At 62.2% G+C, this 41,527-nt stretch carries 32 protein-coding genes; 17 read left to right on the top strand and 15 right to left on the bottom strand.

What is annotated here, in order from left to right; genetic code table 11:
• Positions 1-50 precede the first annotated feature (50 nt).
• Both AC07XM_RS07695 and hutC read right to left on the bottom strand, forming a co-directional pair.
• On the bottom strand, positions 51-623 hold the full coding sequence (locus AC07XM_RS07695; protein WP_016489583.1) for a HutD/Ves family protein: 573 nt from the start codon (positions 621-623) through the stop codon (positions 51-53).
• On the bottom strand, positions 620-1,330 hold the full coding sequence (gene hutC / locus AC07XM_RS07690) for a histidine utilization transcriptional repressor HutC (RefSeq protein WP_172455918.1): 711 nt from the start codon (positions 1,328-1,330) through the stop codon (positions 620-622). The genes AC07XM_RS07695 and hutC overlap by 4 nt, the downstream gene beginning before the upstream one ends.
• Positions 1,331-1,474: 144 nt before the next feature.
• Here hutC and AC07XM_RS07685 point away from each other — a divergent pair, with 144 nt between their 5' ends.
• Positions 1,475-2,839, top strand: coding sequence for a formimidoylglutamate deiminase (locus AC07XM_RS07685; RefSeq protein ID WP_095116394.1), 1,365 nt, complete (start codon positions 1,475-1,477; stop codon positions 2,837-2,839).
• 116 nt (positions 2,840-2,955) lie between these two features.
• Here the strand turns inward: AC07XM_RS07685 and AC07XM_RS07680 are convergent, their stop codons facing one another.
• The 5 genes from AC07XM_RS07680 to AC07XM_RS07660 all read right to left on the bottom strand — a co-directional run bounded on the left by AC07XM_RS07680 (position 2,956) and on the right by AC07XM_RS07660 (position 8,337).
• Positions 2,956-3,528 carry a lipocalin family protein gene (locus AC07XM_RS07680; RefSeq protein WP_016489586.1) on the bottom strand — a complete coding sequence of 191 codons (573 nt, stop codon included), beginning with the start codon at positions 3,526-3,528 and terminating at the stop codon, positions 2,956-2,958.
• The gene (bamE, locus tag AC07XM_RS07675) at positions 3,525-3,779 is read right to left on the bottom strand and encodes an outer membrane protein assembly factor BamE domain-containing protein (protein WP_003249234.1); all 255 of its coding nucleotides are present in this window, start codon (positions 3,777-3,779) and stop codon (positions 3,525-3,527) included. Before bamE ends, AC07XM_RS07680 begins: the two co-directional genes overlap by 4 nt.
• A 227-nt stretch (positions 3,780-4,006) precedes the next feature.
• Positions 4,007-4,603 carry a DUF924 family protein gene (locus tag AC07XM_RS07670; RefSeq protein ID WP_016489587.1) on the bottom strand — a complete coding sequence of 199 codons (597 nt, stop codon included), beginning with the start codon at positions 4,601-4,603 and terminating at the stop codon, positions 4,007-4,009.
• Between the two features lie 3 nt (positions 4,604-4,606).
• Positions 4,607-5,617, bottom strand: a complete 1,011-nt coding sequence (locus AC07XM_RS07665) for a class 1 fructose-bisphosphatase (protein ID WP_012274595.1) — start codon at positions 5,615-5,617, stop codon at positions 4,607-4,609.
• Positions 5,618-5,886: 269 nt separating this feature from the next.
• A complete protein-coding gene (locus AC07XM_RS07660) occupies positions 5,887-8,337 on the bottom strand; it encodes a glycogen/starch/alpha-glucan phosphorylase (RefSeq protein ID WP_016489588.1) in 2,451 nt (816 codons plus the stop codon).
• Between the two features lie 184 nt (positions 8,338-8,521).
• Between AC07XM_RS07660 and AC07XM_RS07655 the strand changes: the two genes are divergently transcribed.
• A complete protein-coding gene (locus AC07XM_RS07655; protein WP_049870388.1) occupies positions 8,522-8,926 on the top strand; it encodes a YkgJ family cysteine cluster protein in 405 nt (134 codons plus the stop codon).
• A 122-nt stretch (positions 8,927-9,048) separates the two neighbouring features.
• Here the strand turns inward: AC07XM_RS07655 and typA are convergent, their stop codons facing one another.
• Both typA and thiI read right to left on the bottom strand, forming a co-directional pair.
• Positions 9,049-10,872 (bottom strand): translational GTPase TypA, encoded by a 1,824-nt coding sequence (typA, locus tag AC07XM_RS07650; protein ID WP_016489590.1) that lies wholly within the window; start codon positions 10,870-10,872, stop codon positions 9,049-9,051.
• 128 nt (positions 10,873-11,000) lie between these two features.
• Positions 11,001-12,455, bottom strand: a complete 1,455-nt coding sequence (thiI, locus tag AC07XM_RS07645; RefSeq protein ID WP_102689455.1) for a tRNA uracil 4-sulfurtransferase ThiI — start codon at positions 12,453-12,455, stop codon at positions 11,001-11,003.
• A 469-nt stretch (positions 12,456-12,924) separates the two neighbouring features.
• On the opposite strand from thiI, the gene glnA reads away from it, so the two are divergent.
• The 3 genes from glnA to ntrC all read left to right on the top strand — a co-directional run bounded on the left by glnA (position 12,925) and on the right by ntrC (position 17,206).
• Positions 12,925-14,331: a type I glutamate--ammonia ligase gene (gene glnA, locus AC07XM_RS07640; protein ID WP_016489592.1), complete on the top strand. Its 1,407-nt coding sequence runs from the start codon at positions 12,925-12,927 to the stop codon at positions 14,329-14,331.
• 356 nt (positions 14,332-14,687) lie between these two features.
• Positions 14,688-15,773 carry a nitrogen regulation protein NR(II) gene (gene glnL / locus AC07XM_RS07635; RefSeq protein ID WP_016489593.1) on the top strand — a complete coding sequence of 362 codons (1,086 nt, stop codon included), beginning with the start codon at positions 14,688-14,690 and terminating at the stop codon, positions 15,771-15,773.
• Positions 15,770-17,206: a nitrogen regulation protein NR(I) gene (gene ntrC / locus AC07XM_RS07630; RefSeq protein ID WP_016489594.1), complete on the top strand. Its 1,437-nt coding sequence runs from the start codon at positions 15,770-15,772 to the stop codon at positions 17,204-17,206. Before glnL ends, ntrC begins: the two co-directional genes overlap by 4 nt.
• 442 nt (positions 17,207-17,648) lie before the next feature.
• Here the strand turns inward: ntrC and AC07XM_RS07625 are convergent, their stop codons facing one another.
• Positions 17,649-18,086, bottom strand: a complete 438-nt coding sequence (locus tag AC07XM_RS07625) for a hypothetical protein (RefSeq protein ID WP_016489595.1) — start codon at positions 18,084-18,086, stop codon at positions 17,649-17,651.
• Between AC07XM_RS07625 and trmL the strand changes: the two genes are divergently transcribed.
• Positions 18,085-18,546 carry a tRNA (uridine(34)/cytosine(34)/5-carboxymethylaminomethyluridine(34)-2'-O)-methyltransferase TrmL gene (gene trmL, locus AC07XM_RS07620; protein ID WP_013974580.1) on the top strand — a complete coding sequence of 154 codons (462 nt, stop codon included), beginning with the start codon at positions 18,085-18,087 and terminating at the stop codon, positions 18,544-18,546. The genes AC07XM_RS07625 and trmL overlap by 2 nt on opposite strands.
• 154 nt (positions 18,547-18,700) lie before the next feature.
• Here trmL and secB read toward each other — a convergent pair whose 3' ends face one another.
• Genes secB through AC07XM_RS07605 form a run of 3 tightly spaced genes read right to left on the bottom strand, consistent with a single transcriptional unit; the run spans position 18,701 to position 19,895 of the window.
• Complete coding sequence (gene secB, locus AC07XM_RS07615) at positions 18,701-19,186, bottom strand: protein-export chaperone SecB (RefSeq protein ID WP_016489596.1); 486 nt, start codon at positions 19,184-19,186, stop codon at positions 18,701-18,703.
• Positions 19,187-19,225: 39 nt separating this feature from the next.
• Positions 19,226-19,480, bottom strand: coding sequence for a glutaredoxin 3 (gene grxC / locus AC07XM_RS07610; protein ID WP_016489597.1), 255 nt, complete (start codon positions 19,478-19,480; stop codon positions 19,226-19,228).
• Between the two features lies 1 nt (position 19,481).
• Positions 19,482-19,895, bottom strand: a complete 414-nt coding sequence (locus AC07XM_RS07605; protein WP_016489598.1) for a rhodanese-like domain-containing protein — start codon at positions 19,893-19,895, stop codon at positions 19,482-19,484.
• Positions 19,896-20,101: 206 nt separating this feature from the next.
• Between AC07XM_RS07605 and gpmI the strand changes: the two genes are divergently transcribed.
• The 4 genes from gpmI to AC07XM_RS07585 all read left to right on the top strand — a co-directional run bounded on the left by gpmI (position 20,102) and on the right by AC07XM_RS07585 (position 25,324).
• On the top strand, positions 20,102-21,637 hold the full coding sequence (gene gpmI, locus AC07XM_RS07600; protein WP_102689454.1) for a 2,3-bisphosphoglycerate-independent phosphoglycerate mutase: 1,536 nt from the start codon (positions 20,102-20,104) through the stop codon (positions 21,635-21,637).
• A gap of 208 nt (positions 21,638-21,845) precedes the next feature.
• Positions 21,846-23,153, top strand: a complete 1,308-nt coding sequence (locus AC07XM_RS07595) for a murein hydrolase activator EnvC family protein (RefSeq protein WP_016489600.1) — start codon at positions 21,846-21,848, stop codon at positions 23,151-23,153.
• Positions 23,154-23,231: 78 nt separating this feature from the next.
• A complete protein-coding gene (locus AC07XM_RS07590; RefSeq protein ID WP_016489601.1) occupies positions 23,232-24,548 on the top strand; it encodes a S41 family peptidase in 1,317 nt (438 codons plus the stop codon).
• 8 nt (positions 24,549-24,556) lie between these two features.
• On the top strand, positions 24,557-25,324 hold the full coding sequence (locus tag AC07XM_RS07585; RefSeq protein ID WP_024717347.1) for a divergent polysaccharide deacetylase family protein: 768 nt from the start codon (positions 24,557-24,559) through the stop codon (positions 25,322-25,324).
• Between the two features lie 173 nt (positions 25,325-25,497).
• On the opposite strand, the gene AC07XM_RS07580 is transcribed toward AC07XM_RS07585, so the two are convergent.
• Entirely contained in the window at positions 25,498-27,444 is a 1,947-nt protein-coding gene (locus tag AC07XM_RS07580; RefSeq protein WP_224372596.1) for a BCCT family transporter, read from the bottom strand.
• A 532-nt stretch (positions 27,445-27,976) separates the two neighbouring features.
• Here AC07XM_RS07580 and betI point away from each other — a divergent pair.
• The 3 genes from betI (at position 27,977) to betA (ending at position 31,920) form a co-directional block, all read left to right on the top strand.
• On the top strand, positions 27,977-28,633 hold the full coding sequence (betI, locus tag AC07XM_RS07575; RefSeq protein WP_102689453.1) for a transcriptional regulator BetI: 657 nt from the start codon (positions 27,977-27,979) through the stop codon (positions 28,631-28,633).
• A gap of 39 nt (positions 28,634-28,672) precedes the next feature.
• Positions 28,673-30,145 carry a betaine-aldehyde dehydrogenase gene (gene betB / locus AC07XM_RS07570; protein WP_016489605.1) on the top strand — a complete coding sequence of 491 codons (1,473 nt, stop codon included), beginning with the start codon at positions 28,673-28,675 and terminating at the stop codon, positions 30,143-30,145.
• A 77-nt stretch (positions 30,146-30,222) separates the two neighbouring features.
• Positions 30,223-31,920: a choline dehydrogenase gene (gene betA / locus AC07XM_RS07565; RefSeq protein WP_016489606.1), complete on the top strand. Its 1,698-nt coding sequence runs from the start codon at positions 30,223-30,225 to the stop codon at positions 31,918-31,920.
• Positions 31,921-31,965: 45 nt separating this feature from the next.
• Here the strand turns inward: betA and AC07XM_RS07560 are convergent, their stop codons facing one another.
• The gene (locus tag AC07XM_RS07560; RefSeq protein ID WP_102689679.1) at positions 31,966-34,116 is read right to left on the bottom strand and encodes a dermonecrotic toxin domain-containing protein; all 2,151 of its coding nucleotides are present in this window, start codon (positions 34,114-34,116) and stop codon (positions 31,966-31,968) included.
• 179 nt (positions 34,117-34,295) lie between these two features.
• Here AC07XM_RS07560 and AC07XM_RS07555 point away from each other — a divergent pair, with 179 nt between their 5' ends.
• From AC07XM_RS07555 to trxC, 4 genes are all read left to right on the top strand, one after another.
• Complete coding sequence (locus AC07XM_RS07555; protein WP_016489608.1) at positions 34,296-36,038, top strand: potassium/proton antiporter; 1,743 nt, start codon at positions 34,296-34,298, stop codon at positions 36,036-36,038.
• Positions 36,039-36,073: 35 nt separating this feature from the next.
• Positions 36,074-39,382, top strand: a complete 3,309-nt coding sequence (gene mscK, locus AC07XM_RS07550; RefSeq protein ID WP_023046999.1) for a mechanosensitive channel MscK — start codon at positions 36,074-36,076, stop codon at positions 39,380-39,382.
• A 45-nt stretch (positions 39,383-39,427) separates the two neighbouring features.
• The gene (gene selO, locus AC07XM_RS07545; RefSeq protein ID WP_102689680.1) at positions 39,428-40,888 is read left to right on the top strand and encodes a protein adenylyltransferase SelO; all 1,461 of its coding nucleotides are present in this window, start codon (positions 39,428-39,430) and stop codon (positions 40,886-40,888) included.
• Between the two features lie 136 nt (positions 40,889-41,024).
• Complete coding sequence (trxC, locus tag AC07XM_RS07540; RefSeq protein WP_016489611.1) at positions 41,025-41,459, top strand: thioredoxin TrxC; 435 nt, start codon at positions 41,025-41,027, stop codon at positions 41,457-41,459.
• Positions 41,460-41,527 lie beyond the last annotated feature (68 nt).

Genomic DNA, 41,527 nt, shown 5'->3' with positions numbered 1-41,527 from the left:
CGCGGGCGGCGCTCGATCTCACAGGCGATGAAAATGTATCGCCAAGCCCATCAGCGAGAAATGAGCTCAATCAAGCAAAACCGCCCCTGAACCTCCAACCCAAGCAACTCATCGTTGCCCTCCAGGCGCAGGCAGTCATACAACCCCAACCGCTGCACCTCACGCCCCGCCATGGTCACTTCCACGTGGCTGCTGGCAGCAAACAACAGCACCGTCGACGCCGAGCTGTACAAGCGGCTTGTGCCATCGAACCACTGCAACCGCGCCCGGTACCGCTGCGGTGCATAGATCAGGTTGAAATCGCGGATCGCCCCACCCAGCAGCTTGCAGCTGACCTGGCTCTCACCGCCGAAGGCAAAGGCATCGAACGGCAGCAACGGCCGGCTGGGTTGGTCATCGACCAACAGCCGCATACCATCGCCCTGCAGCACTGTGATGATCCGCTGGTAACCGGCGAAGGTGGAAAAGCCGCCAGACTCTTCGATATCGGCAATCGACAGGCGCCAGCCAAAACCGTCCAGGCCCTCACCACTGTCGCGGGTGATCTCTTCGGTGAAACCGCCACCGTTCTTCCACGGCATGCGCGGGTAATCCTGCGCGCGCAACAACTGCAACTGGCTCATTTGCTGAAACGTCCTTCCAGGCGATGACGGGAACCGGGGTGGATCAGCCGTGCAGCGGTCACCGGCTGGCGACCGGACCAGGTACGGCGGCGAATGAGCAGGCATGGTTCGCCCCGCTCGATCTGCAGCAGGCGACATTCTTCCGGCTCTGCCAGGATGGCTTCGACCACGTGCTCACCCTCGGTCAGCGGCGCTACCTGGGACAGGTAGGCATATGGCGTCTGCCGGGTGAAATCCTGCTTGAGGTAGTCGGGTGCGATCGCGGCGTTGACGTAGCGGTCCTCGATCTGCACCGGCACACCGTTCTCGAAATGCACGATCAGCGAGTGGAACACTCGCTGGCCTTCGCGCATGTCCAGGGCCAGGGCCCGTTCGGAACCGGCTGCTTCCTCGGTGAGCGTGATCACCTGGCAGCTATGCTGATGGCCGCGTGCGGCAATTTCATCGGCAATGTTGTTGACTTCGAACAACGCCGAACGGCCCTTGGGCTCGGCTACGAAAGTGCCAACCCCTTGCATGCGCACCAGCAGGCCTTCGGCCGTGAGTTCGCGCAGGGCACGGTTGATGGTCATGCGGCTGAAACCCAGTTCGTTGACCAGTTCACTCTCCGAGGGCACCCGGTGATGGGGTGGCCAGCTGCCGTTGTCGATCTGCTGGATGATCATCTGTTTGACCCGGGCGTACAGCGGCGCCGGGCCCTCGCCCATCTGGGCAACCAGCGCGGAGACAGGAGGTGTCGGCACGGCGTTGGATCCTTGTGCGTATGGAATGAGCGGTAGCTTGCCGCAGTTTACCCGGCAGGCAAACGCCTGTATATGTATATACAAGTTAACAATAACAGGATTTCACCGATGTCCGCCTATTTCGCCGAACGCGCCCTGCTACCTACGGGCTGGGCCCGCCATGTCCGTATCGAGGTCGCCAGCGATGGCCATGTGACCCGCATCGAGCCGGGCGCTTCGGCCGAAGGCGCCGAGCGCCTGGCAGGCCCGTTGCTGCCCGGTATGCCCAACTTGCACTCACATGCCTTCCAGCGTGCCATGGCGGGCTTGGCGGAAGTCGCCGGCAACCCCAACGACAGCTTCTGGACCTGGCGCGACCTGATGTACCGCCTGGTCGGGCAGATCACCCCAGACCAGTTGCAGGTCATCGCCCGCCAGCTGTATATCGAAATGCTCAAGGCCGGCTACACCTCGGTGGCCGAATTCCATTACGTGCACCACGACCAGGCAGGCACGGCCTACGCCGACCCGGCCGAGCTGTCCCGCCGCATCAGCACGGCCGCGGCCGACAGTGGCATTGGCCTGACCCTGTTGCCGGTGCTGTACAGCTACGCCGGGTTCGGCGGCCAGGCACCGAACGACGGGCAGCGGCGCTTCATCAACACCACCGAACAGTACCTGCAACTGCAAACGCAACTGGCCCCGCTGCTGGCCGCGCAACCTGCGCAGCAACTGGGCCTGTGCTTCCACTCGCTGCGTGCGGTGACGCCGGGGCAGATCGCCGAAGTGCTGGCGGCCAGCGACAAACAATGCCCGGTGCATATCCATATCGCCGAGCAGCAGAAGGAGGTGGACGACTGCCTGGCCTGGAGCGGCCTGCGCCCGCTGCAATGGTTGTACGAGCATGTGGATGTGGACCGTCGCTGGTGCCTGGTGCATGCCACCCATGCCGAGCCGGATGAAGTCACCGCCATGGCCCGCAGTGGCGCGGTGGCCGGGTTGTGCCTGACCACCGAGGCCAACCTGGGCGACGGGATTTTCCCGGCGGTGGACTTCCTGGCCCAGGGCGGGCACATGGGCATCGGCTCGGACAGCCATGTGTCACTAAGCGTGGTGGAAGAACTGCGCTGGCTGGAATATGGCCAGCGGCTGCGGGACCAACGACGCAACCGCTTGTACCGTGGCGACCAGCCGATGGTCGGGCGCACGCTGTACGACGCCGCGCTGGCGGGCGGTGCACAGGCACTGGGCCAAGCGGTCGGTGAACTGGCCGTGGGCAAGCGCGCCGACTGGCTGGTACTGGATGGACAAGACCCTTACATCGCCATGGCGGATGGCGATGCCATTCTCAACCGCTGGCTGTTTGCTGGCGGGGATCGCCAGGTGCGCGATGTGATGGTGAATGGGCAATGGGTGGTGCGCCAGGGGCGGCATGCCCAGGAAGAGGAAAGCGCGCGGGCGTTTGCCGGGGTGCTGCGGCAGCTCTTGGGGTGAGCGTATTGGGGCTGCTTTGCAGCCCTTTCGCGGCACAAGGCCGCTCCTACAGGGGAACGCGTATCCCTGTAGGAGCGGCCTTGTGCCGCGAAAGGGCCGCAAAGCGGCCCCAAAAATCAGTGCATTTTTACGATTTGCTGATCGGACGCCCGCCAGATAAGCCGGCTGGTGTCATACCCCTGCTGGCGTGCCTTGGCCAGCAGGTGCTCGCGCTCCCAGGCCGGTAGCGTCGGCGTGCGTGACAGTATCCACAGGTACTTGCGGTCCGGGCTGCCGACCACTGCCGTGCGGTAGCGATCGTCCACGTACAGAATCCAGTATTCGCCCCGCGCCACGCCAGGCACCAGCTTGGTGAACCAGTTATCGAACTCTACCCACAGCTTGTCGGTGTGCCCCGGCTCCTGGATGCTTGCGTGCCCCTCGGCACGCAGCCACTCATCACCCATGGTGCGGCAGCGGTTGAGCACACCAAACGTGCCATCAGGCTTGAGGTTGTAATGCGCCTCGGACTGCTCGCAGCCGGTCTGGTAGCGCATGGGCAGGCGCGCCAGCTCGAACCATTTGCCCTGGTAGCGCTTGAGGTCGACGTTGCCAGCGGTCTTCGGCGCCAGCGGGTCATGCACGGAGCCTGCACAACCGCCCAGCAGCAATGCCAGGCATACCCCCATCAGCAGGTACAGACGCCTCATTTGAGGCCCTGCCCTGAATACATCAGCACCTTGTCAGCCGCGTACTGCACGCTGATGAAGCTCTTCTCGTCCCCCCAGGTGCAGCTGCTCATGCCCAGCGCGCCAGAGCACTCGGTCGGCGTACCGAGCAACTGCTCGACCTCGGCCTTGTTCATACCGGCCTTGATCTTGGAATAGTTTTCCTGGTTGATCTTGCTGCAGGCAGTCAGGACGACGCACAGCGACAACAGGGCGAGGGAACGCAACGACATGAAGGACACTCCTGAAGAGGGGAAACAGGCGAGTGGCCTGCAGTGACCTTCGACGGGAAAATCCCTCCCAGGTTCCCTGCCCTACCCACTTTACCCCTACACCATTGGTCGGATGGCCACTACTGTGCGATTAATCACAAAGCATTAATCACTTCCCAATAAAAAGGCCGCACCCTTGCAGGTGCGGCCTCGCATCGCGATGGCCTGCGTAGCAGGCCCCGTGGGCATCAGAACCTGGACCCAGGCTCCAGCAAAAAGTCCATCTCTTCGCTGGTGCTTGGCCGCTCAAGCACCAGGTTGCGGTGCGGGAAGCGACCAAACCGGGCAATCACCCGCTGGTGCTGCTCGGCATAGTCCAGGAAGCCTTCGAACAGCCGCCGGCTGGCTTCGGGCTGCTCGTCCAGCAACAACTGATAGCGCTCGACACACAGGTTCTGCCAGTCCAGCACCTCGGCATGCTCAAGCACCAGCAGCACGAACACACGCTGTATCGGCAGCAACTGGTAGTCCCAGCCCTTCTGCAGGCCCTGCATCGCCACCACCTGGGCGCGCCGGTCGCCCTCGAAGGCGCGCGGCGTGTCGCGGTAGATCATGCGCGGCAACTGGTCCAGCAAGATCAACAGGCCCAGCCAGCCCTGCGGGCTTTGCTGCCATTCATCGAGCCCGCCCGCCAAGGCGTGCTCGACCAGGTCGCCAAACAGCGCATGGGCATCGGCATCGTGGTGCTTGCCGAACCACAGCGTGCTCTTCTCGTCAGCCACGGCCTGGGCACTGGTGCCCCAACCGAACCACCATTCCAGCAACGGCTGCCAAGGTGCGAGCATGACTTACTCCTTGTGGTAGGCGGTGACGCGCTCTACTTCTTCCTTCGAGCCAAGGATCACCGACACGCGCTGGTGCAGGCTCTCTGGCTTGATGTCGAGGATGCGATCGTAACCGTTGGTAGAGGCGCCGCCTGCCTGTTCGATAATGAACGACATCGGGTTGGCTTCGTACATCAGGCGCAGCTTGCCCGGCTTGCTTGGCTCGCGGGCGTCACGTGGGTACATGAACAGACCGCCACGGGTCAGGATGCGGTGCACATCGGCCACCATCGAGGCGATCCAGCGCATGTTGTAGTTCTTTTTCAGCGGGCCGGTTTCGCCGGCCAGCAGTTCGCCCACGTAGCGTTGTACCGGGGCTTCCCAGTGACGCTGGTTGGACATGTTGATGGCGAATTCGGCGGTGGTTGCCGGCACCTGGATGTTTTCGTGGGTCAGGACGAAGCTGCCCAGTTCACGGTCCAGGGTGAAGCCCTTGACGCCGTTGCCCAAGGTCAGGATCAGCATGGTCTGCGGGCCGTAGATGGCGTAACCGGCGGCGACCTGCTCGGTGCCTGGCTGCAGGAAGGCTTCTTCGTTGAGGCTTTCGTTCTGGCTCAGGTACTGGTTAGGGCAACGCAGCACCGAGAAGATGGTACCGACCGAGACGTTGACGTCGATGTTCGACGAACCGTCCAATGGGTCGAAGACCAGCAGGTACGCACCTTTCGGGTACTTGCCCGGAATCTGGTAGGCGTTGTCCATTTCTTCGGAGGCCATGCCGGCCAGGTGGCCGCCCCACTCGTTGGCTTCCAGCAGGATATCGTTGGAAATCACGTCCAGTTTCTTCTGGACTTCGCCCTGCACGTTTTCAGTGCCCATGCTGCCCAGCACGCCACCGAGGGCGCCTTTGGACACGTGATGGCTGATTTCCTTGCACGCACGCGCCACCACTTCGATCAGGAAGCGCAGATCGGCAGGGGTATTGTTGCTGCGGGTCTGCTCAATCAGATAGCGACTCAGGGTAACGCGGGACATGTATGGCTCCGAAAGGATTGTGGGAGTAAAAACCCCCGCAGTTTACAGGGAGAGTGGCAGGCTAGCGAGCAATGAGACTCGCCACGGCTCTCAGACGGCACAATAGGTCGCTAGTTCAGCCTGCGCCAGGCCGGCTGTCGAGTGAAGCTGCTTTACAGTCCAATCGCGGGGCAAGCCCGCTCCCACAGGTTTGCGCTGCCTTCAAGACAACGCAGATCCTGTGGGAGCGGGCTTGCCCCGCGAATGGGCCGCAACCCGGCCCCACATGCTCAATCCAGTGCCTTCCAGATCTCGGTCGCATATTCGCGAATGGTCCGGTCCGACGAGAACCAGCCCATCCGCGCCGTGTTCAGCACGGCCATACGCCACCACTCCTGCGGTGTGTGCCACAGTTCTTCGACCCGCCGCTGGGCATCCCAGTAGGCATCGAAGTCGGCACACACCAGGAAGCGGTCATAGGCCACCAGCCCGTCGATCAACCCGGTATAGCGTGATGGGTCGTCTGGCGAGAACACACCACTGCGAATCGCCTGCAACACGTCGCTCAAGCGGTTGGAAGCGGCTATGGCGGCGTTTGCACCAAAATCACCGGCACGCTTGCGCGCCTCGACCTGCTGCGCAGTCAGGCCAAAGATGAACATGTTGTCGGCACCCACCTGTTCGCACATTTCCACGTTGGCACCGTCCAGGGTGCCGATGGTCAGCGCGCCGTTCAGGCCGAACTTCATGTTGCTGGTACCGGAGGCTTCATAACCTGCGGTGGAAATCTGCTCGGACAGGTCGGCCGCCGGGATGATGCTTTCGGCCAGGCTGACGTTGTAGTTAGGCAGGAACACCACCTTGAGCAGACCGCGCACGGTCGGGTCATTGTTCACCACCCGGGCAATGTCGTTGGCCAGCTTGATGATCAGCTTGGCCTGGTGGTAACTGGCCGCAGCCTTGCCGGCGAAGATCTTCACCCGCGGCACCCAGCTGGTGCCGGGATCGTTGCGAATGGCCTGATACAGCGCCACGGTGTGCAGCAGGTTGAGCAGCTGGCGCTTGTACTCGTGGATCCGCTTGACCTGCACATCGAACAGCGCTTCAGGGTTCACCGTGACACCAATGCGGTCCTGGATGATGCTGGCCAGGGCACGCTTGCTGTGCAGCCGTTGAGCAGCGAACTGCTTGCGGAAACTGGCCTTGTCGGCAAATGGCACCAGGCCAACCAGAAGCCCTTCAGGGTCGTCCTTGAGTTCCGGCCCGAGCGCTTCGACCAGCATCTCGGTCAGCTGAGGGTTTGACTGGTACAGCCAGCGGCGAAAGGTAATGCCGTTGGTCTTGTTGTTGATCCGTTGCGGGTAGAGCTTGTGCAGCTCGGAAAACACCGTGCTCTTCATCAGCTTGCTGTGCAGCGCGGACACACCGTTGACGCTGTGCGAGCCCAGAAACGCCAGGTTACCCATGCGCACCCGGCGCCCATTGTCTTCCTCGATCAGCGACACCGCGCGCAGCACGTCGAAATCGTGCAGGCCTTTGGCCCGCAATGCATCGATATGGTAGGCGTTGATCAGGTAGATGATCTGCATGTGCCGCGGCAGCATGCGCTCCATCAGGGCTACCGGCCAGGTTTCCAGGGCTTCGGGCAGCAGGGTGTGGTTGGTGTAGGCGAGCGTGCCAACAGTCAGTTCCCAGGCCTTGTCCCAGGGCACTTCATGCTGGTCCACCAGCAGCCGCATCAACTCGGCAACGGCAATCGAAGGGTGTGTGTCGTTGAGCTGGATGGCCGCCGCGTCGGGCAGGTTGAGCAGGTCCTTGTGCATGTTCAGGTGACGGCGCAGCAAGTCCTGCAGCGAAGCCGACACAAAGAAGTACTCCTGACGCAGGCGCAGTTCCTGCCCCGCCTCGGTGCTGTCGGCCGGGTACAGCACGCGCGAAATGCTCTCGGCCCGCGCCACTTCGGCCACGGCCCCCAGGTGGTCACCGGCATTGAAGCGCTCCAGGTGCAGCTCTTCCAGCGCCCGCGCACGCCACAGGCGCAGTGTGTTGACGCTGGATCCACGCCAGCCGACCACGGGCGTGTCGTAGGCCACCGCCCGCACCGTTTCGCCCGGCGACCATACTTGCCGCTGGTTGCCACTGGCATCGTTGACGGTTTCGACACTGCCGCCGAAGCTGATCGGGTAGATCACCTCAGCACGCTCGAACTCCCAGGGGTTACCGAAGTCCAGCCAGTTTTCGGTCTGTTCCTGCTGCCAGCCATCGACTACAGCCTGACGGAACAACCCATGTTCGTAGCGAATGCCGTAACCATGGGCGGCGATGCCCAGGGTGGACATGCTTTCCATGAAGCACGCAGCCAGGCGGCCGAGACCCCCGTTACCCAGGGCGGCGTCGGGCTCGAGCAGGCGGATGCGCTCCAGGTCCACGTCCAGCCCTTCCAGCGCATCACGGGCGACGTCCAGCAGCCCCAGGTTGCTCAGGCTGTCGTACAGCAAGCGCCCGATAAGGAACTCGAGGGAGAGGTAATAGACCCTTTTCTGGCTACGACGATAGGCCAGGCGGGTGTGGTCCATCCAGTGGTCGACCATGTGGTCGCGCGCGGCCAGAGCGATGGCCTCGAACCAGTCGTGGTCGAACGCATGTTCCGGGTCCTTGCCGACCGCGTAGGTCAGCTTGTTCAGTACAGCGGCGCGAAATTCGGCCACCTCGGCGTCACGTGCTTTGGGTTCCTGAGACATGCGGCATCCTCTGGCAAGTTGACGAAAGCGGAGGGAGATTGATCAGACTAGACCCTTCGACAGGGAGTGACAGTGACTGTTCGCAGTTTTCATGCCGACTCTGCGAATCCGGCAAAAGGTTGTTCATAAATTGAGCAATTCCGGTATCATCGCGCGCCCCAAGACCGTGATCCACCCTATAAAGATGAAAACGACCCTGATCGCCGCCGCCGAAGTCGACCGCCTGGAGACTTGGCAGCGCTACGCCAGCCACATGTGCCACGGCTGCCATTCGACCTGCTGCACCCTGCCGGTAGAGGTGAAGATCAAGGATCTGATCCGTATCGGCGTGGTGGACGAGTTCGAGAAAGACGAACCCCCCAAAAACGTGGCTAAACGCTTGCAGAAGGAAGGCATCATCGAGCGCTTCAACCAGAAGTCAGGGATCTTCACCCTGACCCGGATGAGCAACGATGACTGCATGTATCTGGATCGTAAAAGCCGGCTGTGCACCATTTATGACAAGCGCCCGGATACCTGCCGCAACCACCCCAAGGTCGGGCCGCGGCCGGGGTATTGCGCCTATAAGCCCAAGGTGGTCGGGCGCTGATCGTCAGGCTTCAAGGGCCTCTTCGCGGGCAAGCCCGCGAAGGGGCCAACACAAATCCTGAAGGCATAAAAAAACGCCCCCGGCCTTTCGACCGGGGGCGTTTTCATTCAGCCAAAGCTAACTTAGCTGTTCTTGGCTTTCTTGGCAGCGCGGGTACGCTCGCTTTCGTCCAGGATCTTCTTGCGAAGACGGATGGACTTCGGCGTTACTTCGCACAGCTCGTCTTCCTGGATGTATTCCAGAGCCTGTTCCAGGGTGAAGCGAACAGGCGGAACCAGGGCGATGACTTCGTCTTTACCCGAAGCACGCATGTTGTCGAGCTTCTTGCCCTTGGTAGGGTTGACGCCCAGGTCGTTGTCGCGGCTGTTCTGGCCGATGATCTGACCGTTGTAGATCTCCTGACCGTGCTCGACAAACAGCTTGCCACGCGCCTGCAGGGTTTCCAGCGAGTAGGTCAGCGCCTTGCCGGTTTCGACCGAAACCAGTACGCCGTTCTGACGGCCGGACATGTGGCCGGACTTCACAGCGTCATAGCGGTCGAAGATCGAGGTCAGGATGCCTGCACCGTTGGTCAGGGTCAGGAACTGGTTACGGAAACCGATCAGACCACGCGCCGGGATGTTGTATTCCAGGCGAACACGGCCCTTGCCATCCGGGACCATGTTGGTCAGGTCGCCTTTACGCAGACCCATTTCTTCCATGACCTTGCCCTGGGATTCTTCAGGGATGTCGATGGTGACGTTTTCGAACGGCTCTTGCTTGACGCCGTCTACTTCGCGAATGATTACTTCTGGGCGGCCCAGGGCCAGCTCGAAGCCTTCGCGACGCATGGTTTCGATCAGTACCGACAGGTGCAGCTCGCCACGGCCCGAGACCTTGAACTTGTCTGGGGAATCGGTTTCTTCAACGCGCAGGGCTACGTTGTACAGCAGCTCTTTGTCCAGACGGTCCTTGATGTTACGGCTGGTGACGAACTTGCCTTCCTTGCCGCAGAACGGCGAGTCGTTGACCTGGAAGGTCATCGAAACGGTTGGCTCGTCAACGGTCAGCGGCTTCATCGCCTCAACGGCGGTCGGGTCGCACAGGGTGTCGGAGATGAACAGCTCGTCGAAACCGCTGATGCAAACGATGTCGCCAGCCTGGGCTTCTTCAACGTCGACGCGGTGCAGGCCGTGGTGACCCATCAGCTTGAGGATACGGCCGTTACGCTTTTTGCCGTCAGCGTCGATGGCGACAACCGGGGTATTCGGCTTGATGCGGCCACGGGCAATACGGCCAACGCCGATAACACCCAGGAAGCTGTTGTAGTCCAGTGCAGAGATCTGCATCTGGAACGGGCCGTCACGGTCAACAGCTGGCGCTGGAACGTGGTCGATGACAGCCTGGTACAGGGCAGTCATGTCTTCGCCCATTTCGGTGTGGTCCAGACCGGCAATGCCGTTCAGGGCCGAAGCGTAGACCACTTTGAAGTCCAGCTGCTCGTCGGTAGCGCCGAGGTTGTCGAACAGGTCGAAGATCTGGTCCAGAACCCAATCAGGACGCGCGCCCGGGCGGTCAACCTTGTTGATCACGACGATTGGCTTCAGGCCAGCTTCGAAAGCCTTCTTGGTCACGAAGCGGGTTTGCGGCATAGGGCCGTCTTGAGCGTCGACCAGCAGCAGCACGGAATCGACCATCGACATTACACGCTCAACCTCGCCACCGAAGTCGGCGTGGCCGGGGGTGTCGACGATGTTGATGTGGTAGCCGTTCCAGTTGATGGCGGTGTTTTTCGCCAGAATGGTAATACCGCGCTCTTTTTCCTGGTCGTTGGAGTCCATGACGCGCTCGTCGTTGAGCTCGTTACGCTCCAGAGTGCCGGACTGACGCAGGAGTTTGTCGACCAGGGTGGTTTTACCATGGTCAACGTGGGCGATGATGGCGATGTTACGCAGATTTTCGATCACAAGTGTATCTCGATCAGAGGATTCGGTTGCCGCCCAGTGTAGGCGGCCAATATGTACTGTTTAAGGCTCAGCGGGCCCGGTGGTCGGGAGGGCGATGGCGGATACTGCCGCCATACAGCCCCGGCGTCTTATGTCGGACGATAAACACGCACATTGGCATGTCCCTCACTGAGCAGATGGTGTGCGTGCAAACGGCTCATCACACCCTTGTCGCAATACAGCAAGTACTGGCGCGTGGGGTCCAGGTGCTTGAACTTGCTGTTGATGGCATAAAACGGCATGGCCTGGACTTCGATACCGTCCAGCACCAGGGGTTCGTCTTCCTGGGCATCGGGGTGACGAATGTCGATGACGATCTGGCCCGACAGCGCCTCGGCCACTTCCTCGATTTCGACATCCTTGCCCAGCTCGTCGATCACATGGTCGATGGAGATCAGCTTGGCGCGCTCCAGGGCGCGCTCCAGCACGGCCATGTCGAACTGCTTCTCTTCATGCTCAATGCGGTGGCGCTTGGCGTGAGTGGTCGGGTTTACCGAAATCACGCCGCAGTATTCTGGCATGTGCTTGGCGAAGTCGGCGGTGCCGATTTCGGTGGCCTGGTCGATGATGTCCTGCTTGTGGCTGGCCAGCAGCGGGCGCAGCACCAGCTTGTCGGTGGCCGAGTCGATGATCGACAGGTTCGGCAGGGTCTGGCTGGACACCTGGGAAATGGCCTCGCCCGTGACCAGGGCATCGATTTCCAGGCGGTCAGCCATGTGCGCGGCACCGCGCAGCATCATGCGCTTGAGGGTCACGCCCATGTAGCTGTTGTCGACCTTGTTGAGGATCTCGCCGACCACTTCTTCGAACGGCACGCTGATGAACAGCACGCGCTGGCTGCTGCCGTACTTCTTCCACAGGTAGTGGGCCACTTCCATAACGCCCAGCTCGTGGGCACGGCCGCCAAGGTTGAAGAAGCAGAAGTGGGTCATCAGGCCACGGCGCATCATCTGGTAGGCTGCCACGGTGGAGTCGAAGCCACCGGACATCAGTACCAAGGTCTGCTCCAGGGCGCCCAGCGGGTAGCCGCCGATCCCCTGGTGCTGGTTGTGGATCACGTACAGGCGCTGGTTGCGGATTTCGATGCGCACCAGCACTTCAGGCTTCTTCAGCTCGATGCCGGCCGCGCCACACTGTTGGCGCAGCTGGCTGCCGACGTAACGGTCGACGTCCATCGAGGTGAAGTCATGGTGGCCCCCGCGCTTGCAGCGCACGGCAAAGTGCTTGCCGGCCAGCAGGTGGCCGAAGTGCTGCTTGCACTTGGCAACGATGTCATCGAAGTCACCCAGCGGGTATTCCTCTACCTGCAGGAAATGGGTGATACCCGGGGTGCAGGTGAGGCGTTCGATCATCTCGCGCTGGACTTTTTCGTCTTCGATGCGGGTGACCACTTCGAGATTGTCCCAGACACCATCGACCGCGAGCTCAGGATCGAGGTCCTTGAGCACGTTGCGGATGTTCTTGGCGAGCTGACGGATGAAGCGCTTGCGCACCGGCCGGCTCTTGATGGTGATTTCTGGGAAGACTTTGACGATAAGTTTCATTGGTTAACAGCGCGCGCAGGGCCTGCCGAAAATGTGGGGCGCGAATTATAGCGGAAACTGCTCAGGATTTGACCAACTTTTGTACAGAAGGTTGGATTTATATTGCCTGTACTGGCCTCCTCGCCGGCAAGCCAGCTCCCACAGGACTTCGGCGGGCCTCAAGACCTGCGCCCTCTCAGTGGGAGCTGGCTTGCCGGCGATGAGGCCCTTAAAGGAAGCACACAGCCAACCAATGCACCCTATTGGTGCGTTGATGCCAAAAACCGCATCGTAAGGGTGCACTTTTCCCCGCCAACCCACCGCCAAATGCCCGCAAACGCCTGCTTTTATCCCACCCTCGCCATTTTCGGGCACTGGCATGCAATTTGCTCCCTTGTGAGGCAGGTAAGCTTGGCCGACTATCCGCGCCCGGCAACACCCTTTTTCCAGGGCAGCGGCCCACCGCGCTCTAGACCATCCGGAGGACAACATGTCGAAGTCGGTTCAACTCATCAAAGATCATGACGTCAAGTGGATTGATCTGCGTTTCACGGACACCAAAGGCATTCAGCACCACGTGACCATGCCGTCGCGTGATGCGCTGGACGAAGACTTCTTCGAAGTCGGCAAGATGTTCGACGGCTCCTCCATCGCTGGCTGGAAAGGCATCGAAGCGTCCGACATGATCCTGATGCCGGTCGACGACACCGCCGTGCTGGACCCGTTCACCGAAGAACCAACCCTGATCATCACCTGCGACATCGTCGACCCGTCGAGCATGCAGGGCTACGATCGCGACCCACGTGCGATCGCCAAGCGCGCCGAAGAGTACCTGAAGAGCACCGGCATCGGTGACACCGTATTCGCAGGCCCGGAGCCAGAGTTCTTCATCTTTGACGAAGTGAAGTTCCACTCGGACATCTCCGGCTCGATGTTCAAGATCTTCTCCGAGCAAGGCTCGTGGATGACCGGCGCTGACGTGGAAGGCGGCAACAAAGGCCACCGTCCAGGCGTGAAAGGCGGCTACTTCCCTGTTCCGCCGTTCGACCACGACCACGAAATCCGTACTGCCATGTGCAACGCACTGGAAGAAATGGGTCAGACCGTTGAAGTTCACCACCACGAAGTGGCGACTGCCGGCCAGAACGAAATCGGCGTCAAGTTCAACACCCTGGTGAAGAAAGCTGACGAAGTACAGGCCCTGAAATACGTCGTGCACAACGTTGCCGACGCTTACGGCCGTACCGCTACCTTCATGCCGAAGCCACTGTACGGCGACAACGGTTCGGGCATGCACGTGCACATGTCGATCTGGAAAGACGGCAAGAACACCTTCTCGGGTGAAGGCTATGCCGGCCTGTCCGACACCGCCCTGTACTTCATCGGCGGTATCATCAAGCACGGTAAGGCCCTGAACGGCTTCACCAACCCGTCGACCAACTCCTACAAGCGTCTGGTCCCAGGCTTCGAAGCTCCGGTAATGCTGGCCTACTCGGCTCGCAACCGTTCCGCCTCGATCCGTATTCCTTACGTCGGCAGCCCGAAAGCCCGCCGTATCGAAGCACGCTTCCCGGACCCATCGGCCAACCCGTACCTGGCCTTCGCGGCCCTGCTGATGGCCGGCCTGGACGGCATCCAGAACAAGATTCACCCAGGCGATGCTGCCGACAAGAACCTGTACGACCTGCCACCAGAAGAGGCCAAGGACATTCCGCAAGTCTGCGGCAGCCTGAAAGAAGCCCTGGAAGAGCTGGACAAAGGCCGTGCGTTCCTGACCAAGGGCGGCGTGTTCTCCGACGACTTCATCGATGCCTTCATCGAACTGAAGTCGGAAGAAGAGATCAAGGTCCGTACCTTCGTGCACCCGCTGGAATACGAGCTGTACTACAGCTGCTGATCTGATCGCCGCTTCGCGCCGATGACATGATCAAGACGGCCTCCTTCGGGAGGCCGTTTTCGTTTGCGCCACACGCAGAACCCTCGCCCGCCACGCTATGCTCTATCTTGGTGCAAGATTGAGTACAGTGCCCCGATTTGCTCCCCAATCTGGTTCACATTAAACGTTTCATCAAGACTTTCTGATCCGAATTTGCGCAGATCCAGGCCTTTATCGGCAAATCCCGCTTCTTTTCGGAGCTTTGGTTTGTTTCTTGCATTTTTTCTGCGGAGAGACACGCATCAGCCGATGCACCCCGAGCCCGGCCCTGGCCAAAGAAATGCCAGGCAAGCGCCAAAAGAGGTCAACGACGCCTTATGACCATCAGCGATGCGCAGCACCGTCTGCTTCTGGACAACCTGACCACCGCCACGTTGCTGCTCAACGCCGAGCTGCGCCTGGAATACATGAACCCGGCCGCGGAAATGCTGCTGGCCGTCAGTGGTCAACGTAGCCATGGGCAGTTCATCAGCGAGCTGTTTACCGAATCGACCGAGGCGCTCAGCTCGTTGCGCCAGGCCGTCGAGCAGGCGCACCCGTTCACCAAGCGCGAAGCGCAGCTCACCTCGCTGACCGGGCAGACCATCACCGTGGACTATGCGGTAACGCCCATCCTCAACCAGGGCCAGACCCTGCTGTTGCTGGAGGTGCACCCCCGCGACCGGCTGTTGCGCATCACCAAGGAAGAGGCCCAGCTGAGCAAGCAGGAAACCACCAAGATGCTGGTGCGCGGCCTGGCCCACGAAATCAAGAACCCCCTTGGCGGCATTCGCGGCGCGGCCCAGTTGCTGGCCCGCGAGCTACCCGAAGAAGGCCTGCGCGACTACACCAACGTAATCATCGAAGAGGCCGACCGCCTGCGCAACCTGGTCGACCGCATGCTCGGCTCGAACAAACTGCCATCGCTGGCCATGACCAACATCCACGAAGTGCTGGAGCGGGTCTGCAGCCTGGTCGACGCCGAAAGCCAGGGCTGCATCACTTTGGTGCGCGATTACGACCCAAGCCTGCCGGACGTGCTGATCGACCGCGAGCAGATGATCCAGGCCGTGCTCAACATCGTGCGTAACGCCATGCAGGCGATCAGTTCGCAGAACGAACTGCGCCTGGGCCGCATCACCCTGCGCAGCCGCGCCTTGCGCCAGTTCACCATCGGCCATGTTCGCCATCGCCTGGTCGCGCGGGTGGAGATCATCGATAACGGCCCGGGCATTCCACCGGAACTGCAAGACACCCTCTTCTATCCCATGGTCAGTGGCCGCCCGGACGGTACCGGGCTGGGCCTGGCCATTACCCAGAACATCATCAGCCAGCACCAGGGCCTGATCGAGTGCGAAAGCCACGCAGGCCACACCGCCTTCTCGATCTACCTGCCCCTGGAACAAGGAGCCACCGCCTCATGAGCCGAAGTGAAACCGTATGGATCGTCGACGATGATCGCTCCATCCGCTGGGTCCTGGAAAAAGCCCTGCAACAAGAAGGCATGACCACCCAGAGCTTCGACAGCGCAGATGGCGTGATGGGCCGCCTGGCACGCCAGCAGCCGGACGTGATCATTTCCGACATCCGCATGCCGGGCGCCAGCGGTCTCGACCTGCTGGCACAGATCCGCGAACACCACCCGCGCCTGCCGGTCATCATCATGACCGCCCATTCCGACCTCGACAGCGCCGTGGCGTCGTACCAGGGCGGTGCTTTCGAGTACCTGCCCAAGCCGTTCGATGTGGACGAGGCCGTCTCGCTCGTCAAGCGCGCCAACCAGCATGCCCAAGAGCAGCAAGGCCTGGATGTGCCACAGAATCTGGCACGCACCCCGGAGATCATCGGTGAAGCCCCGGCAATGCAAGAGGTGTTCCGCGCCATCGGCCGCCTTAGCCATTCCAACATCACCGTACTGATCAACGGCGAGTCCGGCACCGGCAAAGAGCTGGTCGCCCATGCCCTGCACCGCCACAGCCCGCGTGCGGCGTCGCCGTTCATTGCCCTGAACATGGCGGCCATCCCCAAGGACCTGATGGAGTCCGAGCTGTTCGGCCATGAAAAAGGGGCTTTCACCGGTGCTGCCAACCTGCGCCGGGGCCGCTTTGAACAGGCCGATGGCGGCACCTTGTTCCTCGACGAAATCGGTGACATGCCCGCCGACACCCAGACCCGCCTGCTGCGGGTACTGGCCGATGGCGAGTTCTATCGCGTTGGCGGGCATGTGCCGGTCAAGGTCGACGTGCGCATCATTGCTGCGACTCACCAGAACCTGGAGTCGCTGGTGCAGGCGGGCAAGTTCCGTGAGGACTTGTTCCACCGCCTGAACGTGATCCGCATCCACATTCCGCGGCTGGCCGACCGTCGCGAGGATATCCCTGCCCTCGCCCGCCACTTCCTTGCCCGGGCCGCTCAGGAGCTGGCCGTCGAGCCGAAGATTCTGAAACCGGAAACCGAAGAGTTCATCCGCAACCTGCCATGGCCGGGCAATGTGCGGCAGATGGAAAACACCTGCCGCTGGATCACCGTGATGGCCTCCAGCCGCGAGGTGCTGATTGGCGACCTGCCCCCCGAGCTGCTGAACCTGCCACAGGATGCTGCACCGGTCACCAACTGGGAGCAGGCCCTGCGCCAGTGGGCCGACCAGGCGCTGGCACGCGGGCAGTCGAACCTGCTGGACAGCGCGGTGCCGAGTTTTGAACGGATCATGATCGAGACGGCGCTCAAGCACACCGCCGGACGGCGCCGGGATGCGGCCCTGTTGCTGGGTTGGGGGCGTAATACCCTGACGCGCAAGATCAAGGAGCTGGGGATGAACGTGGCGGGTGGGGATGACGAGGAAGGTGACGAGCACTGACTTATCGGTAAACCCGTAATCTCCCGGGGCTGCTTTGCAGCCCTTTCGCGGCACAAGGCCGCTCCCACAGGGGTTCGCGTTCTCCTGTAGGAGCGGCCTTGTGCCGCGAAAGGGCCGCAAAGCGGCCCCAGCTATTTCAGCCCCGATGCACCGATCCTGTGCCCGATGCACCGCTGGAAGGCACAAACCCCCTCAAAACTCGGCCAAATCCCCCTCAAAGCCCAACATTCACGGGCTTTGCAAAATTGGCACGCCCCCTGCAATAGCTAATACATACCCAGTTTCGGGGGCCCTGGTACAGGCAGGCCGGGTGAACCCCTCTTTTATTCGCAGCACCGCCCGTTTTGGGGACCTCGGTACAGGCAGGCCGGGTCATCCCCCCTTTATACGCAGTAACCCCTTTTGGGGACCCTGGTACAGGCAGGCCGGGATATCCCCTCTTTTATTCGTGCAGTTTCACCTGTACCCGCCAACGCCCATCGTCCTCTGCACCGGCCCACTCGCCGTGCAGGGGACGCGCGGCAATCACCGTCAGCAACAACCCTTCCTGACTCTTCTGTACCCGCCAACTGACCGGTTTGCCCTGCAGGCTCAATTGCCCCTGCTGAGCCTTGCCCTGAGCCTGGAACAGCAGCGCAACCGTGCCTTCCACATTCTCGCCATGCAGCTTGGGTTCTTCGTTGAACCACAGCGTCAGGCCATCCTGCACCACCTCCACCTGCTGCAGCTCACGCTCGTCGGGCGCGGTCAGGCGGCCGATCATCAGCCCTACCATCAAGCCGACAATCGCCAGTGACAGCATTACCCGTGGGAAGGCCTTCGAACGCACGTCCGGTTCAGGGGTAGAATGCCCGTCATCTTCACGCTTGGAGCCGTGCATGTTTCACGTCATCCTTTTTCAACCAGAAATTCCGCCGAATACCGGCAACATCATTCGCCTGTGCGCCAACAGCGGCTGCGACCTGCACCTGATCGAACCCATCAGCTTCGAACTGGATGACAAGCGCCTGCGTCGCGCGGGGCTGGATTACCATGAGTATGCCACGCTCAAGCGCCACGAGAGCCTGGCCGGATGCCTGGAAAGCCTGGGTAATCCAAGGCTGTTCGCCTTTACCACCAAAGGCTCGCACCCGTTCCATGAAGTGGCCTATCAGCCGGGCGATGCCTTCCTGTTCGGGCCAGAGAGCCGCGGGTTGCCGGCCGAGGTGCTGGACAGCCTGCCGGCTGAACAACGCCTGCGCCTGCCAATGCGGCCGGGGTGCCGTAGCCTGAACCTGTCCAATACCGTGGCGGTGACGGTGTATGAGGCCTGGCGGCAGAACGGGTTTGCCGGTAGCTGATGCATTGGCAGGGGCGGCCTCTTTGCGGGGTAAGCCCGCTCCCACAAGGGTTGGGCGTACACAGTTCAACGTGGGGGCGGGCTTGCCCCGCGAAGAGGCCGGAACAGGCAACAAAAAAGCGCCCCGAGAGGCGCTTTCTTGATACCGGCAGTGATTACTGCACAGTCGGCACTTCGCCCGCTTCCTGCATGCGCTGCATTTCTTGCGCGTACAGTGCGTCGAAGTTGACCGGCGACAGCATCAGGGCCGGGAACGAACCGCGGGTCACCAGGCTGTCCAGGGTCTCACGGGCGTAAGGGAACAGGATGTTCGGGCAGAACGCACCCAGGGTGTGGCTCATCGAAGCCGCATCCAGGTTGGCGATCAGGAAGATACCGGCCTGCTGCACTTCAGCAATGAAGGCCACTTCGTCACCGTTCTTGACGGTAACCGACAGGGTCAGCACCACTTCGTGGAAGTCACCTTCCAGAGCCTTCTGCTTGGTGTTCAGGTCCAGCGCAACGCTTGGCTCCCAGGTCTGACGGAAGATCTGCGGGCTTTTCGGGGCCTCGAACGACAGGTCGCGCACATAGATGCGCTGCAGGGAGAACTGAGGGCTGTTGTCTTCTGCAGCAGCGCCGTTGGTCTGTTGGTCAGTCATGGCAGGTCCTTATCCTAATGTTTTTGAATGCAGTGCAAATCAGGCCGCCAGCAGCGCGTCGAGCTTGCCAGCGCGCTCCAGGGCATAGAGGTCATCGCATCCACCGACGTGGGTGCTGCCGATCCAGATCTGCGGCACCGACGTACGGCCGGCCTTCTGGCTCATCTCGGCGCGAACCTGCGGCTTGCCGTCGACCTTGATTTCCTGGAAGGCCACGCCCTTGCTCTCGAGCAGGTACTTGGCGCGCATGCAGTAGGGGCAGTAGTCGCTGGAATAGACGATGACGGGCTTCATATCACTTCACCAGGGGCAGGTTATCGGCTTTCCAGCTGGAAACGCCACCGCTCAGTTTGGCAGCGGTGTAGCCAGCCTTGAGCAGTTCGCGGCAGTGGGTGCCGGACTGCTGGCCCATTGCGTCGACAACGATCAGGGTCTTCTCTTTGTGCTTTTCAAGCTCGCTCATGCGAGCGGCCAGCTTGTCCTGCGGAATGTTGATGGCACCGACGATGTGGCCAGCGGCGTATTCCTTGGCAGTACGGATGTCGATGACCAGGCCCTTGTCGGCGTTGACCAGGGCGGTCAGTTGGCCATTGCTCAGGCTCTGGCCGCCGCGGCGGATTTCGTTGAGCAGCAGCAGGACCAGCAGAACAACGAAAATCGCAACCAGGATGTAGTGATCTGTCGCGAATTGAATCAGGTGAGCAACCATCAGCGGTGTTCCAGGCGATTGAAAATGCCGGCCAGTATACACAGCCCCCCAGTACCACCAAAGCCCGACGGGCGGGCTGCAAAGGTACCTTCATGTTGCCGCATTGGCCGCGCTGGTCAGGGAACAGGACGAATATTCGCCGCAGGTGGCGTATTTGCCCTAAAATGCGTGTCTTTATCATCTTTGAACAACCGTGAGTTTGATTGATGACGAGTACGCCCAAACCCCTGGTCCTGATCATCCTGGATGGCTTCGGCCACAGTGAAATCCCCGAACACAACGCCATCTTTGCCGCCAATACGCCGGTTTATGATCGCCTGCGCGCCACCCGGCCGCATGGGCTCATTTCCGGCTCGGGCATGGATGTCGGCCTGCCGGACGGGCAGATGGGCAACTCCGAAGTCGGTCACATGAACCTGGGGGCCGGCCGCGTCGTCTACCAGGACTTCACCCGCGTCACCAAAGCCATCCGCGATGGCGAGTTCTTCGAGAACCCGGTGCTAACCGGCGCCGTGGACAAGGCAACCAGTGCCGGCAAGGCCATTCACATTCTCGGCCTGCTGTCTGATGGCGGCGTGCACAGCCACCAGGACCACCTGGTTGCCATGGCCGAACTGGCTGCGCAGCGCGGGGCAGAAAAGATCTACCTGCACGCCTTCCTCGATGGCCGCGACACCCCGCCACGCAGCGCCCAGTCGTCCATCGAACTGATCGACGCCACCTTCGCCAGGCTGGGCAAGGGCCGCATCGCCAGCCTGATCGGCCGCTACTTTGCCATGGACCGCGACAACCGCTGGGACCGTGTCAGCGCCGCCTACAACCTGATCGTCGACAGCACCGCCGAGTACACCGCCGACACCGCCCAGGCCGGCCTGGAAGCGGCCTATGCCCGTGACGAGAGCGACGAGTTCGTCAAGGCCACGCGCATTGGCGAGGCGGTCAAGGTTGAAGATGGCGACGCCGTGATCTTCATGAACTTCCGCGCCGACCGCGCCCGCGAGCTGTCGCGTGCGTTTGTGGAAACCGACTTCAGCGAGTTCCCACGCGCCCGCCTGCCAAAACTGGCGGCCTACATCGGCCTGACCCAGTATTCGGCCAAGATCCCGGCCCCGGCGGCTTTTGCACCCTCCAGCCTGAACAATGTGCTGGGCGAGTACCTGGCCAAGAACGGCAAGACCCAGCTGCGCATCGCCGAGACCGAGAAGTACGCCCACGTTACCTTCTTCTTCTCGGGCGGGCGTGAAGAGCCGTTTGAAGGTGAAGAACGCATTCTGATCCCGTCGCCGAAGGTCGCCACCTACGACCTGCAGCCGGAGATGAACGCGCCGCAAGTGACCGATCGCATTGTCGAAGCCATTGAGCAGCAGCGTTACGATGTGATCGTGGTCAACTACGCCAACGGTGACATGGTTGGCCACACAGGCGTGTTCGAGGCAGCGGTCAAGGCGGTCGAAGCGCTGGATACCTGTGTAGGGCGCATTGTCGAAGCACTGGAGAAGGTAGACGGCGAAGCGCTGATTACCGCCGACCATGGCAACGTCGAGCAGATGGAAGACGAATGCACCGGCCAGGCGCACACCGCGCACACCACCGAGCCGGTGCCGTTCATCTATGTGGGCAAGCGCAACGTCAAGGTACGCGAAGGCGGTGTGCTGGCCGATGTGGCACCGACCATGCTGAAGCTGCTGGGGCTGGAAAAGCCGGTGGAAATGACCGGGACGTCGATCCTGATCGACGCCTGATTGGCGCCATTCGCGGGACAAGCCCGCTCCCACAACGCACTGCGTGGGTACCTGTGGGAGCGGGCTTGCCCCGCGAATGGGCCGCAAAGCGGCCCCGATCGCACATGACTTCCAGACCAACGCCCCCCTGCACCCGCAGCGAGGCGTTTTTTTTGCCTGCCCGGGCGGGCATACTAGGCCGGTCTCCATCCTTGGTACGCCAAACCCCATGCTTCGCGCCCTGATCCTACTCGCCCTGTCTTGCCTGCTCAGCCCGGCCTTTGCCGATGAGCGTGCCCAGACCCAGCAGCAACTGGACGCCACCCGCCAGGATATTGCCGAGCTCAAGAAGACGCTGGGCAAGCTCCAGGAAGAAAAGGCCGGTGTGCAAAAGGACCTCAAAGCCACCGAGACCGACATCGGCAACCTCGAAAAGCAGGTGGAGGCACTGCAGCAAGAACTAAAAAAGACCGAGGGCGATCTGGAGCGCCTTGATACCGAGAAAAAAAAACTCCAGAGCGCCCGCGTTGAACAACAACGACTGATTGCCATACAGGCCCGCTCGGCCTACCAGAACAACGGCCGCGAGGAATACCTCAAACTGCTGCTCAACCAGCAGAACCCCGAGAAGTTCGCCCGCACCCTGACGTACTACGACTACCTCAGCAAAGCGCGCCTGGAGCAATTGCGCACCTTCAACGAGACCTTGCGCCAACTGGCCAACGTCGAGCAGGAAATTGCCGGCCAGCAGCAACAGTTGCTGACCCAGCGCGCCGACCTCGACAGCCGCCGCCAGGCGCTGGAAGCCGAACGCGGCAAGCGCCAGCAGGTGCTGGCCAAGCTCAATGGCGACATGAAGGACCGCGATCAGAAGTTGCAAGCCCGCGAGCAGGACCAGGCCGACCTGTCCAAAGTCCTCAAGACCATCGAGGAAACCCTGGCCCGGCAGGCCCGCGAAGCTGAAGAGGCGCGCAAGAAAGCCTTGCTGGCCCAGCAGGAAGCGGAAAAACGCCGTCAGCAGGAGGCGCTGGCCGCCGCCGCTGCCCGCGAGCAGGCCCAGGAACCTGTGGAACCACCGAAAAAGGCCCGCACCACGCTCGGCCCGATGGTTTCCACCGACGGCGCAAGCTACGGCGGTGCATTTTCTTCGGCACGGGGAAAACTTCCATGGCCGGTGAACGGTCGATTGCTGGCACGCTTCGGTGATGCCCGCGGCAGCGACGCCCGTGCCAAGTGGGATGGGGTGATGATCAGTGCCAACCCGGGCACCCAGGTCCGTGCGGTGCACGGCGGGCGCGTGGTGTTCGCCGACTGGTTGCGCGGCGCGGGGCTTCTGGTCATTCTCGACCATGGCAATGGTTACCTGAGCCTGTACGGTCACAACCAGAGCCTGCTCAAAAACGCCGGTGATATCGTCAAGGCCGGTGAAGCCATTTCCACCGTTGGTGACAGCGGTGGCCAGGACGCGGCAGGCTTGTACTTCGCCATCCGCCAGCAGGGCCGGCCTACCGACCCTTCGCAATGGTGCCGGGGCTAGTCAAATTTATACGGCGTAGACTGAGAGCTGCGCCGATGCTCCCCAGGGAGCACTTACAGGATCAGGAGTTCGTTCGACATGCTGCACTCGCCTCGTCTCACCCAGCTGGCCCTGTCCATCGCCCTGGCGGTCGGCGCGCCCCTGGCCACCGCCGCAGAGCCGGCCAAGGCCGCCGCAGTGCCAGCCACCGAGGTAACCGCCAAGGCGCCGCTGCCGCTGGAAGAGCTGCGCACCTTCGCCGAGGTCATGGACCGCATCAAGGCTGCCTACGTCGAACCGGTGGATGACAAGACCCTGCTGGAAAACGCCATCAAGGGCATGCTCAGCAACCTCGACCCGCACTCCGCCTACCTCGGCCCGGAGGACTTCCAGGAGCTGCAGGAAAGCACCAGCGGCGAGTTCGGCGGGCTGGGCATCGAGGTTGGCCAGGAAGACGGCTTTATCAAGGTGGTGTCGCCAATCGACGACACCCCGGCTTCGCGTGCCGGCGTGCAGGCAGGCGACCTGATCGTCAAGATCAACGGCGCCCCGACCCGTGGCCAGACCATGACCGAAGCGGTCGACAAGATGCGCGGCAAGATCGGCGAGAAGATCACCCTGACCCTGGTGCGTGACGGCGGCAATCCGTTCGACGTGACACTGGCCCGCGCGGTTATCCAGGTCAAGAGCGTGAAGAGCCAGCTGCTGGAGAACGATTACGGCTACATCCGCATCACCCAGTTCCAGGTCAAGACCGGCGACGAAGTGGGCAAGGCGCTGGCCAAGCTGCGCAAAGACAACGGCAAGAAGTTGCGCGGGGTAGTGCTGGACCTGCGCAACAACCCGGGCGGCGTGTTGCAGTCGGCGGTGGAAGTGGCCGACCACTTCCTGACCAAGGGCCTGATCGTCTACACCAAGGGCCGCATCGCCAACTCCGAACTGCGTTTCTCTGCCGACCCGGCCGACGCCAGCGATGGCGTGCCACTGGTGGTGCTGATCAACGGCGGCAGTGCCTCGGCCTCGGAAATTGTCGCAGGCGCCCTGCAGGACCAGAAGCGCGCCGTACTGATGGGTACCGACAGCTTCGGCAAAGGCTCGGTGCAGACCGTGCTGCCGCTGGCCAACGACCGCGCCCTGAAGCTGACTACCGCGCTGTACTACACGCCGAATGGCCGCTCGATCCAGGCCCAGGGCATCGTCCCCGATATCGAAGTGCGCCCGGCCAAACTTACCGCCGAAGTCGATACCGACAATTTCAAGGAAGCCGACCTGCAGGGCCACCTGGGCAACGGCAACGGCGGCGCCGACCGCCCGACCGGCAGCAGCAAACGCAAGGAACGCCCGCAGGACGATGACTTCCAGCTGAGCCAGGCCCTGAGCCTGCTCAAGGGGCTGAACATCACTTCGGGCAAATGATCCACACGATGCGTTACCTGCTGTGTCTGCTGTTCTCCCTGATGGCCGGTGTCGCGCACGCGGCGCCGGTCAGCAAGGCCTACATGAGCATCATCATCGACGACCTGGGCCAAAGCACCGAGCGTGACAGCCGCACCCTCGCCCTTCCCGGCCCGGTGACCATGGCGATCATGCCCGATACCCCGCATGCCACTGACTTCGCCCGCCAGGCCCACAAGGCCGGCAAAACGGTGATCCTGCACATGCCCATGGACCCGGCCACCGGGCCCTATGCCTGGCACCCGGGCATAGCCATCGAAGCGCTGGCGCAGCGCCTGGATGCGGCCTTGGCGAAAGTGCCCTACGCCGCCGGCATCAACAACCACATGGGCAGCCGCATGACGGCACAGCGTGAACCCATGGCCTGGTTGATGGGTGAACTGCAGCAACGCCACCTGTTCTTCGTCGACAGCCGCACCAGCGCCGCCACCGTGGCCGCAGCCGAGGCCCAGCGCATCAGCCTGGCCCACGTTTCGCGGGATGTGTTCCTCGACGATGTGCGCACAACCGAGGCGATCACCGGGCAGTTGCAGCAAGGCATCGCCCTGGCGCGCAAGCAAGGGTCTGCGGTGCTGATCGGGCATCCTTACCCACAAACCCTCGACGTGCTGGAACGGGCACTGCCACAGCTCAAGGCCCAGGGCGTCGAACTGATCAGGCTCAGCCAGATGATTGCCGTGCGCAGCAACCAGGCGATGCCTGGGCATGGCAAGAATGGCCGCTACACCAATCGCTGAGAAGCTGGGGCTGCTTTGCAGCCCTTCGCGGGCACGCCCGCTCCCACAGGGATCGCGCCGGCTTCAGGCCCTGTGACAATCCTGTGGGAGCGGGCATGCCCGCGAAGGGCCGCAAAGCGACCCCAATAAAAAACCCCGCTCAGTGAGCGGGGTTTTGTTTGCATCAACAGCAATCAGCTGTACACACGCCCCAGCAGCTGGCGGTGGCTTTCGAACTGATCCAGCACATCACGCACGATCTGCTCGGGCGCAAAGCCCATCAGGTCATACTCCTGGCTGCCATCGTGCAGGTACACCTCGGCGCGATAGTAGCGCTGACGCACTTCCGGTTCACCCTCCACCGGCGCCTCGCTCGGCGCGGCCATGTAGCCGTCCAGGCTCACTTCGTAAACGAACGGGTTACCCTCGTCCATCATCACCCGCAGGCCCATCATGTTGCGCGACTGGCCAACGCGGGTTTCCACCTCAAAGCCCAGAGTCTGCAACTGCGCGGCCGCTTCTTTCAGCGCCGGGCTGACCTGCTTGTCCATGAAGCGCTGCACCACAGCCTGGGTGGGCTGCAGCTCCAGCTGGGTCAGGCGCTCGCTGAAGCCACGACGACCACGGGCCGCCAGTTCGGCGCGCTCCTGTTCGACCGCCACGTCCTGCTTCATGGCCTTGTACAGGCCGAACATGAACAGCACCAGCACCACCGAGAACGGCAGGCCTGCCAGCACGACCATGGTTTGCATGGCTTCGAAGTTACCGGCAAACAGCAGGCCGATGGTGACCAGGGTAATGACAACCGACCAGAACACCACCATCCAGTGCGGGGCGTCTTCATCCACCTTGCCGCCTTTGCACGACAGGTTGGCCATCATCACCGCGCCGGAATCGGCCGGGGTGAGGAACAGTACAAAGCCGACAAATACCGCCACACCAATCACGATCTTCGCCGCCGGGAAGTATTCCAGCAGTTGGTAGATCGACATTGACGGCTGTTCCAGCGCAGTCTTGCCCAGCTCCACCGCCCCTTGGTTGATCACCAGGTCCAGTGCGGTGTTGCCGAAGATCGACAGCCAGGCCAAGGTGAAGCCCAGCGGGATCAACAGCACGCCGCTGACCAGTTGGCGCACGGTACGGCCCTTGGAGATACGGGCAATGAACATGCCGACGAACGGGCCCCAGGAAATCCACCAGGCCCAGTAGAACACGGTCCACAGGCCCAACCAGCGCTCGGACTTGCCGGCTTCGCCTTCGTACACGTAAAGGTCGAAGGTTTTCAACACGATACCGTTCAGGTAGTCGCCAACGTTCTGCACAAAGCCGTTGAACAGGTGCAGCGTGTTGCCCGCCAGCAGCACGAACAGCAGCAGGCCGCTGAACAGCAGGATGTTCAGGTTGGACAAGCGGCGAATGCCGTTTTCCACGCCCGATACCGCCGCCACGGTGGCCACGCCGGCCATGACCAGGATCACCACCAGCAGGTTGGTCTGGCTGTGCTCCATGCCGAACAGGTATTCAAGGCCCGAGGACACCTGCATCGAGCCGATCCCCAGGTTGGTCACCAGGCCCAGCAGGGTGACGAACATGCCGAAGATGTCCACCGCGTTGCCGGCAGCGCCCTTGACCCAACGCTCGCCCACCAGCGGGTACAGCGCTGAGCGCAATGCCAGCGGCTGGTTGTGACGGTAGGCGAAGTAACCCACGGCCAGGCCGACCAAGGCGTAGATCGCCCAGCCATGCAGGCCCCAGTGCAGGAAGGTCAGCTGCAGGCCCTGGCGCGCAGCTTCGAGGCTGGCCGGGGTGCCTTCCGGTGGGTTGAAGTAATGGTCCAGCGGCTCGGAAGCGCCGAAGTACAGCAGCGAAATGCCAATACCGGAAGAGAACAGCATGCCGGCCCAGGCGCCGTAGCTGAAGTCAGGCTGGTCGTCCTTGCCGCCAAGCTTGAGCTTGCCGTAATCGGAGAAGGCCAGGTAGACGACGAACAGCAGGTAACCGCAGATCACCAGCATGTAGTACCAGCCAAAGGTGCGCGTCAGCCATTTCTGGGCCACGCCCAGCACCTGGCCAGCGGTATCGGGTACAGCGATCAGCAAGGCAGTCAGAACAAGGATCATCAGCGCGGAGGTGAAGAACACCACGCGGTTGACCCGTACCCTCTCGGCGGGGGGCTTGGTAAGTGAGGCAGAACTCATTGCACGAATGCTCCGGGCAGTACGGCTGTGGAGGCTAATCAGTCTTTCCCGAGCAATTGGTGGAATATCCCCACTGCGTCAGGTGTTATAAAAGCACCTTGGAAACCGTGATCCCGAATCGATACGTTGCAAAAAAACAGACTGGGGCTGCTGAAAAATGCCAAGCATCCGCAGGGGTGCGCGCATTCGTCACAGACTACCTCGCCCGCTCCAAGGGCCTGTCGCAGGGCCAGGGGCCGTGCGGCAGAATCTGTATTTCGCATCGCTCATGCCCGTCAACGCCTTGTATTCCGGGGGTTACACGATTTCCTAGGGTGTCAATCCGTGCCTTCTCGACCGCCCTGAAAGCTGTCAATGGCACAAATTGTCGCAGAGCTTATTCTTTATTGATTGAACGTTCAATCAAAACAAAATAGACTGGTCTTCGCCGAGTCAGCCGCCCGTCGCCTGCTCGCAGACCTGAGGAGATAGCAAGATGCCCAAGGTCGGTATGCAACCCATCCGCCGCCAGCAGTTGATCGAAGCCACATTGCAGGCGGTCGATCAGGTCGGTCTGGGGGACGCCAGCATTGCGCTGATTGCCCGCTTGGCCGGTGTGTCAAACGGCATCATCAGTCACTACTTTCGGGACAAGAACGGCCTGATCGCAGCGACGATGGGTTACATCATGAGCATGCTCAACGAAGGTGTCAGAGCACGCCGACAGGCCCTGGCGGATGACAGCCCGCGCGCTCATCTGAAAGTGATCATCGAAGGCAACTTCGATGCCAGCCAGGTGAACGGCCCGGCAATGAAAACCTGGTTGGCCTTCTGGGCTTCCAGCATGCACCAGCCCGATTTGCACAGGTTGCAGCGGATCAACGACCACCGCTTGTATTCCAACCTGTGCTGCCAGTTCCGCCGTGCCCTGCCGCTCTACCATGCGCGCAAGGCAGCCCGCGGCCTGGCAGCCCTGATCGACGGTTTGTGGCTGCGTGGCGCCCTGTCGGGTGATGCATTCGACACCGACCAGGCGATACGGATTGCTTACGAATACATGGCTCTACAACTGGCTAAACAGCACACCCTGGGCACAAACGACCAGGCTGCCGAACCAGCACGCACGGCCCTTGCCAACCCGGCAGGAGCGTGACGCGCAAGCCAAACCACACACTGCACTTGCGAGGACACTATGGCCCGTTTCGGAACGCAAAAACTCTACATTGATGGCGCTTACGTCGACGCTGGCAGCGATGCCACCTTCGAAGCCATCAACCCGGCCACCGGCGAAGTCCTCGCCCACGTACAACGTGCCACCGAGGCCGATGTCGAGAAGGCCGTGGAAAGCGCCGAGCGTGGCCAGAAAGTCTGGGCTGCGATGACCGCCATGCAGCGTTCGCGCATCCTGCGCCGTGCCGTCGAAATTCTGCGCGAGCGCAACGATGAACTGGCCCAGCTGGAAACCCTGGACACCGGCAAGTCGTATTCCGAAACCCGCTACGTCGACATCGTCACCGGCGCCGACGTGCTGGAATACTACGCAGGCCTGGTACCGGCCATCGAAGGCGAGCAGATTCCGCTGCGTGAATCGTCCTTCGTCTACACCCGCCGCGAGCCGCTGGGCGTGACCGCAGGTATCGGCGCCTGGAACTACCCGATCCAGATCGCCTTGTGGAAATCCGCCCCGGCCCTGGCCGCCGGCAACGCGATGATCTTCAAGCCATCGGAAGTCACCTCGCTGACCACCCTGAAACTGGCCGAGATCTACACCGAAGCCGGCCTGCCGAATGGCGTGTTCAACGTGCTGACCGGCAGCGGCCGCGAAGTTGGCACCTGGTTGACCGAGCACCCGCGCATCGAAAAAGTCTCCTTCACCGGCGGCACCACCACCGGCAAGAAAGTCATGGCCAGCGCCTCCAGCTCCTCGCTGAAGGAAGTCACCATGGAGCTGGGCGGCAAGTCGCCACTGATCATCTGCGCCGACGCCGACCTGGACAAGGCCGCCGACATCGCCATGATGGCCAACTTCTACAGCTCGGGCCAGGTGTGCACCAACGGCACCCGCGTGTTCATCCCAGCTGAAATGAAGGCGGCGTTCGAAGCCAAGATCGCCGAGCGTGTTGCGCGCATCCGCGTTGGCAACCCGGAAGACGAAAACACCAACTTCGGCCCGCTGGTCAGCTTCGCTCACATGGAAAACGTGCTGGGCTACATTGCCAAGGGTAAAGAAGAAGGTGCCCGCGTACTGTGCGGCGGCGAGCGTCTGACCGAAGGTGACTTCGCCAAGGGCGCCTTCGTGGCCCCGACCGTGTTCACCGACTGCACCGACGACATGACCATCGTCAAGGAAGAAATCTTCGGCCCGGTCATGAGCATCCTGTCCTACGAGACCGAGGAAGAAGTGATCCGCCGTGCCAACGACACCGAGTACGGCCTGGCCGCCGGTGTGTGCACCAACGACATCACCCGCGCCCACCGCATCATCCACAAGCTGGAAGCCGGTATCTGCTGGATCAACGCCTGGGGTGAATCGCCGGCCGAAATGCCGGTCGGTGGCTACAAGCAGTCGGGCGTCGGCCGTGAGAACGGCGTCAGCTCGCTGGCTCAATACACTCGCATCAAGTCGGTCCAGGTCGAGCTGGGCGGCTACAACTCGGTTTTCTAAACCCTGTCTAGCCACGCCCGTGCCGCTGTGCACGGGCGTTTCCGCTCCCTGATCACCGCCAACACGAGGGTACTTTCATGTCCCAAGAATTCGATTACATCATCGTCGGTGCCGGTTCGGCCGGTAACACCCTGGCCACCCGCCTGACCGAAGACGCCGGCGTCACCGTGCTGCTGCTCGAAGCCGGTGGCCCTGACTACCGCTTCGACTTCCGCACCCAGATGCCAGCCGCCCTGGCTTTCCCGCTGCAGGGCCGCCGCTACAACTGGGCCTACGAGACCGACCCGGAGCCGCACATGGACGGCCGCCGCATGGAGTGTGGCCGTGGCAAGGGCCTGGGTGGCTCGTCGCTGATCAACGGCATGTGCTACATCCGCGGCAACGCCATGGACTTCGACGGCTGGGCAGAACTGCCAGGCCTGGAAGACTGGACCTACCTGGATTGCCTGCCATACTTCCGTAAAGCCGAAACCCGTGACATCGGCCCGAACGATTACCACGGTGGTGAAGGCCCGGTCAGCGTTGCCACGCCAAAGGCCGGCAACAACCCGCTGTTCCACGCCATGGTCGAGGCCGGCGTACAAGCCGGTTACCCGCGCACCGAAGACCTCAACGGCTACCAGCAGGAAGGCTTCGGCCCGATGGACCGTTCGGTCACTAAAAACGGCCGCCGCTCCAGCACCGCCCGTGGCTATCTGGACCAAGCCAAGAAGCGCCCGAACCTAACCATCGTCACCCACGCCCTGAGCGACCGCGTGCTGTTCGACGGCAAACGCGCCGTTGGCGTGACTTACCTGGTCGGCGACAGCGAAGAGCGTGTTGAAGCCCGTGCCCGCAAGGAGGTGATCGTAAGCTCCGGCGCCATCGCTTCTCCGCAGCTGCTGCAGCGCTCTGGCGTGGGCCCGCGCGCACTGCTGGAAAGCCTCGACATCCCGGTTGTGCACGACCTGCCGGGCGTTGGCGAAAACCTGCAGGACCACCTTGAGCTGTACCTGCAGTACGCCTGCACCCAGCCGGTGTCGCTGTACCCATCGCTGCTGTGGTGGAACCAGCCGGCCATCGGCGCCGAGTGGTTGTTCAACGGCACCGGTATCGGCGCCAGCAACCAGTTCGAGGCTGGTGGCTTCATCCGTACGCGCCCTGAATTCAAGTGGCCGAACATTCAGTACCACTTCCTGCCGGTGGCCATTAACTACAACGGCTCCAATGGCGTGAAGGAACACGGCTTCCAGGCGCACATGGGCTCCATGCGCTCGCCTGCCCGTGGCCGCATCCAGGCCAAGTCGAAAGACCCGCGCCAGCACCCGAGCATCCTGTTCAACTACATGTCCACCGAGCAGGACTGGCAGGAGTTCCGTGACGGCATCCGCCTGACCCGCGAAATCATGGCCCAGCCGGCACTGGACCCATACCGTGGCCGCGAGATCAGCCCGGGCGCCGACGTGCAAACAGACGAACAGCTGGACAAGTTCATCCGCGAGCACGCCGAAACCGCCTTCCACCCGTCGTGCTCGTGCAAGATGGGCACCGACGACATGGCAGTGGTTGACGGCGAAGGCCGTGTGCATGGCATGAAGGGCCTGCGCGTGGTCGATGCGTCGATCATGCCGCTGATCATCACCGGCAACCTCAACGCCACCACGATCATGATCGCCGAGAAGATCTCGGACAAGATCCGTGGTCGCAAGCCGCTGCCGCGCAGCACCGCCAAGTACTATGTGGCAGGGGATGCGCCGGTGAAAGGCAAGCCGATGCGTGAAGTGAAGCAGGGCTGACACCCTGATCAGGGGCCGCGCTGCGGCCCCTCTTACGCCTTCCAGTCAGGTGGGCAGCGCAAAGAAGGTGCGCATCAACGCGTCATCCTCTGTGCCCAACCGCTCAGCCAGTGCCTGGCGATCGAACAATACCCCCGTGCGCATCTCCCGCACTGTGACCCCGCTTGGCGCTTGCGCCAGTGCCTTCAGGCCCACCTCCATGAAGCGATAATCGTGGCCCTGAACGGCCGTCATCTTTTCCACTTGCAGGTAGCGCCCTGGCAACATCAGCGACTCTGCCTCATCCGGTCGCCTTGAGAAAGGCCCGATAGGCGTGGCCTGCATGTCCTCGCCCGGTTCCAGCACGTACACCAACGCGTTGTCATCAAACGCCCCTCTGCCACTGACCTGGGTCTGCGGGTCGTTGAAAACCTCCCAGAGCGCATAACGGTTTTCCGTGAAAGACGTGAAGTCGGTGGTCACCAGCACGTCCCCCACCTCAATGGCGCCATCGCCGAATGCCGGTATACCGGAACCCCGCAAGCCCGACGCAGCACGGTACAGCCGTACCTGGTTGCTTACGCCTATCTCGCCAAGGGCACGGGCAAGGTCGTGACTGCGCTGGATATTCTCGGCGTGAGTACCCTCGAGGGGCAGCCCCCGCCACAGGTTGTTGTAGCGCTCTGGTGAGCTGGTGTACTCGGCAATGGCGGGCGAGCCAAAGCCGTGCTCATCGCGATAGACGGGAAAGGGCTCACTGAATGCATCCAGATACTCACCGCGGGCGCCCAAGGCATCCAGGTCAGCCCACGGCACCGCGCCCATCAGGGCTTCCTGGCGGGCCAGCGCCTGGTCCGACACAGCCAGCAATTCGTCTGCCGCCGGCGCCATGTAAAGCTCCCAATCGACCTTGGCAACCGCGGTTTGCACCTGGCCAACATTGCGCGGGGGTACGCGGCTATCGCTGAACAGGTCACCGGCACGCATCATTGCTGCATCAAGCAGGATGAAAAGGATATCCGTCAGTACTGCCCACCATGCTGCCGTGCGCCAGGCCCGTTTGCCATTGAGCGCCCGGTCCAGGTGCAGCGCCAGGCTCACGGTGCCAAGCCCCAGCGAGGTCAATAAGACTGGCCAGCCAAACGGCGCCATCGGTGCAATGACCAGACTGGCAGCTTGTAAGCCCGCCAACCAGTTGGCCTTGCGCAGTTGTGCGTTGGTGGTCAGCCGCTCGTGGGCATCGCTGGTCAGATCATCCATGACCGCTTCGCGCAGGTGGACGAACAGGTCCCCTGCAATCGCCTGCCCGGCAATCGTGATATCGCCCCGTGACTGGGCAAGCCACTTGAGGTATGTGCTTATGCGCAGGCGTAGCGGCTGTGCCAGTACCCCATCCCCGACGAACAGCCTGACCAGGCGCTCCCGCCCCTCAGGCGTGGCGGCCTGATCAGCAAGCCATGCTGTAAGTGCGTGGCGATTGTCGAATACCTGCACAACAGCCTGCGCATCGGCAAGATAGAGGCACAACTTGCCAGTCTTCAGCTTATGCTGGAACAGCAGCCTGGCGCTGATACCGCCGATGGCAAGCGTGCTCCAACCCCGCTGGGCATTCACTGGCCGGGGCTGTCGCAGACCTTGCACACTGATCGGCAGTGCGGGTACCGCAAACGTCGCCACCATCAGCTCCCGCCGCTCTGGCTCGCTGAGCGTCGATTGGCCCACGGCGGCAAGGAAACGGGCGCGGGCCAGCACGCAATAATCTTCGCCATGCTGCGACCGGAACCTGCTCAGAGCCTCGGTATAGCGCCCCGCAAAATCCAGTTGCCAGAACGCCTTCAGCACTTGCTGTGGGTCAAGCCGCACTTCGTTGCGCTCGTCATAGTCAATGTGGCTGGCGTCCACCCGGTAGAAGCCACCGTAAACGCTTAATTCATCTGCACTGTCCTGCTGCTGTGGGCTGAAGCGCTGGATCACCAGCTCGGTCAGGCTCAGGGAGCGCCAAGGCGGCCCGCTGTGGCACCAGCCGGTGTAGCTGCGCGAGCTCGTTGCTGCGGCGTGGAATTCGTGCCAATAGAGCCTGTCCGGATCCACCCAGTACCCTAGTTGCTGGTGCAGCACATGGCCGGCCGCTTGACTCGCCATCCTGTGCAAATCAGGGAAATGCCCCAGCATGCGTTGGGCCAGCTGGGCGAGTGACAAGGTTTCTTGATCGTTCATGGATCTTGGCTACCTGGGACAAGGCGTTCCACTACACAGGCAAGCCGCAGTAACGATGCGGTATCGCTTTACAGCCCGCATCGGCCTCAGGTTAGAATCGATTGGCACGCGACCTGCTAGCTTTTGCTGAAAAACGCGCTACCACGTCCCTTCCCGCCGCTGTCTCGGAGTACCTGCCTTTGGATGCAAGCACCATCAACAGCCTGTTCTTGATCGGCGCATTGCTGGTGGGTGCAAGTATTCTGGTCAGCTCGCTGTCTTCGCGCCTGGGCATCCCCATTCTGGTCATCATCCTCGCCGTCGGCATGGTCGCCGGTGTCGATGGTGGCGGCATCATCTTCAACAACTACCCGACCGCCTACCTGGTGGGCAACCTGGCACTGGCCGTGATCCTGCTCGACGGTGGCTTGCGCACGCGGGTGGCAAGCTTTCGCGTAGCGCTGTGGCCGGCGCTGTCGCTGGCCACGGTCGGGGTAATGATCACCACCGCCCTCACCGGCCTGGTCGCCGCCTGGCTGTTCAACCTGAGCCTGATCCAGGGCCTGCTGATCGGCGCCATCGTTGGCTCTACCGATGCCGCTGCGGTGTTCTCGCTGCTGGGCGGCAAAGGCCTGAACGAACGGGTTACCGCCACCCTGGAGATCGAGTCGGGCAGCAACGACCCAATGGCCGTGTTCCTCACGGTCACCCTGATCGACATGATCGCCAGCGGCCAGACCGGCCTGCACTGGAGCCTGCTGGGCCACCTGTTGCGCGAATTCGGCATCGGCGGGCTGCTGGGCCTGGGTGGCGGCTGGCTGATGCTGCAACTGGTAAACCGCATCAACCTGGCCGGTGGCCTGTACCCGATCCTGGTAGTAGCCGGCGGCCTGGTGGTGTTCTCGCTGACCAACGCCCTGCACGGTAGCGGCTTCCTCGCCGTATACCTGTGCGGCCTGGTGCTGGGCAACAAGCCTATCCGCAGCCGCCATGGCATCCTGCACATGCTCGACGGCATGGCATGGCTGGCCCAGATCGGCATGTTCCTGGTGCTGGGGCTGCTGGTCACACCTCACGACCTGCTGCCCATCGCCTTGCCGGCGCTAGGCCTGGCATTGTGGATGATCCTGGTGGCGCGGCCGCTGTCGGTGGTCGCGGCACTGCTGCCGTTCAAGGCCTTCCATGGCCGCGAAAAAGGCTTTATCTCCTGGGTAGGCCTGCGCGGCGCGGTGCCGATCATTCTGGCGGTGTTCCCGCTGATGGCCGGCCTGCCAGACGCTCAGCTGTTCTTCAACCTGGCGTTCTTCATCGTGCTGGTATCACTGCTGGTGCAAGGCACCAGCCTGCCGTGGGTGGCCAAACTGCTAAAAGTGACCGTACCGCCAGACCCGGCGCCAATCTCCCGCTCTGCCCTGGAAGTGCACATCACCAGCGAGTGGGAAATGTTCGTCTACCGCCTGGGCGCCGAAAAATGGTGCATCGGGGCCGCCCTGCGCGAGCTGAAAATGCCCGAAGGCACGCGGATTGCCGCGCTGTTCCGGGGCGAACAACTGCTGCACCCCTCAGGCAGTACCGTGCTGCAAGTTGACGACATGCTCTGCGTGATCGGTCATGAGCACAACCTGCCTGCCCTGGGCAAGTTGTTCAGCCAAGCGCCACAACGCGGCCTGGACCTGCGTTTCTTTGGCGACTTCGTGCTCGAAGGCGATGCCGAACTGGGAGCCGTTGCAGCGCTTTACGGCCTGAAACTCGATGGCCTGGACGCGAAAATGCCGTTGGCGCAGTTCATCCGACAGAAGGTCGGAGGCGCTCCAGTAGTAGGTGACCAGGTCGATTGGCATGGCACGATCTGGACCGTGGCGACCATGGACGGGAACAAGATTCAGAAAGTAGGCGTCAGATTCCCCGAAGGAACGCGACCCGGACCAGGATTGTTCCTCTAAACTTCGTTTCTGCCGGATCCACAAGTAGTCTGCCTATGTCCCTGCGCGCGTACCTTCGCACAGCCCTGCTCGGGCTGTGCCTGTCCCTTTCCTTTGCCGCCACCGCGGCAGAAGCCCCGACCACCGCCAGCATCCAGAATAGCCTCGACAAGATCGCCGAGCGCAAACTGCCCGAGGCTGACCAGAAGGCCCTGCAGCAAGTGCTCGAGCAAACGCTGAGCCTGCTTGCCAGCAAGGAAGACAACGAAAAGAAGCTCGCCGCGCTCAAGCAGCAGTTGACCAGTGCGCCCAAGGAAACCAGTGACAGCCAGAAGGAGCTCGCCAGGCTCAAGCAAAGCAAGGCGCTGCCCGTCGCTCAACGGTACGCCGCACTCACCGTGCCGCAGCTCGAGCAAATGCTCAGCGAACGCAACACCCAGCAGGGCGAGCTGCAGAAGGCGCTGTCCGAAGCCAACAGCCTGATCATCAATTCGCAAACCCGCCCGGAACGCGCCCAGGCCGAAATCAGCAACAGCCAGGCCCGCGCCCAGCAGATCAACACCATCCTTAAAACCGGCAAGGACGGCGGCAAATCGATCAACGCCGACCAGCGCAACCAGCTCAACGCCGAACTTGCCTCGCTCAACGCGCTGACCCTGTTGCGCCGCCAGGAACTGGCCGGCAACACCCTGCTGCAAGATCTCGGCAATGCTCGTCATGATTTGCTGATCGAGCGCGCCGCGCGCCTGGAGCAGGAAATCCAGGACCTGCAGACCCTGATCAACGAAAAGCGCCTGGCCCAGTCCCAGGAAGCGGTTACCCAACAGTCGATCGAGGCCCAGAAGGCCGGTGGCAGCAGCCTGCTGGCGACCGAAAGCGCGATCAACCTCAAGCTCTCCGACTACCTGCTGAAAAGCACCGACCGCCTCAACGAGCTGACCCAGCAGAACCTGCGCACCAAGCAGCAGCTGGACAGCCTGACCCAGGCCGACCAGGCGCTGGACGAGCAGATCAACGTGCTCAAGGGCAGCTTGCTGCTGTCAAAGATCCTCTACAAGCAGAAGCAGACCCTGCCGCACCTGAAAGTCGACCGCGACCTGGCCGACCAGATCGCCGACACCCGGCTGTACCAGTTCGAGGTCAACCAGCAACGCGAGCAGATGAGCAACCCGGTCACCTACGTCGACAAGCTGCTGGCCGCCCAACCGCAGGAAGACGTGACTCCCCAGCTGCGCAAGGCGTTGCTGGAGGTGGCGATCACCCGCAGTGACCTGCTGGAGCGGCTGAACCGCGAACTGTCGGCGCTGCTCAACGAATCGATCACCCTGCAGCTCAACCAGAAGCAGCTGCTGGGCACCGCACAGAACCTGCGCACCACCCTGGACGAGCAGATGTTCTGGATCCCCAGCAACAAGCCGCTGGACTGGGACTGGCTGAGCTATGTACCCGAGCGCCTGGCCGACCAGGTCGCCAACCTGCCGTGGGGCTCGGGCCTGAAAGAGCTGGCCGACGGCCTGAGCCAGCGTCCGCTGCTGTTCTTGCCACTGTTGCTGGTCATCGGCGCGCTGTTGTGGCGGCGCAAGTACCTGTACCAACGGCTAGGCAAGGTGCACCAGGACATCGGCCACTTCCGCCGTGACAGCCAATGGCACACGCCCCAGGCGATCCTTATCAACATCCTCCTGGCGATGCCGGTCAGCCTTGGCCTGGCGCTGTGCAGCTACGCCTTGCAGATCGACGCCCGCGGGCAAAACGCCAACCTGGGCGCCGCACTCTGGCAGCTGGCCCAGGCCTGGCTGGTGTTCTACACCGCCTACCGCATCCTCGCCCCCGGTGGCGTGGCAGAAATCCACTTCCGCTGGCACAAACCGCAGGTCGAGTTCCTGCGTGGCTGGGTGCGGCGCCTGGGCACCGTGGTGCTGGCACTGGTCGGTGTGGTGGCGGTGGCCGAACACCAGCCTTCGGCGTTGGCCGACGACGTGCTGGGTATCGGCGTGGTGCTGACCTGCTACGCACTGATGGCCTGGCTGCTCAGCCGCCTGCTGCTCAGCAGCCCCGCGCACCGCAATACCTCTCTGTTCCGCAAGGCCGTGGGCGTCGCGTTCACCGCCCTGCCCATCGCCCTGTTCGTCGCTGTGTGCTTCGGCTACTACTACACCGCGCTTAAACTCACCGACCGGCTGATCTACACCCTGTACCTGCTAATGTTCTGGCTGGTGATCGAAGCGGCATTCGTGCGCGGCCTGTCAGTGGCGGCACGGCGCCTGGCTTACCAACGCGCGCTCAGCAAACGGGCTGCGGCCAAGGAAGGGCTGGATGGCGAAGTCATTACCGAAGAGCCGACGCTGGACATCGAGCAGGTCAACCAGCAATCGCTGCGCCTGATCCGCCTGGCCCTGCTCGGCGGCTTCATCGCCGGCCTGTACTGGGTGTGGGCAGACCTGATCTCAGTGTTCGCCTACCTCAACAACTTCGTCCTGTACGAATACACCAGCGGCACCGGCACGGCCGCCAGTATGGTGCCGATCAGCCTCGGCGACCTGCTGGGTGCGCTGGTGATCGTCGGCATCACCTTCGCCCTGGCGGGCAACTTGCCAGGCCTGCTCGAGGTGCTGGTGCTTTCACGCCTGAACCTGGCCCAAGGCAGTGCCTATGCCACCACGACCCTGCTGTCGTACACCATTGTCGGCATCGGTATCGTCAGCACCCTGTCGACCCTGGGGGTGAGCTGGGACAAGCTGCAATGGCTGGTGGCCGCGTTGTCGGTGGGCCTGGGCTTCGGCATGCAGGAAATTTTCGCCAACTTCATTTCCGGCATCATGATTCTGTTCGAGCGCCCGGTACGGATCGGCGACACCATCACCATCGGCAACCTGTCGGGCACGGTGAGCAAGATACGCATCCGCGCCACCACCATCACCGATTTCGACCGCAAGGACATCATCGTCCCCAACAAGACCTTCATCACCGGCCAGCTGATCAACTGGTCGCTGACCGACACGGTCACCCGAGTGACGCTGAAGCTGGGCATCGACTACGGCTCCGACCTGGACCTGGTACGCGACCTGCTGCTCAAGGGCGCACACGAAAACCCGCGCGTGCTCAAGGACCCGGAGCCGATCGTGTACTTCCTTAACTTCGGTGAAAGCTCGCTCGACCATGAGTTGCGCATGCACGTGCGCGACCTGGGCGACCGCAACCCGACGCTGGACGAGATCAACCGCTACATCAACCGCGAGTTCAAGGCCCACAACATCAAGATCTCGGTACGCCAGGTGGAGGTGTTCCTGATGGACCAGAAGGGCGGCAAGCAGCAGTTGATTCCGCTGGAGCAACCTAAACCGGATGGCACTGCACCGGCCTGAGTGGGCTCGAATGCTTTATTCTGTGCTGAATCTCAGGAGCAGCCCGTGAAAGCCCTCGACCAACTCACCTTCGACAACCGCTTCGCCCGCCTGGGCGATGCGTTCTCCACCCAGGTGCTGCCCGAGCCCATTGCAGACCCGCGCCTGGTGGTAGCCAGCGAGTCGGCCATGGCCTTGCTCGAGCTCGACCCCGCGCAAGCCGACCTGCCAGTGTTCGCCGAGCTGTTCAGCGGCCATAAGTTGTGGGAAGAAGCCGACCCACGGGCGATGGTCTATTCCGGGCACCAGTTCGGCTCGTACAACCCCCGCCTGGGCGATGGCCGCGGCCTGCTGCTGGCCGAAGTCCTCAGCGACAAAGGCGAGCACTGGGACCTGCACCTCAAGGGCGCCGGCCAGACCCCGTATTCACGCATGGGCGACGGCCGCGCCGTGCTGCGCTCGTCGATCCGCGAATTCCTTGCTTCCGAAGCCCTGCACGCCCTCGGCATCCCCAGCAGCCGGGCGCTGTGCGTGATCGGCTCCAGCACCGTGGTGTGGCGCGAAACCCGTGAAAGCGCCGCCATGCTCACCCGCCTGGCGCAGAGCCATGTACGTTTCGGCCATTTCGAGTATTTCTACTACACCAAGCAGCCCGAACAGCAGCGTGTGCTGATCGACCATGTGCTGGAGCAGCACTACCCCGAATGCCGTGACGCCGAACAACCGTACCTGGCCATGTTCCGTACCATCGTCGAGCGCAACGCCGAACTGATCGCCCGCTGGCAGGCCTATGGCTTCTGCCACGGGGTGATGAACACCGACAACATGTCGATCCTGGGCATCACCTTCGACTTCGGCCCGTACGCCTTCCTCGACGACTTCGACGCCAACTTCATCTGCAACCACTCCGACGACCGTGGCCGCTACAGCTACGCCAACCAGGTGCCCATCGCCCACTGGAACCTCAGCGCGCTGGCTCAGGCCCTGACCACTGTCATCGAGGTTGAGCCACTGAAGGAAGCACTGGGGCTGTTCCTGCCGCTGTACCAGGCGCATTACCTGGACCTGATGCGCCGGCGCCTGGGCCTGACCACTGCCGAAGACGACGATATGGCACTGGTCGAGCGCCTGCTGCAGTGCATGCAGCGTGGTGGTGTGGACTACAGCCTGTTCTTCCGCAAGCTTGGTGAACAGCCTGCGGCACAGGCGCTGAAGGTGGTGCGCGACGACTTTATCGACCTGGCCGGCTTCGATGCCTGGGGTGCAGACTACCTGGCCCGCTGTGAACGCGAACCCGGCAATGCCGAAGGCCGCCGTGAACGGATGCATGCGGTGAACCCGCTGTATGTGCTGCGCAACTACCTGGCGCAAAAGGCCATCGAAGCGGCTGAGGCGGGGGATTACAGTGAAGTACGGCAATTGCACCAGGTACTGACCCGCCCCTTCGAGGAACAGCCCGGGATGCAGGCCTACGCCCAGCGACCGCCGGAATGGGGCAAGCACCTGGAAATCAGCTGCTCTTCCTGATTGATGATTGCTCTACCGGCCCTGTCGCCGGCAAGCCAGCTCCCACAGGTAACGTGCCAGACCTGAGGCAAGCGGTCCCCCTGTGGGAGCTGGCTTGCCGGCGATAGGGCCCGAACAAACAACACAAGGAATTGATATGTCCGACCCACTGGTAATCCCCTGTCCCCACTGCAACGGCCTCAACCGCCTGCCCGCCGAGCGCCTGGGCGACGCGCCGAAATGCGGCCGCTGCAAACAGGAGGTGCTGTTGAGCACCCCCTTCGAGCTCACCGAAGCCAGCTACGCCAGCCAGATCAAAGGCGACCTGCCGCTGCTGGTCGACATCTGGGCCGACTGGTGCGGCCCCTGCAAATCCTTCGCTCCCACCTTCGAACAAGCCGCCCGCCAACTGGCCGGCCGCTGCCGCCTGGCCAAGCTCGACAGCGAAGCCAACCGCAACCTGGCCGGGCAACTGGGCATCCGCTCGATCCCCAGCCTGCTGCTGTTCAAGAACGGCCGCGAAGTCAGCCGCCAGGCCGGAGCATTTCCACTCCAGTCGTTGCTGGAGTGGGTGCGTAGCCAAGGGGTTTAGGTGTGTTTTCTAGTGCATGCCGTTAGCAGGATCGCGCCTGTGAGATCGAGCGCCGCCCGCGCGGCGCT

This window comes from Pseudomonas sp. GW460-LB5 (genome assembly GCF_059423245.1).
This window is presented reverse-complemented; position numbering and strand designations above follow the sequence as displayed.

Bases quoted from the DNA above. Each gene is read 5' to 3' on its own strand.
- glnL (WP_016489593.1), top strand. From the start codon at position 14,688: ATGACCATCAGCGATGCGCAGCACCGTCTGCTTCTGGACAACCTGACC.
- trxC (WP_016489611.1), top strand. From the start codon at position 41,025: ATGTCCGACCCACTGGTAATCCCCTGTCCCCACTGCAACGGCCTCAAC.
- AC07XM_RS07560 (WP_102689679.1), bottom strand. From the start codon at position 34,116: ATGAACGATCAAGAAACCTTGTCACTCGCCCAGCTGGCCCAACGCATG.
- AC07XM_RS07595 (WP_016489600.1), top strand. From the start codon at position 21,846: ATGCTTCGCGCCCTGATCCTACTCGCCCTGTCTTGCCTGCTCAGCCCG.
- betA (WP_016489606.1), top strand. From the start codon at position 30,223: ATGTCCCAAGAATTCGATTACATCATCGTCGGTGCCGGTTCGGCCGGT.
- AC07XM_RS07590 (WP_016489601.1), top strand. From the start codon at position 23,232: ATGCTGCACTCGCCTCGTCTCACCCAGCTGGCCCTGTCCATCGCCCTG.
- mscK (WP_023046999.1), top strand. From the start codon at position 36,074: ATGTCCCTGCGCGCGTACCTTCGCACAGCCCTGCTCGGGCTGTGCCTG.
- ntrC (WP_016489594.1), top strand. From the start codon at position 15,770: ATGAGCCGAAGTGAAACCGTATGGATCGTCGACGATGATCGCTCCATC.
- AC07XM_RS07680 (WP_016489586.1), bottom strand. From the start codon at position 3,528: ATGAGGCGTCTGTACCTGCTGATGGGGGTATGCCTGGCATTGCTGCTG.
- secB (WP_016489596.1), bottom strand. From the start codon at position 19,186: ATGACTGACCAACAGACCAACGGCGCTGCTGCAGAAGACAACAGCCCT.
- AC07XM_RS07665 (WP_012274595.1), bottom strand. From the start codon at position 5,617: ATGTCCCGCGTTACCCTGAGTCGCTATCTGATTGAGCAGACCCGCAGC.
- gpmI (WP_102689454.1), top strand. From the start codon at position 20,102: ATGACGAGTACGCCCAAACCCCTGGTCCTGATCATCCTGGATGGCTTC.
- AC07XM_RS07670 (WP_016489587.1), bottom strand. From the start codon at position 4,603: ATGCTCGCACCTTGGCAGCCGTTGCTGGAATGGTGGTTCGGTTGGGGC.
- betI (WP_102689453.1), top strand. From the start codon at position 27,977: ATGCCCAAGGTCGGTATGCAACCCATCCGCCGCCAGCAGTTGATCGAA.
- AC07XM_RS07695 (WP_016489583.1), bottom strand. From the start codon at position 623: ATGAGCCAGTTGCAGTTGTTGCGCGCGCAGGATTACCCGCGCATGCCG.
- AC07XM_RS07625 (WP_016489595.1), bottom strand. From the start codon at position 18,086: ATGCACGGCTCCAAGCGTGAAGATGACGGGCATTCTACCCCTGAACCG.
- AC07XM_RS07660 (WP_016489588.1), bottom strand. From the start codon at position 8,337: ATGTCTCAGGAACCCAAAGCACGTGACGCCGAGGTGGCCGAATTTCGC.
- betB (WP_016489605.1), top strand. From the start codon at position 28,673: ATGGCCCGTTTCGGAACGCAAAAACTCTACATTGATGGCGCTTACGTC.
- thiI (WP_102689455.1), bottom strand. From the start codon at position 12,455: ATGAAACTTATCGTCAAAGTCTTCCCAGAAATCACCATCAAGAGCCGG.
- glnA (WP_016489592.1), top strand. From the start codon at position 12,925: ATGTCGAAGTCGGTTCAACTCATCAAAGATCATGACGTCAAGTGGATT.
- AC07XM_RS07585 (WP_024717347.1), top strand. From the start codon at position 24,557: ATGCGTTACCTGCTGTGTCTGCTGTTCTCCCTGATGGCCGGTGTCGCG.
- bamE (WP_003249234.1), bottom strand. From the start codon at position 3,779: ATGTCGTTGCGTTCCCTCGCCCTGTTGTCGCTGTGCGTCGTCCTGACT.
- grxC (WP_016489597.1), bottom strand. From the start codon at position 19,480: ATGAAGCCCGTCATCGTCTATTCCAGCGACTACTGCCCCTACTGCATG.
- AC07XM_RS07655 (WP_049870388.1), top strand. From the start codon at position 8,522: ATGAAAACGACCCTGATCGCCGCCGCCGAAGTCGACCGCCTGGAGACT.
- trmL (WP_013974580.1), top strand. From the start codon at position 18,085: ATGTTTCACGTCATCCTTTTTCAACCAGAAATTCCGCCGAATACCGGC.
- AC07XM_RS07685 (WP_095116394.1), top strand. From the start codon at position 1,475: ATGTCCGCCTATTTCGCCGAACGCGCCCTGCTACCTACGGGCTGGGCC.
- AC07XM_RS07605 (WP_016489598.1), bottom strand. From the start codon at position 19,895: ATGGTTGCTCACCTGATTCAATTCGCGACAGATCACTACATCCTGGTT.
- hutC (WP_172455918.1), bottom strand. From the start codon at position 1,330: ATGGGCGAGGGCCCGGCGCCGCTGTACGCCCGGGTCAAACAGATGATC.